Origin of the sequence: Haematobacter missouriensis (assembly GCF_000740775.1) — a bacterium.
GTDB classification, from domain to species: domain Bacteria; phylum Pseudomonadota; class Alphaproteobacteria; order Rhodobacterales; family Rhodobacteraceae; genus Haematobacter; species Haematobacter missouriensis.
Genome location: NZ_JFGS01000003.1, coordinates 281,335 through 336,384 on the forward strand (window position 1 = coordinate 281,335; position 55,050 = coordinate 336,384).

At 63.5% G+C, this 55,050-nt stretch carries 54 protein-coding genes, 1 tRNA gene and 1 pseudogene (1 of these 56 only partly in view); 30 read left to right on the forward strand and 26 right to left on the reverse strand.

Translation table 11 applies throughout. The features are described 5' to 3' along the window. The 3 genes from CG51_RS05395 to CG51_RS05405 form a co-directional block, all read right to left on the reverse strand. Nucleotides 1-1,425, reverse strand: partial view of an ATP-binding protein gene (locus CG51_RS05395; RefSeq protein WP_035742754.1) — the 5' portion only. Its footprint begins 81 nt before the window's first position; the window shows 1,425 of its 1,506 coding nt (coding positions 1-1,425); the start codon lies at nt 1,423-1,425; its stop codon lies beyond the left edge, outside the window. 91 nt (nt 1,426-1,516) lie between these two features. Continuing rightward, nucleotides 1,517-3,406 carry a propionyl-CoA synthetase gene (locus tag CG51_RS05400; protein WP_035742757.1) on the reverse strand — a complete coding sequence of 630 codons (1,890 nt, stop codon included), beginning with the start codon at nt 3,404-3,406 and terminating at the stop codon, nt 1,517-1,519. A gap of 73 nt (nt 3,407-3,479) precedes the next feature. Further along, the gene (locus CG51_RS05405) at nt 3,480-5,759 is read right to left on the reverse strand and encodes an NADP-dependent malic enzyme (protein WP_035742760.1); all 2,280 of its coding nucleotides are present in this window, start codon (nt 5,757-5,759) and stop codon (nt 3,480-3,482) included. Nucleotides 5,760-6,188: 429 nt separating this feature from the next. On the opposite strand from CG51_RS05405, the gene cdd reads away from it, so the two are divergent. The 6 genes from cdd to CG51_RS05435 are packed head-to-tail and all read left to right on the forward strand — an operon-like array spanning nt 6,189 to nt 11,248. Further along, nucleotides 6,189-6,575: a cytidine deaminase gene (gene cdd / locus CG51_RS05410; protein WP_269845348.1), complete on the forward strand. Its 387-nt coding sequence runs from the start codon at nt 6,189-6,191 to the stop codon at nt 6,573-6,575. Continuing rightward, nucleotides 6,575-7,882, forward strand: coding sequence for a thymidine phosphorylase (locus tag CG51_RS05415; protein ID WP_035742763.1), 1,308 nt, complete (start codon nt 6,575-6,577; stop codon nt 7,880-7,882). Before cdd ends, CG51_RS05415 begins: the two co-directional genes overlap by 1 nt. Then, entirely contained in the window at nt 7,879-9,078 is a 1,200-nt protein-coding gene (locus tag CG51_RS05420; RefSeq protein WP_035742766.1) for a phosphopentomutase, read from the forward strand. The genes CG51_RS05415 and CG51_RS05420 overlap by 4 nt, the downstream gene beginning before the upstream one ends. Further along, on the forward strand, nt 9,075-10,055 hold the full coding sequence (locus CG51_RS05425) for an adenosine deaminase (RefSeq protein ID WP_035742769.1): 981 nt from the start codon (nt 9,075-9,077) through the stop codon (nt 10,053-10,055). The genes CG51_RS05420 and CG51_RS05425 overlap by 4 nt, the downstream gene beginning before the upstream one ends. Beyond that, nucleotides 10,052-10,684 (forward strand): uracil phosphoribosyltransferase, encoded by a 633-nt coding sequence (gene upp / locus CG51_RS05430; protein ID WP_035707735.1) that lies wholly within the window; start codon nt 10,052-10,054, stop codon nt 10,682-10,684. The genes CG51_RS05425 and upp overlap by 4 nt, the downstream gene beginning before the upstream one ends. Nucleotides 10,685-10,696: 12 nt before the next feature. Further along, nucleotides 10,697-11,248 (forward strand): SPOR domain-containing protein, encoded by a 552-nt coding sequence (locus CG51_RS05435; RefSeq protein ID WP_035742772.1) that lies wholly within the window; start codon nt 10,697-10,699, stop codon nt 11,246-11,248. A gap of 34 nt (nt 11,249-11,282) precedes the next feature. Here the strand turns inward: CG51_RS05435 and CG51_RS05440 are convergent, their stop codons facing one another. From CG51_RS05440 to CG51_RS05470, 7 genes are all read right to left on the reverse strand, one after another. Then, entirely contained in the window at nt 11,283-12,302 is a 1,020-nt protein-coding gene (locus CG51_RS05440; RefSeq protein WP_035742775.1) for a hypothetical protein, read from the reverse strand. A gap of 182 nt (nt 12,303-12,484) precedes the next feature. Beyond that, the gene (locus CG51_RS05445; protein ID WP_035742778.1) at nt 12,485-14,683 is read right to left on the reverse strand and encodes a 3-hydroxyacyl-CoA dehydrogenase NAD-binding domain-containing protein; all 2,199 of its coding nucleotides are present in this window, start codon (nt 14,681-14,683) and stop codon (nt 12,485-12,487) included. A 23-nt stretch (nt 14,684-14,706) separates the two neighbouring features. Next, on the reverse strand, nt 14,707-15,918 hold the full coding sequence (locus CG51_RS05450) for an acetyl-CoA C-acetyltransferase (RefSeq protein WP_035742780.1): 1,212 nt from the start codon (nt 15,916-15,918) through the stop codon (nt 14,707-14,709). Between the two features lie 10 nt (nt 15,919-15,928). Further along, complete coding sequence (locus CG51_RS05455) at nt 15,929-16,567, reverse strand: glutathione S-transferase family protein (RefSeq protein ID WP_035742782.1); 639 nt, start codon at nt 16,565-16,567, stop codon at nt 15,929-15,931. 36 nt (nt 16,568-16,603) lie between these two features. Then, nucleotides 16,604-18,382 carry an acyl-CoA dehydrogenase C-terminal domain-containing protein gene (locus CG51_RS05460; RefSeq protein WP_035742973.1) on the reverse strand — a complete coding sequence of 593 codons (1,779 nt, stop codon included), beginning with the start codon at nt 18,380-18,382 and terminating at the stop codon, nt 16,604-16,606. A gap of 111 nt (nt 18,383-18,493) precedes the next feature. Then, nucleotides 18,494-18,943, reverse strand: coding sequence for a MerR family transcriptional regulator (locus CG51_RS05465; RefSeq protein WP_084695049.1), 450 nt, complete (start codon nt 18,941-18,943; stop codon nt 18,494-18,496). A gap of 94 nt (nt 18,944-19,037) precedes the next feature. Continuing rightward, complete coding sequence (locus CG51_RS05470; protein WP_035742784.1) at nt 19,038-19,433, reverse strand: MerR family transcriptional regulator; 396 nt, start codon at nt 19,431-19,433, stop codon at nt 19,038-19,040. Between the two features lie 115 nt (nt 19,434-19,548). Here CG51_RS05470 and CG51_RS05475 point away from each other — a divergent pair, with 115 nt between their 5' ends. From CG51_RS05475 to CG51_RS19050, 3 genes are read left to right on the forward strand one after another with little or no spacing between them, the layout of a single operon-like run. Next, nucleotides 19,549-19,974, forward strand: a complete 426-nt coding sequence (locus CG51_RS05475) for a PaaI family thioesterase (RefSeq protein WP_035742786.1) — start codon at nt 19,549-19,551, stop codon at nt 19,972-19,974. A 1-nt stretch (nt 19,975) separates the two neighbouring features. After that, the gene (locus CG51_RS05480) at nt 19,976-20,482 is read left to right on the forward strand and encodes a PaaI family thioesterase (protein ID WP_035742788.1); all 507 of its coding nucleotides are present in this window, start codon (nt 19,976-19,978) and stop codon (nt 20,480-20,482) included. A 10-nt stretch (nt 20,483-20,492) separates the two neighbouring features. Beyond that, on the forward strand, nt 20,493-21,098 hold the full coding sequence (locus tag CG51_RS19050) for a zinc metalloprotease (protein ID WP_051930071.1): 606 nt from the start codon (nt 20,493-20,495) through the stop codon (nt 21,096-21,098). Here the strand turns inward: CG51_RS19050 and CG51_RS05490 are convergent. The 9 genes from CG51_RS05490 to CG51_RS05535 form a co-directional block, all read right to left on the reverse strand. After that, the gene (locus CG51_RS05490) at nt 21,091-21,924 is read right to left on the reverse strand and encodes a substrate-binding periplasmic protein (RefSeq protein WP_035742790.1); all 834 of its coding nucleotides are present in this window, start codon (nt 21,922-21,924) and stop codon (nt 21,091-21,093) included. The genes CG51_RS19050 and CG51_RS05490 overlap by 8 nt on opposite strands. 141 nt (nt 21,925-22,065) lie before the next feature. Then, nucleotides 22,066-23,826, reverse strand: a complete 1,761-nt coding sequence (locus tag CG51_RS05495) for a pyrroloquinoline quinone-dependent dehydrogenase (protein ID WP_035742792.1) — start codon at nt 23,824-23,826, stop codon at nt 22,066-22,068. A 66-nt stretch (nt 23,827-23,892) separates the two neighbouring features. Next, nucleotides 23,893-24,489, reverse strand: a complete 597-nt coding sequence (locus tag CG51_RS19055; protein ID WP_051930073.1) for a c-type cytochrome — start codon at nt 24,487-24,489, stop codon at nt 23,893-23,895. Nucleotides 24,490-24,634: 145 nt separating this feature from the next. Then, a complete protein-coding gene (locus CG51_RS05505) occupies nt 24,635-25,471 on the reverse strand; it encodes a substrate-binding periplasmic protein (RefSeq protein WP_035742794.1) in 837 nt (278 codons plus the stop codon). Then, nucleotides 25,468-26,283, reverse strand: a complete 816-nt coding sequence (locus tag CG51_RS05510) for an ABC transporter permease (RefSeq protein ID WP_035742796.1) — start codon at nt 26,281-26,283, stop codon at nt 25,468-25,470. The genes CG51_RS05505 and CG51_RS05510 overlap by 4 nt, the downstream gene beginning before the upstream one ends. A 1,302-nt stretch (nt 26,284-27,585) precedes the next feature. Continuing rightward, the gene (locus CG51_RS05520; RefSeq protein WP_035742800.1) at nt 27,586-28,566 is read right to left on the reverse strand and encodes an ABC transporter ATP-binding protein; all 981 of its coding nucleotides are present in this window, start codon (nt 28,564-28,566) and stop codon (nt 27,586-27,588) included. A gap of 13 nt (nt 28,567-28,579) precedes the next feature. Next, nucleotides 28,580-28,936 (reverse strand): arsenate reductase (glutaredoxin), encoded by a 357-nt coding sequence (gene arsC / locus CG51_RS05525; RefSeq protein ID WP_035742803.1) that lies wholly within the window; start codon nt 28,934-28,936, stop codon nt 28,580-28,582. Then, nucleotides 28,927-29,985 carry a quinone-dependent dihydroorotate dehydrogenase gene (locus CG51_RS05530; protein WP_035742806.1) on the reverse strand — a complete coding sequence of 353 codons (1,059 nt, stop codon included), beginning with the start codon at nt 29,983-29,985 and terminating at the stop codon, nt 28,927-28,929. Before CG51_RS05530 ends, arsC begins: the two co-directional genes overlap by 10 nt. Then, nucleotides 29,982-30,320, reverse strand: a complete 339-nt coding sequence (locus CG51_RS05535; protein WP_035707778.1) for a DUF952 domain-containing protein — start codon at nt 30,318-30,320, stop codon at nt 29,982-29,984. The genes CG51_RS05530 and CG51_RS05535 overlap by 4 nt, the downstream gene beginning before the upstream one ends. Before the next feature lie 162 nt (nt 30,321-30,482). On the opposite strand from CG51_RS05535, the gene CG51_RS05540 reads away from it, so the two are divergent. Both CG51_RS05540 and CG51_RS05545 read left to right on the forward strand, forming a co-directional pair. Beyond that, nucleotides 30,483-32,057, forward strand: a complete 1,575-nt coding sequence (locus CG51_RS05540) for a bifunctional metallophosphatase/5'-nucleotidase (RefSeq protein ID WP_035742809.1) — start codon at nt 30,483-30,485, stop codon at nt 32,055-32,057. Nucleotides 32,058-32,318: 261 nt separating this feature from the next. Next, a tRNA-Gly gene (locus CG51_RS05545) sits at nt 32,319-32,392 on the forward strand. A gap of 246 nt (nt 32,393-32,638) precedes the next feature. On the opposite strand, the gene CG51_RS19945 is transcribed toward CG51_RS05545, so the two are convergent. Then, nucleotides 32,639-33,367, reverse strand: coding sequence for a hypothetical protein (locus CG51_RS19945; RefSeq protein WP_143413042.1), 729 nt, complete (start codon nt 33,365-33,367; stop codon nt 32,639-32,641). A gap of 727 nt (nt 33,368-34,094) precedes the next feature. Between CG51_RS19945 and CG51_RS05560 the strand changes: the two genes are divergently transcribed. The 8 genes from CG51_RS05560 to CG51_RS05595 are packed head-to-tail and all read left to right on the forward strand — an operon-like array spanning nt 34,095 to nt 40,368. Further along, nucleotides 34,095-35,297 (forward strand): CaiB/BaiF CoA transferase family protein, encoded by a 1,203-nt coding sequence (locus CG51_RS05560; protein ID WP_035742816.1) that lies wholly within the window; start codon nt 34,095-34,097, stop codon nt 35,295-35,297. A 3-nt stretch (nt 35,298-35,300) separates the two neighbouring features. Next, nucleotides 35,301-36,461 (forward strand): acyl-CoA dehydrogenase family protein, encoded by a 1,161-nt coding sequence (locus CG51_RS05565; protein WP_035742818.1) that lies wholly within the window; start codon nt 35,301-35,303, stop codon nt 36,459-36,461. A 40-nt stretch (nt 36,462-36,501) separates the two neighbouring features. Then, the gene (locus CG51_RS05570; protein ID WP_143412902.1) at nt 36,502-36,876 is read left to right on the forward strand and encodes an acyl dehydratase; all 375 of its coding nucleotides are present in this window, start codon (nt 36,502-36,504) and stop codon (nt 36,874-36,876) included. Continuing rightward, entirely contained in the window at nt 36,869-37,303 is a 435-nt protein-coding gene (locus CG51_RS05575; RefSeq protein ID WP_035742821.1) for a MaoC family dehydratase, read from the forward strand. Before CG51_RS05570 ends, CG51_RS05575 begins: the two co-directional genes overlap by 8 nt. Further along, nucleotides 37,300-38,229: a dihydrodipicolinate synthase family protein gene (locus CG51_RS05580; RefSeq protein WP_035742824.1), complete on the forward strand. Its 930-nt coding sequence runs from the start codon at nt 37,300-37,302 to the stop codon at nt 38,227-38,229. The genes CG51_RS05575 and CG51_RS05580 overlap by 4 nt, the downstream gene beginning before the upstream one ends. After that, a complete protein-coding gene (locus CG51_RS05585) occupies nt 38,229-39,134 on the forward strand; it encodes a dihydrodipicolinate synthase family protein (protein WP_035742826.1) in 906 nt (301 codons plus the stop codon). Before CG51_RS05580 ends, CG51_RS05585 begins: the two co-directional genes overlap by 1 nt. Next, on the forward strand, nt 39,131-39,418 hold the full coding sequence (locus CG51_RS19440) for a DUF4286 family protein (protein ID WP_084695052.1): 288 nt from the start codon (nt 39,131-39,133) through the stop codon (nt 39,416-39,418). The genes CG51_RS05585 and CG51_RS19440 overlap by 4 nt, the downstream gene beginning before the upstream one ends. A 32-nt stretch (nt 39,419-39,450) precedes the next feature. Then, nucleotides 39,451-40,368, forward strand: coding sequence for a LysR family transcriptional regulator (locus CG51_RS05595; RefSeq protein WP_233141349.1), 918 nt, complete (start codon nt 39,451-39,453; stop codon nt 40,366-40,368). 158 nt (nt 40,369-40,526) lie between these two features. On the opposite strand, the gene CG51_RS05600 is transcribed toward CG51_RS05595, so the two are convergent. Then, nucleotides 40,527-41,204, reverse strand: coding sequence for an HpcH/HpaI aldolase family protein (locus CG51_RS05600; RefSeq protein ID WP_269845386.1), 678 nt, complete (start codon nt 41,202-41,204; stop codon nt 40,527-40,529). 264 nt (nt 41,205-41,468) lie between these two features. Here CG51_RS05600 and CG51_RS05605 point away from each other — a divergent pair, with 264 nt between their 5' ends. The 4 genes from CG51_RS05605 to hydA are packed head-to-tail and all read left to right on the forward strand — an operon-like array spanning nt 41,469 to nt 45,750. After that, a complete protein-coding gene (locus CG51_RS05605; RefSeq protein WP_084695054.1) occupies nt 41,469-42,026 on the forward strand; it encodes a TRAP transporter small permease in 558 nt (185 codons plus the stop codon). 1 nt (nt 42,027) lies between these two features. Further along, a complete protein-coding gene (locus CG51_RS05610) occupies nt 42,028-43,308 on the forward strand; it encodes a TRAP transporter large permease (RefSeq protein ID WP_035742831.1) in 1,281 nt (426 codons plus the stop codon). A gap of 41 nt (nt 43,309-43,349) precedes the next feature. After that, entirely contained in the window at nt 43,350-44,285 is a 936-nt protein-coding gene (locus tag CG51_RS05615) for a TRAP transporter substrate-binding protein (RefSeq protein WP_233141351.1), read from the forward strand. Nucleotides 44,286-44,340: 55 nt separating this feature from the next. Then, nucleotides 44,341-45,750, forward strand: a complete 1,410-nt coding sequence (hydA, locus tag CG51_RS05620; RefSeq protein ID WP_035742834.1) for a dihydropyrimidinase — start codon at nt 44,341-44,343, stop codon at nt 45,748-45,750. Nucleotides 45,751-45,904: 154 nt separating this feature from the next. Here the strand turns inward: hydA and CG51_RS19060 are convergent, their stop codons facing one another. The 4 genes from CG51_RS19060 to CG51_RS05640 are packed head-to-tail and all read right to left on the reverse strand — an operon-like array spanning nt 45,905 to nt 48,547. Beyond that, nucleotides 45,905-46,567: a GntR family transcriptional regulator gene (locus CG51_RS19060; RefSeq protein WP_051930080.1), complete on the reverse strand. Its 663-nt coding sequence runs from the start codon at nt 46,565-46,567 to the stop codon at nt 45,905-45,907. Further along, a complete protein-coding gene (locus CG51_RS05630) occupies nt 46,567-47,001 on the reverse strand; it encodes a MaoC family dehydratase (protein ID WP_035742837.1) in 435 nt (144 codons plus the stop codon). Before CG51_RS05630 ends, CG51_RS19060 begins: the two co-directional genes overlap by 1 nt. Beyond that, nucleotides 46,998-48,140, reverse strand: coding sequence for an acyl-CoA dehydrogenase family protein (locus CG51_RS05635; RefSeq protein WP_051930082.1), 1,143 nt, complete (start codon nt 48,138-48,140; stop codon nt 46,998-47,000). The genes CG51_RS05630 and CG51_RS05635 overlap by 4 nt, the downstream gene beginning before the upstream one ends. Nucleotides 48,141-48,181: 41 nt before the next feature. Beyond that, entirely contained in the window at nt 48,182-48,547 is a 366-nt protein-coding gene (locus CG51_RS05640) for a tautomerase family protein (protein WP_035742842.1), read from the reverse strand. Between the two features lie 108 nt (nt 48,548-48,655). Between CG51_RS05640 and dapA the strand changes: the two genes are divergently transcribed. Genes dapA through CG51_RS05670 form a run of 6 tightly spaced genes read left to right on the forward strand, consistent with a single transcriptional unit; the run spans nt 48,656 to nt 54,280 of the window. Further along, nucleotides 48,656-49,531, forward strand: a complete 876-nt coding sequence (dapA, locus tag CG51_RS05645) for a 4-hydroxy-tetrahydrodipicolinate synthase (protein WP_035742844.1) — start codon at nt 48,656-48,658, stop codon at nt 49,529-49,531. Between the two features lie 34 nt (nt 49,532-49,565). After that, a complete protein-coding gene (locus CG51_RS05650; protein ID WP_035742847.1) occupies nt 49,566-50,540 on the forward strand; it encodes a TRAP transporter substrate-binding protein in 975 nt (324 codons plus the stop codon). Nucleotides 50,541-50,588: 48 nt separating this feature from the next. Beyond that, nucleotides 50,589-51,107: a TRAP transporter small permease gene (locus tag CG51_RS05655; protein ID WP_035742850.1), complete on the forward strand. Its 519-nt coding sequence runs from the start codon at nt 50,589-50,591 to the stop codon at nt 51,105-51,107. Continuing rightward, nucleotides 51,107-52,393, forward strand: a complete 1,287-nt coding sequence (locus CG51_RS05660; RefSeq protein ID WP_035742853.1) for a TRAP transporter large permease — start codon at nt 51,107-51,109, stop codon at nt 52,391-52,393. Before CG51_RS05655 ends, CG51_RS05660 begins: the two co-directional genes overlap by 1 nt. Nucleotides 52,394-52,404: 11 nt before the next feature. Beyond that, nucleotides 52,405-52,812: a DUF3830 family protein gene (locus tag CG51_RS05665; protein WP_035742856.1), complete on the forward strand. Its 408-nt coding sequence runs from the start codon at nt 52,405-52,407 to the stop codon at nt 52,810-52,812. A gap of 4 nt (nt 52,813-52,816) precedes the next feature. Continuing rightward, nucleotides 52,817-54,280 carry a class I adenylate-forming enzyme family protein gene (locus CG51_RS05670; RefSeq protein ID WP_035742858.1) on the forward strand — a complete coding sequence of 488 codons (1,464 nt, stop codon included), beginning with the start codon at nt 52,817-52,819 and terminating at the stop codon, nt 54,278-54,280. A gap of 78 nt (nt 54,281-54,358) precedes the next feature. Here CG51_RS05670 and CG51_RS05675 read toward each other — a convergent pair. Next, nucleotides 54,359-54,673: pseudogene (locus tag CG51_RS05675) on the reverse strand (transposase); the annotation flags it as partial. Nucleotides 54,674-54,751: 78 nt separating this feature from the next. Between CG51_RS05675 and CG51_RS05680 the strand changes: the two are divergent. Beyond that, a partial coding sequence (locus CG51_RS05680; protein ID WP_035742860.1) for a hypothetical protein occupies nt 54,752-55,050 on the forward strand: 299 nt, incomplete at its 3' end.

Consider the following 55,050-nt stretch of genomic DNA (forward strand, 5'->3'; position numbering starts at 1 on the left):
GAGCAGGGCGATAACCGCAGCATTGCCTAAATGTGCCGCACGATTGACCTTCTCCGCGCGGCGTTGGAGACTTTCGGCGCCGACAGCACCGGCAAGGGCGATGAGCACATGGCTGTGGGTGCGGATCTCTATCGGATTGTCGTCGGCGAGCCCGGTGACCAGCCCCCGCTCCACACCGCGTAGATCCGCATCGAGACGTGTCAGAAGCTCCCGTCGTCCCTCCGGCCCGGCGATCTCCAGCAGTTGCTCAAACCTTTCGCGGTCAAAAGGCTCATCGCGGGGCTCGGCGGGAGGAGGCATGCCACCGGGAAGAACCTCGCCGATGGCCTGAGCGAAGATGTCCAGCCCGCTGATCGGTTTCGCGAGGATCCGATCCGCACCCGCGGCGTAGATCGCCCGCCGATTGCCCCGGAGAACATAGGCCGTGACCGCGAGAACCGGCGTCCGTCCCCGCGCATCGGGCATGGCACGCAGGGCACGGATCACTTCTATGCCGGTGAGACGGGGCATTTCGATGTCTATGAGGGCGAGGTCGAAGGGGCGCTGATCGAGCAGGTGGAGCGCCTCAATTCCGTCAGAGGCGAGGGTGACCACCGCCCCCATCGTCTCCAACATCCGCGAGACGAGCATCTGGTTGGTGGCGCTGTCCTCCGCCAGCAGGACGTGACGCCCCGCGAGATCGGGCAATTGCGCCGTCTGAACGGGTTCCGGCGTGAGCGTGGCCCAGCTGCCGCGCGGCAACAGCAGGGTCACGACACCGCCGCCGTCCTCCCGGTTGCGGACCTCCACCTCCGCGCCCAGCCGGTCGGCCATCTCACGCGTGATGTGCAGGCCGAGGCCGGTGCCGGGCTTCCGCCGGTCCCCCCGGCCCTGATAGCGGAAGAGACGCGTCAGCGCCTCGCTGGAAAAGCCGGGGCCGGTATCCTCCACCTGGAAGCGGATCGTGTCGTCGGCAAGGAGGGAGACATCCATCGTCACGCCGCCCTGATCGGTATATTTGATCGCATTGCTGAGGATGTTGGAGAGGATCCGCTCCAGCGATATCCGCTCCAGCCCGATGGTTTCGGGCAGGTCGTCCCCGACCCGAAGCTCGAATGTCAGCCCATGTTCCTGCGCCCGCCCGGACCAACGCATGTCCAGATCATAGAGCAGGCGCGCGAAGCGGATGTTGGTAGGATGGACATCGGTCGAACCATCCTCCCCCGGCAGGAGGCTCAACCCCTCCTCCAGCAGCAGCGCCATGCCTTCACCGGCCGCGCGGATGCGCTCGAGCTGGAGACGTGTCGCGGGATCGAGCCCGGACTGGTCGATGAGGCGGAGCGCGCCGATGATGTCCGACATGGCCGCGCGAAGGTCATGCCCCAGCAGAGACAGGCGGGACGCCCGCTCCCCCCGTGCATCAGACCCCGGCGCCAGTTCCGTCATCCCCAATCCCCTCGTAAAACGCCATTCTGGCTGCCGGAACCGACGATACACCCCGGTGGTAAACAGGTGGTAAAGAGCTCCGGTGCCCGCTTCAGGCGTTTGCATGTCCCATACCCTGGAGCGCGGACGCGATTTCGTCCAGCACGACCGGGTCTTCGATCGTCGCGGGAGCTTTCACCTGCTCTCCGTCCGCGATCTTCACCATCGTGGAGCGCAGGATCTTTCCCGAGCGCGTCTTCGGCAGGCGGTTCACCACGACGGCGCGGCGAAAAGCGGCGACCGGGCCGATCCGTTCCCGCACGAGGGCGACGCAGTCCCGCACGATCTGCTCCTCGGGCGTTCGGGTGCCCTTCTTCAGAACGAGAAAGCCCAGCGGTATCTGCCCTTTCATCTCGTCCGACGCGCCGATCACCGCGCATTCCGCCACGTCAGGGTGGCTGGCCAGCACTTCCTCCATCGCGCCGGTGGAGAGGCGGTGGCCCGCGACGTTGATCACATCGTCGGTGCGGGCCATGATATAGAGATAGCCATCCTCATCCACCAATCCCGCATCGCCTGTCTCGTAATAGCCGGGGTAGCGGCTGAGATAGGCTTTCTGGAAACGCTCGGGCGCATTCCAGAGCGTCGGGAGCGCCCCGGGGGGCAGGGGCAGGCGGATGGCGACGGAGCCGAGCATTCCCTGTGGCACATGTTCACCATCCTCATCCAGAATGCACAGATCGTAGCCGGGCATGGTCACGGAGGGCGAGCCGGGCTTCACCGGCAACTCCTCCAGCCCCAGCGGATTAGCGGCGATGGCCCAGCCCGTCTCCGTCTGCCACCAATGGTCGATGACCGGCACATGCAGGTGATGCTGCGCCCAGCGGATCGTTTCCGGGTCGGCCCGCTCCCCGGCGAGGAACAGGGCGCGGAAACGGCGGAGATCGTACTCCCTGATGAGCTGGGCTTCGGGGTCTTCCCGCCGAATGGCGCGGATCGCGGTTGGTGCGGTGAACATGCATTTCACCCGGTTTTCCGCGATTGTCTTCCAGTATACCCCGGCATCGGGCGTGCCGACGGGCTTGCCCTCGAACACGATGGTCGTCGCGCCGGAAAGCAGCGGAGCATAGCAGATATAGCTGTGCCCCACGACCCAACCCACGTCCGAGGCGGCCCAGAACACATCCCCCGGTCCGATGTCGTAGATATTCCGCATGGACCACAGAAGCGCCACCATGTGCCCGCCGGAATGGCGCACCACACCCTTCGGCTGGCCGGTCGTCCCGGAGGTGTAGAGGATGTAGAGCGGGTGGTTGCCTTCCACCGGCAGGCAGGGCGCAGGCTCCGCCCCATACTGGAAACTGTGCCAGGCGATGTCGCGCCCTTCCACCAGCCGGGCGATTTCCTGCTCCCGCTGGAGGATGACGCAGAACTCCGGCTTGTGGCGTGCAAGGTTGATGGCACCGTCCAGAAGGGGTTTGTAGTGCACGATCCGCCCCGGCTCGATTCCGCAGGAGGCGGCGAGGATGGCCTTGGGCTGGCAGTCGTCGATCCGGGTGGCAAGCTCCGCGGCGGCGAAGCCCCCGAAGACGACGGAATGGATCGCGCCGATCCGGGCGGAGGCCAGCATCGCCTCCACCGCCTCTGGCACCATGGGCATGTAGATGATGACCCGGTCGCCCTTGCCGACACCGCGCGCCGCCAGCGCACCGGCAAGCCGCGCGATCCTGTCCTGAAGCTCGGCAAAGGTGATGCCCTTGCGCAGATGAGTCACGGGGCTTTCGTGGATCAGCGCGATGTCATCGCCGCGGCCCGCCGCGACATGCCGGTCCACCGCGTTCCAGCAGGTGTTGGACAACCCGTCGGCGAACCATTCATGGAAGGGTGCCTCGCCAGAGAGCGCGCGCGTCGGCGGGTGATCCCAGTCCACGGCGCGGGCAGCGTCGAGCCAGAATCCCTCCGGGTCGTCCCGCCACGCCGCATATACTTCCGCATATCCCATGTCCGTCTCCTCCCGCCCTCTCGGAGGGAGACTACCGCCGCGCCCGCATCTTTCGCAACGGGCGCGAGAGGGGTCAGCCGTATTGTGCGACGGGCGTTCCTGCAAGAGCGGAGATGTTGAGCAGCCCCCGCGTGGTAATGGAGGGCGTCACCACATGCGCCCGGTTGGCGAGACCCATCAGAATCGGCCCCACCTCCAGCCCGTTGGCCCGCATCTTCAGGATGTTGCGGATGCCGCTCGCCGCATCGGCATCGGCAAACACCAGCACGTTGGCCGGTCCCTGGAAGCGGGCGTTGGGGAAGATCCGGTCGCGCGTCGATTGATCCAGTGCGGCATCGACATGCATCTCCCCCTCGTAGGCGAAGTCGGGTTTGCGCGCGTCGAGGATCTCCATTGCCCTGCGCATCCGTATGCCGCTCGACGTATCGAGGTTGCCGAACTGCGAATGGGAGCAGAGCGCGATCTGCGGCACCATGCCGAAGCGGCGGACATGGCGCGCGGAGGCGATGACCGTCTCTGCGATCTGCTCGGGCGTGGGTTCCGGATTCACCTGCGTGTCGGCGATGAACAGCGGCCCTTCCTCAAGGATCATCAGCGAGAGGGCGCCGATCGGCACGCGCCCGTCGCGGCTGAGCACCTGACGGATGTATTTCAGGTGCCACAGATACTGCCCGAAGGTGCCGCAGATCATGCTGTCGGCCTCCTCCCGGTACACCATGATCGCGGCGATGGCGGTGGTGTTGGTCCGCATGATCGCGCGGGCAAGGTCCGGCGTGACGCCGTCGCGCTGCATCAGCTCATGATAGGTGCCCCAGTAATCGCGGTAGCGCGGGTCGTTCTCCGGGTTCACCACCTCGAAGTCGCGGCCCGGACGGATGGGTAGCCCGGCACGTTCAAGCCGCGTCTCCACCACCTCGGGCCGTCCGATGAGGATCGGCTTGTCGGTGGTTTCCTCCAGAAGCGCGTTGGCGGTGCGGAGCACGCGCTCATCCTCGCCTTCCGCGAACACGATGCGACGGGAGGCGCTGGAGGCGGCCTCGAACACCGGGCGCATGATGAGGGAGGAACGGAAGACGGAGCCGTCGAGCTTCTGCTTGTAGGTGCCGATATCGGCCACGGGGCGGGTGGCGACGCCGGTTTCCATCGCAGCGCGGGCGACGGCGGGGGCGATGACGCCCATCAGCCGCGGATCGAAGGGTTTCGGGATCAGGTAGTCCCGCCCGAAGCTCATCCGCTCGCCGGAATAGGCGGCGGCGGCCTCTGCGCTGGTGGTGGCGCGGGCGAGGGCGGCGATGCCCTCGATACAGGCGAGCTTCATCTCGTCGTTGATCTCGGTGGCGCCGACATCCAGCGCGCCCCGGAAGATGAACGGGAAGCAGAGCACATTGTTGACCTGGTTCGGAAAGTCCGACCGGCCGGTGGCGATGATCGCGTCGGGGGCCACCGATCGGGCCAGATCGGGCGCGATCTCCGGCGTGGGATTTGCGAGCGCGAACACGATGGGGGCTGGCGTCATCTTCGCCACCATCTCCGGGGTCAGCACGCCGGGGCCGGAAAGGCCGAGGAACATGTCCGCCCCTTCGATCACATCGGCAAGGCTGCGAGGGCCGCCGGACTGAGCGAATTCCGCCTTCTGCGGCGTCATCTCCTCCTGCCGGCCCTCATAGACGAGACCCGCGAGATCGCAGAGCCAGATGTTCTCGCGCTTGACGCCGAGCTTCACCAGCATGTTGAGGCAGGCGATGCCCGCCGCCCCGCCGCCGGTGGAAACGAGCTTGATGTCTTCGAACCTCTTGCCCGCGACAAGCAGCGCATTGGTCGCGGCGGCGCCCACCACGATGGCGGTACCGTGCTGATCGTCATGGAAGACGGGAATGTTCATCCGTTCCCGGCAGAGCTTCTCGACAATGAAGCAGTCCGGTGCCTTGATGTCCTCAAGGTTGATCGCGCCGAAGGTGGGTTCCAGCGCGCAGACGATCTCCGCCAGCTTCACCGGATCTTTCTCGTCCAGCTCGATGTCGAAACAGTCGATCCCGGCGAATTTCTTGAAGAGAACCGCCTTGCCCTCCATCACCGGTTTGGAGGCCAGCGCGCCGATATTGCCCAGCCCCAGCACCGCCGTCCCGTTGGAAACCACGGCCACGAGATTCCCGCGCGAGGTATAGCGCCGCGCGGTGGAGGCATCCGCCTTGATCTCCAGGCATGCTTCGGCCACACCCGGCGAATAGGCGCGCGACAGGTCGCGGCCGTTGGCGAGCGGCTTGGTGGCGCGAACCTCCAGCTTTCCCGGCTGCGGGAATTCGTGGTAGTCGAGCGCTGCCTGCCGGGCGTTCTCCTGCCGGGTTTCCTCCATCTGGATTCTCCTGCCCTCTGCCGCTTGCGGGGATCTAGTTTAATGCTGAACTATCTGCGGCGCAGGTCAAACTGCCCCCTTTGGCGGGCGGATTCAAGGGCGGGTTTCGTGGGCAGGTCGCTTGCATCGCGGGAATGATCGCCGCAAAGTCACTTCAGACCCGCAAGGCAGAGCCACATCATTCACAGGCGGGGCCATGGCAAGGAGGCCGGTGTGTCCAAATCCGACGGATCGAAGGCGGAAGGGGCGAAGGCGGAAAAGGCGGGAGCCGCAAGCACCGGTGCAGGGGAAGCGGAAGCCGCCGCCGTGAAAGGCGACACGGATGGCCAGGCGGGAGGAGCAGGCAAAAGTCGCGGAAAAAGGGCCGAGGACAGCGCTGAGCCCGAAGGAGGCGCCCGCCCGCCCCAAGGTCATGGCACTGATGATCCCCTGAAGGACGCCGCCCGAATGGTGCGGGAGAATGCCTATGTGCCCTATTCCGGCTTCAAGGTGGGCGCAGCGATCCGCAGTGCCTCTGGCGCGATCCATGTGGGCTGCAACGTGGAGAATGCCGCCTATCCCGAGGGCACCTGTGCGGAGGCCGGGGCCATAGCGGCGATGGTCGCGGCCGGCGATCTGCGCATTGCCGAGGTCGCGGTGATTGCCGACAGTCCACACCCTGTTCCGCCCTGCGGCGGGTGCCGGCAGAAGCTGGCGGAGTTCGGCGACCCGGACGTGCTGGTCGTGATGTACAACACTCAGGGAGAGATGCTGCGGACCACCATCCGTGACCTGCTGCCGGGCGGGTTCAGCGTCGATTACATGCTGCGTTCCTGATGCCCGGGCCACTTTCCCCGGCAGGGGTCATTGCCGCCGTCCGGGATGGCCGGGCCATGCCGGACGGGGCGCTGGCGGCCTTTGCCGCCGGGCTGGCCACGGGAGAGGTCGGCGATGCGCAGGCGGGGGCCTTTGCGATGGCCGTGCTGCTGCGGGGCCTTGGCCCGACAGGACGGGTGGAACTCACGGAGGGGATGCGGGATTCGGGCCAGACGTTGCGCTGGGATCTGCCGGGCCCGGTGATCGACAAGCATTCGACCGGCGGGATCGGCGATTGTGTGTCGCTGGTTCTGGCGCCGTTGCTGGCGGCGGCGGGGGCTTTCGTGCCGATGATCTCCGGGCGCGGTCTTGGCCATTCGGGTGGCACGCTCGACAAGCTGGAGGCGATCCCCGGCTGGCAAGTGCAGCTTGACCCCACGGCCTTCGCCCGCATCGTGCGGGCGGAAGGAGCGGCGATCGTCGCAGCCTCGCCGGACATCGCCCCTGCGGACCGGCGGCTTTACGCGATCCGGGACGTGACTGGCACGGTGGAAAGCATCGACCTCATCACCGCTTCCATCCTGTCCAAGAAACTTGCCGCCGGGCTGGATGGTCTGGTGCTGGATGTGAAGGTGGGTTCGGGCGCATTCATGAAGACCCGCGCGGAGGCGGAAACGCTCGCCCGAGCGCTGGTGGATACCGCGGTGGGGGCGGGGTGCCGCACGGTCGCGCTCCTCACCGGGATGGAGGAGCCGCTGGCCCCGGCGCTCGGCAATGCGCTGGAGGTGGCGGAGGCGATGGCCGTGCTGGAGGGTGCGGCGGGTCCGCTCCGCGACGTCACGCTCTCGCTCGGTGCGGAGGCGCTGGTGTTGGCCGGGCTGGTCGCCCCCGCCGAAGCGGAGGACCGGCTGGCGCGGCTTCTCTCCTCCGGCGCGGCGCTGGAGCGGTTTGGGCGGATGGTCGCGGCACAGGGCGGCCCGCGGGACTTTACGGCACGCTGGCGCGGGCTGCTCCCGTCGGCGCCGGTTGTCGCGCCCGTGTTTCCACAGGAGAGCGGCACGCTCTCCGCGTTGAACGGCGTCGAACTGGGCCGGATCGTGGTGGAGCTTGGGGGTGGACGGCGCTATCTGGGGGATCGGATCGACCCTGCGGTTGGCCTGTCCGACGTCGCGCGGATCGGCACGCGGGTCGGCCCGGAGGCGCCGGTCGCTTTGATCCACGCGGCGGACGAGGCGGCGTGGGAAAGGGCGGCGGAGAAACTGCGCGCCGCCGTCGTTCTGGGTGGGGACACAGCCCCGCCCGCAAGGTTTTTGGGGCGTATCGCATGACACGGGCCTTTCTGATCGTGATGGACAGCGTCGGCTGCGGCGGCGCGCCGGATGCGGCCGATTTTGGCGACGAGGGGGCGAATACGCTCGGACATATCGCGCTGGCCTGCGGCGGGGGCCGCGCGGAGGAAGGGCGCTCGGGGCCGCTCCACATGCCGGTGCTGGATCGGCTTGGGCTGGGCGCTGCCATCCGCCTGGCCTCCGGGCTGGAGGCACCGGGGTTGGGAGCTTCCCCGGAAGGGCTGTGGGGAGCGGCGACGGAGGTGTCGCGCGGCAAGGACACCCCTTCCGGCCACTGGGAACTGGCGGGAGTGCCCGTTCCCTGGGACTGGCACTATTTCCCCGATGAAATACCCGCCTTCCCGCCGGAAGTCACGGCTGAGGTCTGCCGCCTTGCGGGAACGGCGGGCATCCTTGGCAACTGCCACGCCTCCGGGGTGCCGATCATCGAAGAACATTGCGCCGCACATCTGCGGACCGGCTGGCCGATCTGCTACACCTCCGCCGACAGTGTTTTCCAGATTGCAGCGCATGAAGAAGCCTTTGGTCTGGACAGGCTGCTGAAACTCTGTGCCGATATTGCACCGATGCTCCACGCGATGCGGGTGGGCCGGGTGATCGCGCGGCCCTTCACGGGCACGGTGGAGACCGGCTTCACCCGCACGGCCACCCGGCGGGACTTCGCGGTGGCTCCGCCCGCGCCCACGCTGCTTGACTGGGCCTATGAGGCGGGGCGGGTCACCCATGCGGTTGGAAAGATCGGCGACATCTTCTCCCATCGCGGCATCACGAAGCTTCACAAGGGGCAGTCGGATGCGGCGCTCTTCGACCATCTGATCCGGCTGGCGGGGGAGGCGGAGGAAGGCTCGCTCACCTTTGCGAATTTCGTGGAGTTCGACAGCCTCTACGGGCATCGTCGCGACGTGTCGGGCTATGCGCGCGCCCTGGAAGGGTTCGACGCGCGTGCGGGCGCGTTCCTGGACCTGCTGCGCCCCGGCGATCTGGCGGTCTTCACCGCCGATCACGGCAACGATCCCACGTTCCGGGGCAGCGACCACACGCGGGAGCGGGTGCCGGTTCTGGCCTCCGGGCGCGGCGTGGGAGGCATCGGGCTGCGTGGTTACGTCGATGTGGGGGCGAGCGTCGCCGCGCATCTGGGCCTGCCGCATCGCGGGCCGGGGGAGAGCTTCCTGTGAGCCTTGTCGATCTGCCGAAAGTCGAACTTCACCTGCATCTCGAAGGCGCAGCCTCGCCCGCCTTCATCCGCGGCCTCGCCCGGCAGCGCCACGTGGATATCGAGGGGCTCTTCGATGAGCAGGGCCACTACCGCTTCAACGGTTTCACCGGATTTCTGAAAGCCTATGAGGTCGCGACGAGCGCGCTCACCTCTCCGGCGGACCACGCCCGGCTGCTCCGTGCGGTGCTGGAGGCCAGCGCGGAGCAGGGGGTGATCTACACGGAGCTTTCCATCTCCCCCGATCTCTGCGGGGGCGGCGATCTTTCCGCGTGGCGGGATTACGTGGCGGCGTTCACGGAAGTGGCGGCGGGTATGGCCGGTGACATCACCTGCCGCGGCATCGTCACCTGCATCCGCCATCTCGGGCCGGAGCGGGCGAAGCGGACTGCCCTCTGCGCGGCGGAGACGATGGGCGGGTTCGTCACCGGCCTTGGGCTTGCGGGCGACGAGCGCGTCGGCGCGGCAAAGGATTTCGCCTGGTCCTTCGACCTTGGCCGCGAGGCGGGGCTCGGCCTGACCGCCCATGCCGGGGAGTTCGGGGGCCCTGCCTCCGTGCGCGAGACGCTCCGCGACCTCGGCGTCAGCCGCATCGGGCACGGCGTCCGCGCCATCGAGGATCTGGCGCTGGTGGACGATCTGGCGGAAGGGCAGGTCGTTCTGGAATGCTGTCCGGGGGCCAATATCGCGCTGGGCCTCTATCCCGGCTGGCGGCAGCACCCGGTGGGAGAGCTCTATCGGCGGGGGGTGAGAGTCACGCTTTCCACCGACGATCCTGCATTTTTCCGAACCGGGATGGCGCACGAATACGAACGGCTGCATGATGCCTTCGACTGGGACGAGGGCGTATTTCGCGATATGGCACGCACGGCGCTGTCGGCCGCGTTCTGTGACGAGGCCACGCGCGCAAGACTGATGAAACGTCTGGAGGACGCATGACCGAACATCTCACCGTCGTCACCCATCCGCTGGTGCAGCACAAACTGACCATCATGCGGAAGAAGGATACGTCCACTGCTTCCTTCCGCCGCCTGCTGCGGGAGATCAGCCAGCTTCTGGCCTATGAGATCACCCGTGACCTGCCGCTGACCTCCACGCGCATCGAGACGCCGTTGCAGGAGATGGATGCACCCACCATCGAGGGCAAGAAGCTCGTCCTGATCTCCATCCTGCGGGCGGGCAACGGGCTGATGGACGGCATTCTGGAACTGATTCCGGCGGCGCGCGTAGGGTTCGTAGGCCTGTATCGCGACCCGGAGACGCTGCAACCGGTGCAATACTACTACAAGGTGCCGAGCGAGCTGGACGACCGGATGGTCATCGCCGTCGATCCGATGCTGGCCACCGGCAACTCCTCCGTCGCGGCCATCGACCTGCTGAAGAAATCCGGGGCGAAGAACCTGCGGTTCCTGTGCCTCCTCGCCTCTCCCGAAGGGGTGAAGCGCATGCAGGAGGCACATCCCGATGTGCCGATCGTCACCGCCGCTGTGGATGAGAGGCTGGATGACCATGGATATATTGTTCCAGGCCTAGGGGATGCGGGAGATCGCATGTTCGGCACAAAATAGGCGAGAAAACTGTTGTCCTACGACCGCTATGCGTGCAATATCCGTGAAAAGACTACCGCAGGGACAGCAGGCCTTCGGACGGCACTGGCAGCGGGCGTGATCGGAGCCTTCGGGTTCCTCCCCGCTGCCAGTGCCGACGATGCCCCGTCCGTCCCTCCGCCGGCGGGTTACGCGGCGGGTGAATTCACCGATACGCAGGGCTGTCTGTTTTCACGCGTGGAGCAGGGCGACCGTCTGCTCTGGGCGCCGCGTTACCGTGCCGATGGCAGCCAGCGCTGCGACGGGCCGGTGGAGGCGGGCGCTGCTGCATGCCCGTTGCCGACAGAGGTCGGGCGCTATGCGCAGGCGGGGGTCTATGTGGATCTCGAAAACGCCCGCAATGCCGCGGCAGAGGCGCGCGCGCTGGGGCTTCCCGTGAATATCGTGCGGTTGGGCCGGAACCCGGAGGGGCGGCATTCCGTGGTCGCCGGACCCTTCGCCGGGCGGGAGGCCGCGCAGCAGGGGCTGGCAGCGCTGCGCTGCAACGGCTTTCCGGATGCGTTCGGCCGGAACGGGTTGCGCTGAACGGGTTGGTTTGAACAGGCAGCGCTGGGCGGGCTCAGCGCGCGCAGATCCCCTGCAAGCCCACCCATTCCGTATCGCTAAGGATGGGCGGCGGCGCAGAGTCGCGAAACGGATCTCCGGTCCGCAGGACTTGCGTGTGCGCGCCCGTCGGGTCAATGGCCTGAGCATATGGGGTCGAGGGCACCCTTGCAGATGCGAATCGCGTCAGCAGGGCTTTCGGATCGACGTCCGGCACAGGGGTGGTCAGCAGGGTCTCGGCAAAGCCGCGAACGGCTGTCGGCGGCAGCTCGCCGGTGGTCAACAGCCGGAAGGTCGCCAGAAGACCGGCATGCTCCAGCAGCGGCAACAGCGGGTCGGCGGCATCCGCACGCACCTGTTCCGCCAGCACATATCCCGCGACGATCTCCTCGTTGTCCTCATCCTCCAGCAGGTCGCGTTGGAGCAGTATGCGCCCGCCGGGGAGGTGGACGGCATCGGCGAAACCCTTTGGAAGAACCGAGATCCCACCCGGTCGCCCATCCGACAGCCGCGCCCACATCTTGCGGAGTGCGCGGTCGCCGTTCGGCGTGGAGCAGACCGGACCGGTAAGGCGGACCATGTCGCGCAGAACGAGTTCCCCGATGGCTTCGCGCGTGGCCTGCGGCACGGCGGCAACGGTGTGGCGGGTCAGGGCGGTCGGCAGGAAAAGGACCGCCGCCATCAACAGGGCGCCGACGAGCAGCGCGATCAGCGGCCCGCGCAGCCGGCCCTCCTTGGGCCGCTGCGAGTCGATGACGCGACGGACCTGGTCGATCGCGTCGATCATCAGGTCATCGTCGATCTCCAGCGTCTCTCCTGCCGAGGGATCCGGGCTGTAGCGCGCGGGAAGATCGCCAGGATTCAGCCGCTCCAGCGCCGGCAGGGACCAGTGCGTAAGGGCAAGCGAGTTCTGGATATCTGACAGGATGAGAGAAGCGTCCCCGAAAGAGACGACAACCTCACGTGCTTCCGCGTCGGGCGATTCACGCCACAAACCGAAACATTCCAGTCGCTGGTACCGGGTAAGCGCCGTCATCTTCCCACGGAACCTTGCTGCAACGCCGAAGAAATCATGGGTGCAAGATAGCCGAGCATGCGGGCAGCCACAATCGGCCCAAGGTGGGATGCGCGACCTTCTTCCAACGACAGATAACTAATGGATTTCTTGTAATATTCTGGTGAGAAGAGCCGGGATCGCGGAGATCCCGGCCCTGCTGGTCAGGCAGCCTTGGCGGCTGGGGCAAATCGGCCATAGAAGGTTTCACCCTTGGCGGCCATGTCGCGGAGCAACTGCGGTGCAGCGAAGCGCTCGCCATACCGTGCGGTCAGATCGTCGGCGATCTCCACCGCCTTCGCCGCGCCCATCATGTCGAGCCAGGAGAACGGCCCACCGGACCACGGCGCAAAGCCCCAGCCGAGGATTGCCCCCACATCGCCTTCGCGGATGTCGGTCAGCACGCCTTCCTCCAGCGCGCGCACGGCCTCCAGCGTCTGCACGAACATCAGCCGATGTTCGACATCGGTGAGTGCCGGCTGATCCTCCGCATGGGGATAGCGGTCCGCGAGGCCGGCCCAGAAGCCCTGCCGCTTGCCCTTTTCGTCATAGTCGTAGAAGCCCGACTTCGACTTGCGGCCCATGCGGCCCTGATCTGCCATCCAGAACAGCACCTCGTCCACCGCGCCGTCGGGATAGGCATTGCCCATCGCCGCCTTGGTGGCCTTGGCGATCTTCACGCCGAGGTCGATGGAGGTCTCGTCCACCAGCTGCAGCGGGCCAAGCGGCATGCCCATCAGCTTGGCCGCATTCTCGATCAGCGCGGGCTCCGTGCCCTCCTTCACCAGCCGCACCCCTTCGTTGATGTAGGGGATGATGCAGCGGTTGGCGTAGAAGAAGCGCGCATCGTTCACCACGATCGGCGTCTTGCGGATCTGGCGCACGAAGTCGAGCGCCTTGGCGACCGCCACGTCGCCTGTCTCCTTGCCCCGGATGATTTCCACCAGCGCCATCTTGTCCACGGGAGAGAAGAAGTGGATGCCGATGAATTCCTTCGGATGGCGGGAGGCCTCGGAGAGCATGGTGATCGGCAGGGTGGAGGTATTGGTCGCGAAGATCGCCTCCGGGGCGGCCTCCTCCGCCTTCTTCGTCACCTCGGCCTTCACCTTCGGATCCTCGAACACCGCCTCCACGATCAGATCGACGCCCTTGAGCGCGGCATAGTCGGTCGTTGCGGTGATGCGGGAGAGAACCTCCTCTTTCTTCTCTGCCGTGACCTTCCGCTTTTCGATCCCCTTGTCCAGGATTCCTGCGGAATGCGCCTTGCCGCGATCCGCCGCTTCCTGCGTGCTGTCGATCAGCACGACCTCGATCCCGGCGTTGGCGGAGACATAGGCGATGCCCGCACCCATCATCCCCGCACCCAGAACGCCGAGTTTCTTCACGCTCTGATCCGGCACGTCGGGGCGGTTCGCACCCTTCTCCAGAGCCTCTTTGTTCAGAAAGAGCGAGCGGATCATCGCGGCGGAGGAAGGGTTCAGCATGACATGCGTGAACCACCGCGCCTCGATGCGGATCGCCTGATCGAAGGGCACGAGTGCCCCTTCATAGACGGCGGAGAGCAGCGCCTTCGCCGCTGGATAGACCCCTTGCGTCTTGCCGTTCACCATGGCGGAGGCGCCGACGAAGGTCATGAAACCCTGCGGGCTGTAGGGCGCACCGCCGGGCATCTTGTAGCCCTTCGCATCCCATGGCTTCACCAGATCGGCATCCTTGGCGGAGAGCACCCAGTCCTTCGCCTTGGCCAGCAGCTCCTCGGGCGCAACCACCTCGTCGATCACGCCCTGTGCTTTCAGTGCCTTCGGTGACTGGAGCTTGCCCTCCAGCAGCAGCGGCGCGGCCATCATCGCGCCGAGCTTCCGCGCCAGCCGCGTGGTGCCGCCCGCACCGGGGAAGATTCCGATGAGGACTTCCGGCAGGCCGAGCCGCGCTTTGGGATTGTCGGCCACGAAGATACGATGCGTGGCCAGCGGCAGTTCAAGGCCGATACCCGCTGCCGTGCCGGGAATGGCGGCGGCGATGGGTTTGCCGCCTTTCAGCGTCTTGGGATCCATCCCCGCGCGTTCGATCTTTCGGAACAGCGCATGGATTTTCATGATCCCTTCGAACAGGCCCTTCGCGGGTTCCGCGCCCGCCGCGCCCTTCATCCGGCCGAGAACGTTCAAGTCCATCCCGCCGGCGAAGTCCTTCTTGCCGGATGTGATGACGATGCCCTTCACCTCCGGGTCGGCGAGAGCCTTGTCCACCGCCGCGTCAAGCTCGTTCAGACCGTCGAGGGTCATGACGTTCATCGACTTGCCGGGCACGTCCCAGGTGATGGTGGCGACGCCGTCGGCATCCGTGGCGTAATGAAATTCGGTCATGGAAGTCTCCCTGCTTCGCCGGATCAGACGCGTTCGACGATGGTGGCCGCGCCCATACCGGAGGCGACGCACAGCGTGGCGAGGCCAGTGCTCTTGCCCGACCGCTCCAGTTCATCGACCAGTGTGCCGAGGATCATCGCCCCCGTCGCGCCGAGCGGGTGGCCAAGCGCGATGGCTCCGCCGTTTACGTTCACCCGGTCCGCATCGACGTTGAACGCCTGCATGAAACGCAGAACCACGGCGGAGAAAGCCTCGTTCACCTCGAACAGGTCGATGTCGGAGATCGACATGCCGCTGTCGCGCAGGATCTTCTCCGTCGCGGGCACGGGGCCGGTCAGCATGATGGTGGGGTCGGTGCCGATCTTCGCCGTTGCACGGATGCGGGCGCGGGGCTTCAGGCCGTATTTCTCGCCGAACGCCTTCGAGCCGATGAGGATGCCCGCCGCGCCGTCCACGATGCCGGAGGAGTTGCCCGCATGGTGGACGTGCTCGATGCGCTCCAGATGCGGGTATTTCATGATGGCGATCTTGTCGAAGCCGGGCATCTGTTCGCCCATGTCCTTGAAGGACGCCTTCAGCGCGCCGAGCGACTGCATGTCGGTGCCGGGCCGCATGTATTCGTCGCGGTCGAGGATCGGCAGGCCGTTGATGTCCCGGACCGTCATGACGGAGCGGTCGAAACGGCCTTCCTCCCAGGCCTTGGCGGCGCGGCGCTGGCTTTCGACCGCAAGCGCATCCACATCCGTGCGGGAGAAGCCGTATTCGGTGGCGATGATATCCGCGGCGATGCCCTGCGGCACGAAATAGGTGGACATGGCGATGGAGGGATCGACCGCGATGGCCGCCCCGTCGGAGCCCATCGCGACACGGCCCATCATCTCCACCCCGCCGGCGACATAGGCCTGCCCCGCACCGGCCTTGACCTGGTTGGCGGCGAGGTTCACCGCCTCCAGCCCGCTCGCACAGAAGCGGTTGATGGCGAGGCCGGGCACCGATTCCGCGAAGTCGGAGGCGAGCACGGCCGTCCGCGCAAGGCAGCCGCCCTGTTCGCCGACCTGCGTGACATTGCCCCAGATCACATCCTCAACCGCCTGAGTATCGAGGTCGGAGCGCGATTTCAGTTCGTTCAGCACCAGCGCCGAAAGGCGGGCGGAGGTCACCTCATGCAGGCTCCCGTCAGCGCGGCCCTTGCCGCGCGGCGTGCGGACGGCGTCGTAGATGTAAGCTTCGGACATTGGTTCTCCTTCAGAGGCCACGGTCGGAGGGCCGACCGGGCATCATGTCATAGGGGTGTTTCCAGCCGGGCAGGGCGGCGACATTATCGAGCCAGCGGTCGATGTTCGGCCAGGCCTTCCGGTCGAAGGTGAAGGGTTCCGGGTAGTAGAGATAACCGCAGCAGGCGGTATCGGCGAGGCTGGGCACGTCGTCCACGATGAAGTCGCGCCCTTCCAGATGCGCGTCGAGCACCTTGAACGCATCGCGCAGCCGCCCTGACAGCCAGCGGATCACTTCCTGCGGGCGCTTCTCCTCCGGGACGAAGTTCATCAGGAACCGTAGCGTGCCCGCCTGAGAGGACATCTTGTGATTGTCCCAGAGCACCCAGCGCATGACCTCCTGCCGCAGGTGGTGGTCCTGTGGCAGCAGCTTCCCGGTCTTTTCGGCGATGTGATACTGAATGAGGCCGGATTGGGTCAGCACCTCATCCCCGTCGCGCAGCACGGGAACCTCGCCCATCTCGTTCAGCGCCCGGAATTCCGGGGAGCGGGCGTCTCCGTGAAAGAAGTTCACGAAGACCGGCACCCACTCCACCCCTGCAAGGGTCATGGTGAGCGCCGCCTTGTAGGAATTTCCGCTTTCCCCGAAACAGTAAAGCTTCATCGCCATTCCGTCATCCTCCCTTTGACGGGCAGCAGCATGGCCTCAGAACCCCGCCACGTCGAGCGCCATGACCGGTTCCGCCCCGGAGGTGATCCGGGCGAGATGCATTCCCGTCGCGGGAAGCTGACGCGCCATGTAGTACCGCCCCGTGGCGATCTTGGCGTTGAGGAAATCGGCATTGCCCCGGCCCGCAGCCAGCGAATCCTTTGCAGCCTTCGCCATCCGCGCCCACATCAGGCCGAGACAGACATGCCCGAACAGGTGGACGAAATCGTTCGACCCGGCGAGCGCCGCATTCGGGTTCTTCATGCCGTTCTCCATGAAGAACATGCCCGCGGACTGCAGATCCTTGGACGCGGCCTTCAACGGATCGAGGAAGCCCGCCTTCAGTTCGGCATCGCCCTCGTTCTCCTTCACGAACGTTTTCAACATGTCGAAGAAGGCCATGACATGCTTGCCGCCGTCCTGCGCCAGCTTGCGTCCGACGAGATCCAGCGCCTGCACACCGTTCGCGCCCTCATAGATCATGGTGATCCGCGCATCGCGGACGAACTGGGAGACGCCCACTTCCTCGATATAGCCGTGGCCGCCGAAGATCTGCTGGGCCTGCACGGCCATCTCGAAGCCCTTATCGGTCTGAAACGCCTTCAGCACCGGGGTCATCAGGGAGATCAGCCCTTCGGCATCCTGATCGCCGAGCCGTTTGGAGCGGTCGATGAGATGGGCGCCCCAGAAGGTGAAGGCACGCGCGCCCTCGATGAAGCTCTTCTGGTCCATCAGGCTGCGGCGGATGTCGGGATGCACGATGATCGGGTCGGCGGGGCCATCCGGGTTCTTCACCCCCGTCACGTCGCGGCCCTGGAGCCGTTCCTTGGCATAGGTCAGCGCGTTCTCGTAGGCGGCCACGGCCTGTGCGTAGCCCTGCAAGCCCACGCCAAGGCGCGCCTCGTTCATCATGGTGAACATCGCGCGCATCCCCTTGTGGAGATCGCCGATCAACCAGCCCTTTGCGCCGTCGTAGTTCATCACGCAGGTGGCGTTGCCATGGATGCCCATCTTCTCCTCGAGCTTGCCGACGGAGAGGCTGTTGCGCGGCCCGAGCGAGCCGTCCTCATTCACGAGGAACTTCGGCACGATGAACAGGCTCACGCCCTTCGTGCCCGCGCCGCCGCCCGGTGCCTTCGCCAGAACGAGGTGGATGACGTTCTTCGACAGATCGTGATCGCCCGCGGAGATGAAGATCTTCGTCCCGGTGATGGCGTAACTGCCGTCTTCCGCCGGCTCGGCCCGGGTGCGCATGATGCCGAGATCGGTGCCAGCCTGCGGCTCCGTGAGGTTCATCGTGCCAGTCCATTCGCCGGAGACGAGCTTCGGCAGATAGGTCTGCTTCTGCTCCGCCGAGCCGTGGGTATGAATGGCAGAATAGGCGCCGTGGGTCAGGCCCTGATACATGTTGAAGGCCATGTTGGCGGCCACGAACATCTCGCCCGTGGCGCTGTTCATGACATAGGGCATCCCCTGACCCCCGTATTCCGGGTCACAGTCAAGCCCCATCCAGCCGCCAGCGGCCATCTGGTCATAGGCCGCCTTGAACCCCGTGGGCGTGATCACCACGCCGTTTTCCAGCCGGCATCCTTCCCGGTCGCCGACGGCGTTCAGCGGGGCCAGCACTTCGGAGGCCAGCTTCCCCGCCTCCTCAAGAATGGCGGTGGTCGAATCGCGATCGAGTTCGTCGTAGCCCGGCACATCGCTTTCGGTCACCTTCAGAACCTCGTGCAGCAGGAACTGCATGTCCTCGACGGGGGGCGTGTAGGTCGTCATCTCGGTCATTCTCCGCTTTTCCGGGCTGGGGAAGGATATGCCCCTCGCCGCAGGTGTCTTGGGCGCGCAGGCGTTTTCCACCGCGCAGCCAGTTTTCCGGGGGAAGGATTATTAGGCCGCGGTCAGGTCGCGCGGGCCGCCGGCCAGCACGTCATCGGCCCAGGCGATCTCTTCCTTCAGTTCTGCAATCGCCTCGTCCAGCTCCGCCCGACGGCGCTCCAGGTCATCTAGACGCTTGGCCGCCACATCACGCGTACGGCTGAGCTGGGTAATCTGGCTGCCGTCTCTGTCATAGAGATCGAGAAGCTGGCGCATCTCCTCAAGGCTGAAGCCAAAGCGCTTGCCCCGCAGGATCAGCTTCAACCGCCCGCGGTCGCGCCGTGTGAACCAGCGCGTCTGTCCTTCCCGCAGGGGGGAGAGCAGCTCCTTGGATTCGTAGAAGCGCAGGGTGCGTGGCGTGACGTCGAAAGCCGCGCACATTTCACCGATGGTCATGAGCCTGCCGGTTTCGTCTCTGGCCGAAGCCAGGCTCACCGGCGGGGAATGTATCGCCCGCTGCATCCTCTTCCTCCTTCGCGTTTTCTAAGAAATCGCGTCCCGAAGAAAGGTTACAACAGAGGATGACGTTTACGTAAACGGAACGTAGCGTAATGTCCTATCCTGACGTGACGTGAGGGGCCGGTTCCGCCTTTTCAAGCTCTTCCGCTACTTGGTTCCGCAGCTCGCGGAGGTCTTCCAGGGTCGTGTGAAGATCGGTGATCTGGTTTTCCAGCTTGTCGATCTGCCGGTCCGCCATCACGATCCAATCTTCCATCTGGGTGCGCGTTCCAGACTTGTCATAGACCTCCAGCCACTGCCGGATTTCCTCAAGGCTGAACCCGAAGCGGCGACCGCGCAGGATCAGTGTCATCCGCGCCACCTCCCGCGGTCCGTACAGGCGCGAGCGCCCCTCCCGCACCGGACTGAGCAGTTCGATATATTCGTAATAGCGCAGCGTGCGGGGTGTCACATCGAACTTCGCGCACATTTCCTTGAAGGTCAGCATGGTCATGGAGTGTCTCCTTGCGTCACAAGGTAATCACCGGACCCGTCTAACGCAACGTCACGAGCGGCTTGCCCCCGCCCGCAGATGGGCCAATAACGGGGTGGATACCCAGGGGTGACGCATGACATCTGAGCGACGCAAGAAGTTCTACGACGAGATCGGCCGCAGCCCGCATGCGGCAGCCCTGGGGCTCAAGGTGGAGGAGATCGGCGTGGGCGAGGCGCGGATTTCCATGCCTTACGACCGCAAGCTCATCGGCGAGCCCGCAAGTGGGGTGATCCACGGGGGCGCGGTTTCCGCCCTTATGGACACCACGGGGGGGGCCTCCGTCGTGAGCGCGGATGAGGGGGTCGTCGCTACAGCGACGCTGGATCTGCGGATCGACTACATGCGCCCCGCCACGCCGGGACAGGCGATCACCGCACACGGCGTCTGCTACCACATCACCCGGCTGCTTGCCTTTGTGCGGATCACCGCGACGGATGAGGACACGGCCCATCCGGTTGCCAGCGCCACCGGCACATTTACCGTGGAAAGGGAGGACTGAGATGGCCCGACCCGCGCCCGAACCCGTCGCCGCCATCAAGGAGCGCCGCGACGGCGTGCTCCGCCGGCTGATCGAGGCGGTTCCCTATATCGGCTTTCTCGGCATCGATTTCGACCGGCGGGGCGATGAGCTGACCGCCGTGCTGAACTACAACGAAAAGCTCATCGGCAACCCGTTCCTGCCCGCGCTGCACGGCGGCGGAACCTCCGCCTTTCTGGAGACGACGGCGATCATCACGCTCGCCTGGTCCACCCTGTGGGAGGATATGGAGAACGGCAGGCTGGACCCCGCCGATTTCTCCGCCGGGACGATGCCGCGCCTGCCGCGCACCATAGACTTCACGGTGGACTACCTCCGCTCCGGCCTGCCGCGGGATGCCTATGCGCGCGCCCGCGTGAACCGGTCGGGGCGTCGCTTCGCCTCAGTCCATGTGGAAGGGTGGCAGGACAATCGCGACCGACCGTTCATTCAGGCGACGGGACATTTCCTGATGCCCCGGCGGGATTGAGGCGCGGCGCATGTCGCTTCTTCAGGACCTGACCGTCCAGCAGATCGTCACCCGCATCTTCGCCATGCTGATCTATGCGGCGGTGCAGGGCGCCCTGCTGGCGGGGCTGGCCCGCGGTCTGGGCGATGTCCGCCCCGTGCGGGAGGGGCGGCTCACGCTGAACCCCTTCCTTCAGGCCTCCGCCTGGGGCGTTGCCATGGGGGTGCTGTTCCGTACGGGCTGGATTGCGCCGCTGCGTCTTTCGCCTGCACAGGGGGTTGGCGAACGGGTCAGGATCCTCGTGATCGTGGCGGCGGGGCTGGGGGCGATGCTCGTTCTCGTGCCACTTCTCGATCTGCTGCGCGCACCATTGCAACAGGTGCTGCCGCGCACAGCCGGCTACTACGTGCTCTACGCGCTCCAGATGGTGCAGGAGGTCACCTTCGGCTCCGTCGCGCTGAACCTGCTGCCCGTGCCGGGGCTGATCGCGGGCAATCTATGGCGCGCGGTCTGGCCTGGCGGGGAGCGGCTCCTTCAGCGGGCCGAGCCGCTGGGCCTGGTGCTGGTCGGTGCGGCGCTGATCCTCGGCTGGGTTCCGCTGCCCTTTGGCTGGCTGGACCAGCTCCACCTCATCTGACAGAACCTTCGCCCGCGACGCCCTCATAGCCGAAGCGCGTCATGATCTCCGTGATCGTGCCATCCGCGACCAGCGCGTCGATGGCCGCGTCGATCTGGCTGCGCAGATAGCTGTCGCGAACCCCGACCAGCGCCCCCACCCGCGTGGCCGCAGCCGGAACCGGAGCGGGGTCGATCACCCGGAGGGCCCGCGCCTCCGGGTGATGAGCCTTCAGTGCTGCCAGAACCGGCTGCCACAGGAGCATTCCCGCAAGTCGCCCGTCTTCCACCCGCCGGAGCATCAGCTCCGGGTCGGCATAGGGCAGACGCGTCCAGCGCTGCTCCTTGGGCTGCTGCTGGTTCCAGGTGATATAGACCATCTCGCCCATGCTCTGGATCGCGGTCCCGATGAGCCGGTCATGCGGTATATCGCCCAGCCGCGCCCAGCCGCCCTCCTTCACGGCCAGAACGAAGGGGATCGTGGCGTAGGGGCGCGTCACCATGGCCCAGTCGGGGAAGGGCGAATCTTCCTGCACGGAAATACCCATGAACAGGTCGCAGGTATTGGTCATGGCGATCTGCAATTCGTCCATGAAGCCATCACCGCTCAGGGGGAAGCCCTGGAACCCTTGAGCGAATTTTACGTCGAGCAGAAGGGCGGACCCAATGGCCCGCGCCACCTCCCGGTCGAACTCGAGTATCTTGCTGCTGGCATCGTTGCAGACGGTCAGGCTGTCCCCCTGCTGTCTGCGAGTGGAGTTGAGCAGTTCCCCCGGCACGCCTGCCGTCTGGGCATCTGCCGTTCCGGTCATCGCCAGAAGCGCCCCGGCAAGGATGAGATGCCGCATGTGAACCCCTTTCTGTGGGAGGGGGCGGACGTGCCGCCCCGTTCGATAGCCGTGGCCCATTCTCCCCTCTTGGGGGAGAAGGCATCGCCCGCAGTCAATGGGAAAGGGGAGGGAGGCCCTCCCCGCCCCGTCAGGTGCCGGTCAGTTGCTGGCCTTCGGCAGCTTGTAGACAAAGATCGAGTTGCCCGAACCCGTCGGTAGCGGCGTCTCCGGGAAGGCGGAGGAGATGGAGCTGGCCGCGTTGGAGTAGCCGGTTGGGACGACCAGATACTGCTCTCCGTCGATCTCATAGGTCACGGGGGAGCCACCGATCGGCGCGTTCAGCCGCTGGCGCCAGAGCACCTTGCCCGTCTCCTGATCCCAGGCGGAGATGTAGCGCGCAGCGTCGCCGCCGAACACCAGCCCGCCCGCCGTGGCAAGAACGGAACTGGTCATGGAAGGCCGCTCCCGCGCCTGCCATTTCGACTCGCCCTGCTTGGGATTGATGTCGAGTGCTTGCAGCAGCCCCGCCTCCGTGATGCCTTCGGGCAGAACGCGGGGGCCGAACTTCACCGAGCCGACGGCGTTGCCGGCGGTGAATTCCGATTGGGTCGGCGTCACAGTGTTGCAGGCTTCCGTCAGCGGTACGAAGAAAGCCTTGGTGTCGGGGCTGTAGGCCCCGGCCATCCACAGCTTGCCGCCCGAGACGGAGGTGCAGACGAGCTTGCTTTCCCCGATCGCGCTGGAGACGAGGTCCGTATTGATGTGCACCGTGCCATCCGCGTCAATCTTGGAGACGGCGTTCTGCTTCACCGTCTCCTTCGACCACAGATATTTGCCGGTGTCGCGGTCGAGCGCGAAGGCGATACCGTTCTTGCCCGGAACGGAGATCAGCATGTGGCTGGTCTTGCCGTCGGCTTCCTGATCCACGAGGATCCGCTCGAACGGGCTGTCGAGGTCCCAGTTGTCCCGGGGGAGGTGCTGGAAGTACCACTTCAGCTTCCCGGTGTCGGCATCCAGCGCGAGCGTGGAGTTGGTATAGAGCACACTGCCATCACCCGAGCCGCGCACCAGTTCCGAATACGGACCCGGCATCCCGATGCCCCAGAAGGTCGTGTTTGTCCGCTCGTCATAGGAGCCGGTCGCCCATGGTGTGCCGCCCCAGCGGTTTTCTGCGGGCACCGGCCCCCAGCTTTCCTGCTGCTTGGGATTGTCCGGGTCGTCGATCGTGTTGAAGCGCCACAGCTCCTCACCGGTATTGAGGTTGTGCGCCATGATGAAGCAACCGCCCGCCGTGCCTGCAATGGAGCAGCCGGAGATCGCCGAGATGATCTTGTCCTTCACGATGATCGGGCCGACGGTGTAGCTGTAGCCCTTCTGGTAATCCAGAACCTGCTTTTCCCAGACGACCTTGCCGTCTGCGGCGTTCAGCACCACGATCTTCGCATCGGCCGTCGTCAGCACGACCTTGTCGCCGGCAAGGGCGATGGAGTTCTTCTGCCGCCGGGCCTGGTTGGCCTGATAGGACCAGGAGGCCGGGATCTCCGCCAGAACGTGACGGTAGGTCCAGATCAGGTCACCGGTCTTGGCATCCAGCGCCTCGACGATGTTGTTGTTGGTCTGCAGGAACATCACGCCGTCGTGGATGAGCGGCACCGTCTCCTGGATGCCTGCTTCCGCCATCGGCCAAGCCCAGGCGAGTTGCAGCTTGGCGACAGTTTCCTTGTTGATTTGCTTGAGCTTGCTGTAGCCGGAGTTGAAGCGGTCGCCCCGCCACATCAGCCATTCCCCCTCCGGCGGATTGGCAAGCATCTCCTCCGTCACGGGTTTGTAGTTTTCACGGACGTTCTGGGCGAAGGCCGCGCCGCTCAGCGCCACGAGGGCGGTGGTGGCGGCAAGAAGCGGTTTCGAAAAGAATGACATCATGTCCTCCTCGGTGCGCATGGCGCGCGATATGTGCTGTGCGCGGGCCGGTCGTGGCCCCGCGCGTCACTCGGCGGTCGGGAGCTTCTTGCCCCAGGTGAAGGCCTGCGGAACGCTGCTGGCGGCGGTGGTAGATTTCATCGTGTCCACGGCCGGACCGCCAGGAAGGGGCTTGCCCCAGGTGAACGCCTGCGGGACGTTCGTGTCCGCCGCCATGCTGTCCGCGGCCGCAGTGCTCCCGCCAGCCGGACCGGCCGCGGTTTCCGCCGTCAGGCTGATGGCGGCGAGCTTCTCCTCATCCTCGACCAGAGGATCGGGGCCGGGCTGGGCGCCGTTGAAAGCCATGATGTAGGCGATGATGTCGAGATAGGTCGCCGCGCCGAGCTGACCGGGCGCGGAGGGCGGCATGGCGACGGAAATGAAATCATAAAGCCCTCCGGGTGTGTCCCAGTTGGCCATCACGTCCGGCCCGACGAGGCCGGGAGCCTCCGGGCCTTCGAGCTGCATTCCGTGACACTGGGCGCAGTTCGCATTGTAGGCGGTCTTGCCCGCCTCCGCCTGCTCCGCGGTGAACCCGGCGGCAAGGCCGGGCAGGCCGGAGGACAGAAGTGCGACTGCTGCCAGCATCCCGGGGATTGCGGATCGTTTGGTGAAGAAGATCACGGCTACCCTCCCTCCTGAAGATGCGCGAGCGCCGGCGACTGGGGTGTCGTGACGGCAGGTGGCGCGACAATCTGTCCCATACCTTGGTAAGAGGTGCAACATCATGCAGCAGATAAGTGGAAAAAAAGCTAATTATAATGGCATATTACATATGCGAAACCGATCCTGCTTCGGCAGTGAGGCCGTAGCGGTTGCGAAGGTTCGCAATTTCTCCCCGTCCCACCGCCTCCGAAAGCGCCGCGGTCAGAGCGCGCTTCAACGTCACATCCCCCTTCCAAGTTCCAAAGGCCAGAGGCACTGGCGCGAGGGCCGGGTCGTCAGGCCAGACAGCGGTGAAGCCCGGCAGGGCATCCTCTTCGGGGGAAAGTGCGAAATTCTCTCCGATCGCAGCCGCGGCGCGCCCTTCCAACAGTGCGGAGCGGAGCGCCGCCCCGTCTGCCACCAGCAGGGGTCGGTAGCCGTCGGCCCGCATCCATGCGGAAAGCGCCAGCCGGTCGAGGCCGCTTGCCCCCGGCAGGACCGCGAAAGTGCTGCCTGATGGGGGAAGCGCACCTGCGGGCAGCAGCAGGAGCCAGCCGATCCGCTCGCCGGTCGGAAGAAGTTGCAGGAAACCGCGCGCGGTGGACGTATCCGCGATCCCGCCGCCGATCATGTCGCATTGCGCGCGCGTGAGGTTCCAGTTTCGCGGGTTGAAGTCACGCCCGATGGTCGGCACGACGTTCACCGCAAGGCGCAGGCCCAGGCGATCGGCGAGAATACGGGCAAGCTCGACATCGTAGCCGGGCCGATCAGGCTCTCCCGTCACCAGCGGCGGATAGGTGGGAGGAACGCAGAGTTTCAACACGCCTGCCGCCCGGCGCTCGGCAAGCGAATTGTCCTGCGGCAGAAGGCCGGCTAGGGCGAGAATGGCTACCACGACACCGAGATTCCGGATCGCCGGCCACCAGCGGCCCCGGAGCGGTGAGGCGGGCGGCGCGCTCATGCCCTGCGGAAGTCGATAACGGCGAGGAGGAAGAACACCGCCGCCATGCCGAAGATTACCAGTGGCCCGGTTGTGGGCGCGAACTGGTAGAAGCCGATCAGCACGCCCCGAAGCGCATCGACCGCGTAGGTGATCGGGTTCGCGCGGACCAGGGTCACCAGCCATTCAGGATAGGTCGCCACGGTCTGGGTACGGGTGAGCGAAGGATCAAGCGGAAAGACCGAGGAGGAGGTGAAATAGAGCGGAAGGATGATGGTGTTGGAGAACACACCAAACCCCTCGAAGCTGCGCACCCGCTGGGCCAGAAGCACGCCGAAGGAAGTCAGCCCGAAGGCCAGCACGAACATCAGCCCGATTGCCGTGAGCGACTGCCCGATGGTCAGCGTCACATCGGCAAACCGTGCCAGGATCAGCACCAGGGTGCCATGCACCGTCGCCACCGTCGCCCCGCCCAGCACCTTGCCCAGCAGTATCAGCCATCGCGGCATGGGTGAAACGAGCACTTCCCGCAGGAAGCCGAACTCCCTGTCCCATATCACCGAAACGGCGAACTGGATGGATGTGTACATGATGTTAAGCACGATGACGGCAGGGAACAGGAACTGCAGATAGGTGAAGGGGATGACCGTGCGCACCTCTCCATAGACCTCTCCCCTGAAGTAGGGGTTCAGCCCGATACCGAGGATGAGCAGCCAGATCAGCGGTCGGCTCACGCCGCCCACCATCTGTCCACGGTCACGGGTGGCGCGCAGCACCTCCCGCAGCCAGACGCCATAGAGGCCTCGAAGAAGGGCGGGGAGAGCGCTGGTCATGAGGCGCTCCTTTGCGAACTGAACGGGGATGGAGCATTCCACAAGCCGTGATCCGTCGGGTGGCGGGGGAGGCCCATGGATGTGGCCGGCATAACGAAGGGGATGTGCGCAGTGCGCGCTTTCGCGGTGGTCGGGGCAGGGCCTGCGGTGCGGGCCACAGGAGTGGCCCCTGCCAGCTGGCTCCGGCTGCCGCGATTGGCGGAGGGGCGACCCCCGAGCTGATGGCCCCGCGCGCCATGCGGACCAGTTCGAGGCGCTGTGAAAGGTGGCGGAGGGCGGGGCCGGGTATCGGGTTGGGGCGCTGCTCCTTCCTGTCGGACGTGACGAGGGGTCGCTTTGCCGGCGATGTCGGGCCATGGGCGAGGAACAGCGGCAAGTCTGACAGGGCTATGGATGGCCGGACGATGTCTCGCGCTGCAACGGGCGCGCTGATCCGTGAGGGACAGGAGCACGCATCGCGCGGATCTGCTGGAGTGAGTTCCGCAATGGGCCGCTGGACGAGGGTGCATCGGCCGGAGAACGGTTGGGCAGGCGGGCCAAAAATGAGCCGAAGAGCGTTGGACCGGAAGGCGTTGGACCAGAAGGAGGTGGGCCCGAGAGTTATGGGCCTGAGAGTTATGAGCCTGGGGGTGACGGATCTGAGGGTGACGGGCCGCAGGAGGACGGGCTGGAGAGGGACGGGCCGGACACCCTCCACGCCGATGGAGTGGACGACTGCTGTGGGGGGGGTGGCAGTGCGGACCGTTTTCAGCCTGCATGTGTTTCGCCAGCTCTGCCGGCAGGTCGGTTGACCGCATGACAGCCGGTGCTCCCGGTCTCTGCCCAAGGGTTTTCCGCAGGAGAGCGGGTGTAGCGCTGGGCGCGCCGATCGTGGACCCATGTCGGGCCAGAATGAGTGACCCAGCCACCTGAAGACCAGCGATGCGGTCTCGAAGGTCAGCAATGCGGTCCCATCCCGCTGCGGAACCTCGCGGCAGACGGCGGGTCCGTCCAGCAATGCCCGGATCGGGAGCAGGGGCCGAAGGCGCTGCCCCTCACCCCTTGCCGACGGCATGGGGAACCGGGCGTTCGCGTTGTGCGGTCGATGCCGTGCTGTCGGCCCCTGCAGCAGCGGGGAAGGGCTGCGGTCCGGCGGTGTTGGAGCTGCCCCCGGAGATCTGGCCCTCAGAGACCCGGCCAGCAGATGCTGTGAACCGGGGTTAAGGCACAATCCGTTCGCACAGGGCCTGCGCAAACTTCGAGCAGGTAAACCGTGCCCGGCCCCCTCCCGACGATCCGGTCCTGTCATGACGGCCGCAGACCTCATCGCCGCCCGCCCTTGCGTCCGGCTTCACGCTCTGCCGCGCGAGCGCCTTCACCGCGATCACGAAGCTCGCGGCCCGTGAGGGAGAGGAAGACACTTTCCAATGTCGGCTCCTCGAAGCGCACCTCCGTCAGTCGGTTGCCGAAGGCGGCGAGAAAGGTCTCGACCACCGCTGCATCCGGGGCAGGAATCGCGAGGTGCAGGGGCGCTACTTCCATCGCCGCGGGATAGGCGCGCCGGATGGCCGAGGCAGTTTCCACCTCTCGTGCGATGACGCGGAGCCACCGCTGGCCATACCCCACCTTCAGGCTTTCGGGGCTGCCTTCGGCGAGGATGCGGCCATTGTCGATGATGCAGACAAGATCCGCACTCTCCACTTCCTCGATGTAATGAGTGGTGGTCAGCACCGTCAGACCACGCTCGCGTCTGAGCCCGTCCAGATAGCGCCAGATGCGCGCGCGGGTCTGGGCGTCAAGGCCCACGGTCGGCTCGTCGAGGAACAGGATGCGCGGATGATGCATGAGGGCGCGGGCAATTTCCAGCCGCCGCCGCATCCCGCCGGAGAAGTTGCGCACGACCGTTTCCTGCCAGTCGGTGAGTTCGACAAGCGCCAGAACTTCCGCCATTGCGGCATGTCGCACCCGGCGGGCCATGCCATGCGCGAGTCCGTGGAAATCGAGATTCTCCGCTGCCGTCAGCCTGTCGTCGAGGCTCGAATCCTGAAACACCACCCCGATGCCGCGTCGCGCGCGCAAGGGCTCCCGCGCCACGTCGGCACCCGCCACCATTGCGGTTCCGCTGTCGGGCCGGAGCAATGTGCAGAGGATGTTGAGGAGCGTGGTCTTGCCCGCGCCGTTCGGGCCAAGCAGCGCAAAACTCGCGCCTGCAGGCACGGAGAGGCTCACATCCTCCAGCGCCCTGGTGCCCCCGAACACGTGCGAGAGATGTTCGACCTGGATGGCAGGCGGTGTTTCCGGCATGACGGCCCTCCCCTCAGGGAGTGAGGACATCCAGCACGGCTTCCGCCGGGCGGCCAAGGACGGCGCGGGTCTCGGAAAAGACGATGGGGCGTTCGATGAGAATGGGATGCGCCACCATCGCGGCGATCAGGGCATCGTCGTCACTCGCCTCCGTCAGCCCGGCATCGCTCCGCGCGCCTTCCTTCCAGCGGATGATGTCGCGGGGGGCGCGGTCGAGAAGCGAGAGCGCGGCGCGGAGTTCGGCCTCGCTCGGCGGTTCGTCCAGATAATTCCGCACCACGGGCACCACGCCGTGTTCCTCCAGCAGCGCGAGCGCGCGCCGCGATGTGCCGCAACGCGGATTGTGCCAGATCGAGATGGTCACAGCCACCGCTCCCTTCCGGTTCCGACGGCCTCCGCCACAGTGGCGAAGCCATCGCGGAGAAGCCGCTCCTCGATACCGCGGACGAGTTCTCCCACGAGCGACAGTCCTCCGAAGACCAGGCCGGTGTAAAGCTGAACCGCGCTTGCCCCGGCCAGAATCTTCTCATAGGCCTGATCGGGAGTGGAAATGCCGCCGACGCCGATCAGCGGCAGCCGCCCCTCCGTCGCCCGTGACAGGCGGGCCAGAACCCGGGTGGACCGCTCGAACAGCGGCGCGCCGGACAAACCGCCCGCCTCTCCCCGTGCTGCGCCACCAAGCCCGTCGCGGGAGAGGGTCGTGTTGGTGGCGATCACCCCGTCGATACCTGAGGCGAGCGCGACGGCGCCGATTTCGCCGATTTCATCATCGGTGAGATCTGGGGCGATCTTCAGGAATACCGGCACCCGCCGCGACAGCCCGTCCCGAACCTCCAGCACACCCGCGAGCAGCGATTCGAGCGCGGCGCGCCCTTGAAGATCACGAAGCTTCTCGGTGTTGGGGGAGGAGACGTTGACCGTGGCAAAGTCGATCCATCTGCCCGTGGCGGCCAGCACTTCCGCGAAATCCTGCGCCCGGTTGGCGCTGTCCTTGTTGGCGCCGAGGTTCAGCCCGATCACTCCCCGCTCCGGCCGGGCGGCCAGCCGGGCCGCGATGGCAGCAGCACCTTCGTTGTTGAAGCCGAAGCGGTTGATGACGGCGCGGTCCTGCGGCAACCGGAACAGCCGGGGGCGGGGGTTGCCGGGCTGCGGGCGGGGCGTCGCCGCGCCGACCTCAATGAAGCCGAACCCCGCGCGGGTCAGCGGTTCGAGCGCGGTCGCGTTCTTGTCGAACCCGGCGGCAAGGCCCACTGGGTTGGGCAGGTCGATCCCGGCAAGGCTGGTGCGGAGCCGGGGAGACGTGATCTCCCCCGGCAGGGCGACCAGCCCCGTACGGAGGGCCATCAGCGACAGGCCATGCGCCCGCTCCGGGTCCAGCCGCGTGAGCAGGCCAAGGCCGAAGGACTCGTACCGGTTCACAGAACTCCCTCCGGGAAGATATGCCCGGTGGCCCCGAGCGGCAGGGACTTGTCCCAGACCACATCCGACAGCCGGAGCGGCCGATAGAGATGCGGAAAAAGCGCGCCGCCCCGCGACGGCTCCCATTTCAGGTCCGCTCCCAGAGGCTCGACGGAGACGGCGACCAGCACCAGATCGCTTTCCTCTGCGAAATGGCGGGCGGCCGTCTCTCCCACCTGCGTGGGCGTGGAAAAATGGATGAAGCCGTCCGCCACATCCACGGGCGCGCCGTGGGTGACACCTGCGGCGCGGAACGCATCCCATTCGGGGCGTCGGAAAATCTTCAGGATCAGCATGGCCGGGTGATGCCCTCACTCCGTCACCCGGTCAAGGAGAACGTGTGCCGGTCGGACGTGGCTTGGCACCGGAGCCGCACCGGGATGGCCCGCGGGCGCGAGAAACTTTGACAGAGTCGCCGCCTCTCCGCAGACTGTGGGCATCCGCAAAGGGAGAACCGCATGTTGGTCCGTCTTCTCGCCACGGCAGGGGTGCTTGCGCTCAGCGCCGGGGCTGCTTCTGCCGAATACACGCTCACGATTCTGCATATCAACGACTTCCATGCCCGGTTCGAGCCGATCAACGGGTCCGATTCGACCTGCGGGGAAAAGGATGCGGCGGAGAACAAGTGTTTCGGCGGTATCGCCCGTCTGGTCACGGCGGTAACGGATGCACGGTCCCGGACCGCCAACTCGCTGCTGCTTGATGCGGGAGACCAGTTTCAGGGGAGCCTGTTCTACAACCATTACAAGGGCAAGGTCTCGGCCGAGTTCATGAATGCGCTCGGCTTCGAAGCGATGGCGGTAGGTAACCACGAATTCGACGACGGCCCGCCGGAACTTGTGCATTTCCTGGACGAGATCCGCTTTCCGATGGTCATGGCCAATGCCGACCTGAGCCGGGAGCCGCTGCTGAAGGGCCGTATCGCCAAATCGGTGGTGGTGGAGAAGGAGGGCGAGAAGATCGGGATCATCGGGCTCACCCCGCGCGACAACCCGGAACTGGCCAGCCCCGGGCCCAACATCATTTTCACGCCGCCCGCCGAGGCAGTGCAGGCGGAAGTGGACACGCTCACCGCGGCAGGCGTGAACAAGATCATCGTGCTCAGCCATTCCGGCTATGAGGTGGACAAGCAGATCGCGGCAGAGACAGCCGGCGTGGACGTGATCGTGGGCGGCCACAGCCATACGCTGCTCTCCAGCACCGACCCTGCCGCCGCCGGGCCCTATCCAACGATGGTGAACGGCGTGCCGATCGTCACGGCCTATGCCTATGGCAAGTATCTCGGGGAGCTGACGGTCACCTTCGACGATGCGGGCAAGGTGATTTCTGCTTCGGGTGCGCCGCTTCTGCTGGACGCCGCGGTGGCGGAGGATGCGCCCGCGCAACAGCGGCTGGCCGAGCTTGCCGTTCCGTTGGAGGAGCTGAAGGCCCGTGTCGTGGCGGTGAGCGAGGCGCCGATCGACGGCTCCCGAGATCACTGCCGTCAGCGGGAATGCGAGATGGGCACGCTCATCGCGGATGCGCAACTCGATCGGGTGAAGGATCAGGGGATCACCATCAGTCTCGTCAATGGTGGCGGTGTGCGCGCCTCCATCGATGGGGGCGATGTGACGATGGGGGAGGTGCTGACGGTGCTGCCTTTCCAGAACACGCTCGCCACCTTCCAGACCAAGGGCGCGACTGTCGTCGCCGCGCTGGAGAACGGCGTGAGCCAGCTCGATCAGGGGGCCGGGCGCTTCCTGCAGGTCGCCGGGCTGAAATATGCGTTCGATCCTGCGCAACCGGCGGGCAGCCGCGTAAGTGACGTGCAGGTGCGGAACGGCGAGGGCTGGACCGCGATCGACCCAGCGGCCAGCTATGGTGTCGTGGTCAACAACTACGTCCGCAGCGGTGGCGACGGTTTCGCCATGTTCACGCACGATGTCGCCAATGCTTACGATTTCGGACCGGATCTGGCGGATGTGCTGGCGGAGTATCTGGCGAAGGCGGGGCCGTACAAGCCTTATACCGATGGGCGCATCACGCGGAAATAGCCGCACAGCTGCATGGGAACGGTGGATGTCTCCGGTCCGGCTTCGCGCTGCTTTCCCGCTGGCGAGGTTCCTTCTGCCCCAGAGCGAGCGGACGGAATACCGCTTGTCCGCGGCGGCGGGTTCTCTGTCAGGCTACGAACCTGCCGGGTGCCCGCGATATCCAGTCGGGCCCTGGCGCCGGTTTGGATAGGCTTTCTCGGGGAATGCCAGACTTCACCCTTGAGCACCCCGCCGCTGGATGCTATCTCTCGCCCCGCGCTCGCGGGTATGGTGTAGTGGTAGCGCCTCAGCCTTCCAAGCTGATGGGGCGGGTTCGATTCCCGCTACCCGCTCCAACGTGCCTGTTGATGGGCATATTTTTCAATGACTTCCGTGACTTACTTGTCCCCCCGGTGCACATTCCGGCACACACGGGGCATACATGTGACTCGTTTTGAAGAACGTTGAGCGGACCAGATCAGGCAGTTGGCAATATCGGCGCAGTTCCTGTTGAGGTTGGGGGCTCGTATTTTTGCGTAGTTTTTAGATGGTCTTTAGCGCTTCAGCCGAAAGTACCTCGCGGATTGAGAGGGGCTCCCCCCTTACCTTTTGAGATAGACCTCCCTAGTCCGCTGGAGGGCAATGGACAGGCGGCTGGAGAGGCTTCGACCGTTTGCGACTTCGTCACGGCAATAACGGAGCAAGCATTCGCCCAGCAATATCGAAGCAATGGCCGCTTCCTCTAGACACGCCTTCAAGAGCTCGATTTGCTTAATCGGCCCTGAATGGATCAGCCCTTGACCGTCCCTCTTTAGGTCGAGTGCGAACGGAGTGGGATGAGTGAGCTGCGAAAGGCGATCATAGTGGGCCTTCCGCTTCATCTCAAAGAACCCGTCGCGATCATCCAAAGCCTTCCGGATCGACAAGGGAGCATAGGTCCGCTTGACCGTTCGCGCATCGGCCTTAAGCCATGCTTCTGGGCGACCCGGTTCTGACATGAGAAAGCTAATGAGAAAGGAAGTCTCCAGAAGATCGCGGGCGAACATTACACTTCCCGTGAAGATTCCGGACATTGCAGAGCGAACGCATTGAGACAGCCCATCAAACGACCGCAAGAAGAGACCGCAAAGCGCATGATGACGCTCACCCTCTGGTGCATTTCGTCTGACCATCTCGACGCAGTCCATATATGCCTCAACGAGCTCAAGATGATCTTGCAGATACGCATACTCGGGTCGAGAAATTACCTCCTCTGCCCACTCTTGCACAGGATCATCGCCACGCCAAAGGCGTTTCAAATTATCAGGAATGACGGGCTTCAATTTCGGCATCGGCTCCACTTCGAGCAATCCCCCGCCAAGCTACACAGTTATCGCACCGGCGCTACTCCCAACACTCCTGTGTGTTGCTCGCCATTGCCGTTGTGGGGCTAAAGTAGCCTCGTCTTGCTCGCTTCCGCGCGCGGTTGGCCCGGGCACACCTAAAGGTATCTCTAAGCACACACGGCAGATCGGTACCGGGCGTCAGCATGGATGTAAGTAATTGATAATAGGTGTTAATGTCTAAATCGGCTCAGTTCGATTTCCTATGGGTCATGTCGGAGTTCCCCTCCTGTACATGTCTGACCCGCATCAAGGTACATTGAGCAGGCCATACGGGCGAGCGGCGATATCCGTTCAGGTTTCCAAAGCTGTCTCGATCCTGTTCATCTGACGCGCGCGGATTTCGTGATGCCGCCCGGTTGGACGTGTCGAGCCTCGGGGAAAGGCAAGACTGCTTGAACTGGCAGGGACGGTGGGCGCCATCGGTGTCAACGCCCGGCGTGACCAATAGTCATCCCGCCTTGTGGTCCTCGGGCCTCAAACGATTGTGGCGACGCGTTTTCGCCCAATCTTATCGCCTTTATCGCGGAACCGTTCCGCTCTCCCTCGCTCTGACTTGCCGTGAGAACTAATTGTCAAACAAATTTTCTACCCGGATATTATCATAGATAGCTATATTCCAGACCGTCTGCCCCGCGTCTAATCTACGGCCAAAACGGATCAGCAGGGGATCGACATGGGCGCGTTGGACGGAATCACTGTTCTCAGCTTCAACCACTTTTTATCTGGACCTGCGGCGGCGCAGTTTCTTGGTGATATCGGTGCGGATGTCATTGCGGTGGAACCGCTGAATGGCGCCTTTCAGCGCAACTGGGCGGTCGGCAACCGCTTTGTCGACGATACTAGCGTCAATCATATGACCACGGGTCGCAACAAGCGCTCGATCGCCGTTGATCTGAAGTCGCCCGAGGGGTTGGCAGCTGTGCGCCGCCTGATCGCCAAGGCCGATGTGGTGATGGAAAATTTCCGGCCCGGTACACTGGAAAAGCTGGGTCTATCCGAAGCGGCGATGCGTGAGATCAATCCTCGCCTGATATACGCCGCGACAACCGGTTATGGGGGTGATGGACCCTATCGGGATCGCCCCGGTCAGGATGTGCTGTTGCAGGCGATGTCGGGCCTCGCCGCCCATACTGGCAGCATGGAATCAGGCCCGGTCGCGATCGGATCGGTCCCTATAGACCATCATGCTGCCGCGCTGACCGTCGCAGGGATTCTCGCGGCACTTTTTGAACGTGAGCGGACCGGCAAGGGCAAGCGGATCGAGGTCAACATGCTGCAGGCGGCACTGGATCTACAGGGAGAATCGATCACCGCGTGGATGAACGGCGCTGACCGCGCCGGACCGCGCGGGCAGGCTGGCATGGCCAACTGGTTCAGCCCCGCCCCTTACGGAATCTACGCGGTCAAGGATGGACATGTGATGATCTCCATGTCCACGCCCGCCGATCTGGCTCGGGCGCTGGGATTACCGGCTCTGGCCGGGTTCACCGAAAAGGACGGTTTCGACCGACGCGGCGAAATCTCGGTCATCGTGGCGGAAGGTATGGCCGGATTGACGGCCGGAGAAGCGCTGGACCGGCTGGCTGCCGCAGGCGTCTGGCACGAACTGGTGCGCGATTACGACAGCCTACGTGACAACCCGCAGGCCCGGCACCTAGGCGTATTCATGGACATGCAAACGCAGGCCGGCTCCGCCATGACGCTGCTGTCGCACCCGATACGCTATGATGGGGTGCTGCCCGCTGTGCGCATTGTTCCTCAACCGCTGGGTGGGCAGACCCGCGAGGTGCTGGCCGAAGCAGGCTTTGAGGATGATGAAATCGAGTCGTTGCTGGCCGCGGGTGCCGTGGCGCAGACGAGCAGGATGCGGGGCTGAACGATGGATTTCTCGATCTCTGACGATATGAAGATGGTGACCGAGGCTGTGGGCCGCTTCGTCCGCGAAAAGGTCCAGCCCTTGGAGCAGGAAACCGAGGACAACGCTCGTATCCCGCCTGACCGGCTGGCCACCGTCCGGGCCGAGGCGCAGGCGCTCGGCTTTTATGCGATGAACATGTCTGAAGCCGTAGGGGGCGCGGGGCTTGGCGTGCTGGACATGTGTCTGGTCGAGGAGCAACTGGGCCAGACCTCTGACGCGCTGATCCGGCGAGTCTTCGGTCAGGTCTATCCAATGCTGGAACGGTTCGAGGGTCCGCTTCGCGACAAGTATCTTTATCCGACGGTCAAGGGCGACAAGATCTGTGCCATGGCGATCACGGAACCTGGCGCGGGGTCGGATGCGGCAGCGATCAAGACGCACGCGCGGCTGGAGGGTGACGAGTGGATCCTGAACGGCACCAAGCATTTCATCTCCGATGGCGATATCGCTGACTACATCATCGTCATGGCGGTAACCGATGCCGGAAAGGGTGCACGGGGTGGGATCAGCCTGCTGATCGTGGACAAGGACACAGCCGGTTTCAGGGTCACGCGCAATCAGCCGATGATGGGTCATCGCGGGTATGGCCATGCGGAACTGACCTTCGATGACGTGCGCATCCCCCGCGACAACGTGCTTGGACCCGTGGGCGAGGGCTTCCGGGTAATGATGGCCAATGTCGGAGGCATTCGTCTGGGCCATATCGGCGCGCGCGCAGTCGGTATGGCCAGCCGTGTGGTGGAGATGATGCGCCAGCATGCGGCCACCCGTCAGCAGTTCGGACAGCCGATCGGGGATTTTCAGATGGTCCAGCAGATGATCGCCGATAGTGCGATGGAGATTTTCGCCACGCGCATGATGGTGCTGAACACGGCCTGGGAACAGGATCACGGAATGGACCCACGTGACAAGGTGTCGATGGTCAAGGTTCAGGCGTCCGAAATGCTGGGCCGTGTGGCCGATCGCGGGATCCAGGTGTTCGGCGGCTATGGTTTCACCAAGGAACTGCCGTTGGAGCGCATCTATCGTGATGCCCGCGTGACCCGGATTTACGACGGTACGTCGGAGGTGCATCGGATGCTCGTTGCCCGATCCGTCATCAAGCGTGGCCTAAGCCTTTAGGAGCCCGAACATGGAACAGTTTCCCCCCGCCGGCCGGTCGATGACCTTTCGCAAGACGATGACAGTTGCCGAACAGGGCTTTTTTACCGGGATTTCCGGCAATATGAGCCGGGCGCACGTCGACCGGGTCTATGCCCGGGATCAGGGAATGTCCGACATGCTGGTGTTTGAGTTGGCCGCCGCCAGCCTATTCACCACTGCCTTCGGCAGGTTGGCCGGACCGGGGTTCCGGCTTGGCACCATCCAGCTGGACTTTTCGCGGGCGCTGCCGGTCGGCAGTTCCCTGGCCGCCACCGCCACCGTCGCCCACGGAGGGACGGATGGTGTGACGTTCGATCTGTCGGCCACGGTTGATGACATCGAAGTCATCACCGGCAAGGCGTTTCTGGTGCCGCTGGAATCCGCCGATGTATGATATCCGCAATATCGACGAATTTGCCGTCGGTGACCGGGTGTCGGTGAGCAAAACTGTGACCGAGGCCGACGGCGCCATGTATATAGCCGCGACAGGGGATTTCGGTCCTGTCCATGTCGACGAAGGCTATGCCTCCACCACGCGGTTTGGCGAAAGACTGGCGCCGGGAATTCTCGTCGCCGGTATCTGCACCTCGATCCTGACAGCAGAACTGGTGGGCACGGTGGGTGTGTCGATCCGGGACTGCTTCTGGTTTACCGGAGCTGTCCGGTATGGGGACACGCTGACCTACGAAATCTGGCTTTCTGCCATCGACACCGACAACCGCACCGTCGACTGGCAGGCATCGGCCACAAACGAAGACGGCGTCGAGGTGCTCCGCGCCGACGCCACCCTGAAATTCCCCAGAAGGAAAGTCGTATCATGATCACGGGCAAGGATCTGGGCGGTATCACCGTCGCGACCGTTCTCCCCTTTCACGAGGATGGTGCTATCGACTGGGCCGGTTACGAGAATGTACTGGCTCATTGTGCCTGCCCCGACACGACCGATTGTGTCTTCGTGAACGGTCATGCCGGCGAGGCAACGGCACTGACGGAGGCGGAGCGGGCTGAGGTGATCCGCCGCACACGCGATCACATAGGCAAGGACCGCCCGCTCCTCGCGGGGGTGGTTCCGACGGGCTATCCCGAAGCACGCGCCCAGGCAGAAGCCGCACGTGAGGCGGGGGCCGACGTGGCGGTTATCTTCCCGGCCGAGGCTTTGGGCGGTGGCAATGCCAGCACGGCGGCGGGCATCCGTTTCATGGAAAAACTGGCGGATGATCTGGATGACATGCCGCTCTCAGTGTTCCAGTTTCCAATTGCCTCGGGCTTCGGCTTCTCCACCGATGTGTTGGCCAGGATGGCGGAGATTCCGCAGGTCGTGGCGATCAAGGAAGGCTCGGCCACCATTCTCGCCTATGATGAGAACCGTCGCGCGATCAAGGCAGTCGCCCCGGATGTTGCGGTCTTGCCGTCGAATTTCCATTTTTTCTTCGCGCAGCTCGCGGTCGGCGGAGACGGCATCCTGTCGGGGCTGGCCAGTCTGGTACCGGGACTGCTTGCCGACCTGTGGAAGGCGTCGCAAGCGCAGGATCTGGCCGCCATGCGCGAAGCCAATGAACGGCTCTATCCAGTCGTGCGCGCGATCTATGGCCCGGCGCCAGTCGTAGACATGCACACCCGGATGAAGGACGGGCTACGGCTGATGGGGGTCATCGGTAATTCGGCGCCCCGTCTGCCCCTGCTGCCGCAATCGATCGAAGTGGTCGAGGGTGTGCGCGACGCCCTCGTCTCTGCACGGGTCCTGTGATGAACGGTGGCCTTTACGCAGCGACGATCTGTCCAATGAGACCGGATGGGGCGATCGACATCGCCGCGCTTGAGGCGCATTTCGCCGCTGTGCTCAGCACGCCGGGACAGGATGGCTTGCTGCTGAATGGCCATGCCGGCGAAGGCATCTTCCTGTCGCAAGCCGAGCAAGTGCAGAACATCCGTACCGCGCGCACCGTTGGGCCAACGTCCCGCATTCTGGCTGCGGTCAGTGCCGAATCGACTGCACAGGCCACATCGGATGCGCAGGCGGCGCTTGGCGCTGGGGCCGATGCGATCATGGTCTTTGCGCCTTTCTCATGGGCGCTTGGCGTTGATCCTCGCGCAGTGGTGGCTCATCATCGCGCCATCGCCGACACGACGGGCGCCCCCATCTATCTGTTTCAGGGCGCTGTCGGACGGCTACATTATGCGCCCGACATACTCAGGACGCTGCTGGAGATCGAAACGGTCACGGGTATCAAGGAGGGCAGCTGGGAGGTTAAGGCCTATGAAACCACGCGGCGCGTCACTAAGGGCATGCGCCCGGATGTCGCGGTCATGGCTTCGGGCGACGAACATCTGTTCGCCTGTTTCCAGATTGGCAGTGATGGCAGCGCTGTCAGCCTTTCTGCCGTAGTGCCGGATCTGATCGTTACACTGGATCAGGCTGTTCGCAGCGGCGATTCCGCCCGCGCGCTGCGGATCCACAGCGTGCTGTTCGATTTTGCAGCGCTTGTATATGCGGCACCCGGCCATCTGGCCGCTGCGCGGCTCAAGGCCTGTCTGGCAGCGCTCGGTCGTATTCCGCACGACGCCTGTCGGGCGCCGACCCCGCCAATTCCATCCGCCGAACGTGCCGCCCTGATGGCTGCGCTGCGCCCCTGCCTGGAGCTTGTCCTGTGACCTCACTGCAATCCCATATCGTCTTTGTCGATATCGACCCTGAACACGAAGACGCCTTTAACGACTGGTATGATAACGTTCATCTGCCACAGATCCTGAACTGTCCGGGCTGGCTGGCTGGACATCGCGAAAAATGCCTTGAGGGTGGTGCCCGCCACGTCGCAATCTACACAATCACTGGCCCCGAGGTCTATGAAACCCCCGAGTTCAACGCTATCAAAGGTTTTGGGCCATTCGCCGATAAGGTCCGCAATTTTCACCGGGTCCGTCTGACACGCAGTTGATGGCGGTGCAGATCAGGGAACGCGTCCGGAACATGCTGAACCTGCGACAGCTTGAAATCCTGCGTGCGGTCGTGCAGTTCCGTACCACGGTCGCTGCCGCCGAGGCGCTCGGCATGTCCCAGCCGTCGATCTCGAACACGATCCGCCATATAGAGACCATTCTCGGATTTCCGCTGTTCGAGCGCCAGTCGAACCGGCTGATGCCGACCGAGGAGGCGCTCATCCTGCTTGAAGAATCCGAACCTTTGTTCCTTCTTCGGGATGCGGTGAACCAGCGCGCCAACGATTTGCGGATGGGGCGCATCGGCCGGATCCGCATTGCTTCGACCGCCGAGATTTCCGAGGCGGTTCTACCTCGTGTTATTGCGGATTATGCGAATCAATATCCGCAAATCCAGATTTCGCTGGAAACCCGGCCGCTGGACAGCGTTTTGCAGGTTGTTGAAAACGGGCTGTCGGATGTGGCTTTCGTTATTTCCGCCTATGATCGGCAGGCTCTCGACTTTGAACTGATCGCCGAGCTGCGCGCCGTCTGCATCTGTCCTTCGGATAATCCGCTCGCTGCGCTAGAGGTCGTAACGCCGCGTGATCTGGAGGGGCACCCGTTGATCGGGCCGCGAACCGCGAACCGCGTGGGCATGATGATCGCCGACAGTTTTCACGAATGCGGTATGGATTACCGTCCTGCCATCGAGACACGCTTCATGAATGCAGCCGCGCGCATCGTGGCGGAGGGGTGGGGTGTCGCGGTGGTTGATGAACTATCCGCCCATACCGCCTTGCGGCCGCATCTCACGGTGCGTCCCTTCCAGTCCAAGTTGCGCTTCAATCTTGTCGCGGCGACGCTGAAGACCAAGGCGCTGTCGCGCCAGACGCGTCGGCTTATCAAGGCTTTCCATGATCGGGTTGAGACGCAGCTCGACGAGATGCACACAGCGTCTGCACCCTAGCCGGATGCTGAACAGTTCTGAAGCGTCATGCCTATGTGCCGGAAATCGGAAAATCGGCGCGGAAACGCCCGGGGGTGTATAGAACTCCGGCTGGATTTCGTCCGATGGCAAACGATTTCCGCTTCAACACATGTCAGAAAGCCTTTTTCAGTATCCTGTTAGTTACAGAATCTGCCAATCGCGGTCGCTCCACCCTCAATCATGAGGTTGGTGTCGTTGGTGGCCACGATCCACGTCGCATCGGGCGCATGACTTTTGACCAGATGCGGAGGCAATCCCATAACGCCGAAATCCTTGCCATGATGCGCCGCCGCCTGTGCGACCCGGTGAAACGCGGCGCGCATGTCGGTATGATCGGGTTGTCCTCGCAGGCCCAACCCATCCGCAAGATCGTTGGTCCCGATCACCAGCAGGTCGATCCCCTCCACCGCCGCGATCTCGGGTGCCGCCTCAAGCCCGGCTGCGCTTTCGATCATGGCCGCGATGATGACATTGCGACCAGCATCTTCGCAGAACTTCACGGCCGGCAGGAGCGCATAGTCGAGCGCGGGTAGGGGGGCAGGCAGGCTACGTTTACCAAGAGGCGCAAAGCGACAGGCTCGGACGATCCGGCGCGCGTCTTCGGCGCTGTCGACATGCGGCACGATGAGGCCGCTTGCACCGCAATCCAATACGCGCGCGAGATCGGCGGAAGCTGGTCCGCTTACCCGACCCCAGACGGGATAACCCGCCGCGATACCGGAGGCTGCGATTTGGCCTAGTGCATCCATCCCCAGCGGCCCGTGTTCCATATCCACGAGACAAAAATCGAATCCAGCACCGCGTGCGAGCAGCACAGCCTCAGCGCGTCCAAGCAGACAAAAAGCGATACCAAGATGCTTATTTTTAGTGCAATCGGTCATTATCTGGTCACCTCGATCTGGCTTTGCTATCTGTGCATAGCCGCTGATTGCCGGGATTATTGGTTGAATCGAGGCAGTAAATAGTCGCTATCAGCCTATTTATAGTCCTGTGTCTTCTGGAAAGCCCGTTTCCCAATAAACCTAGCCCGGCAAGAGCGCGAATGCGCCAGAAACCCCGACAGGTCGAAGGAAGCACGGATGGCACATCCATCTCTAACGGACATACCTATTACGACGCCTGCTGGGCTGCTGGTCAGGCTGGGCTGCGGCACGCTGTGGTTGCTGCGCCGCGTCGTCGACATCGCCGTACTGGCACTGTTGGCCTATATGGCCTCGGCGATCTTGGCGCAGGTCATAGGCCGCTATTTCTTCAACTATTCCATCGCGTGGACCGAAGAGACCGCTACTTTCGCGCAGGTCTGGCTGACGCTTTTGGAGGCCGGGGTCGCAATGCGATACAACCAGCATGTCGGCGTTGACTTCCTGATCCTCAAGGCGCCCCTGCCAGTGCAGCGGCTGGTAAACGGCCTGGCTTTCCTGCTGGGGCTTTGGTTTCTTGCGGTGGTCGTCGTCGGATCGATGGGGATGCTGTCCATCGGCATGATGGTCAAGTCGCCCGCCCTTCGCCTGTCGATGGCCATTCCCTATGCGGCGCTGCCGGTAGGGTTCAGCTATTTCCTGATCGAATTCGCCATTGCCATGCTTCCGCGCGTGCTGCGCCCGGGTCAGACAGCAACCGTGCGGCAGGAGGATTGATATGGCCATCGCATTCTCCGGTTTTTTCCTCCTCCTGGTCTCTGGTATCCCGATTGTCCTCGCCCTCGGGATTGCCGGTCTGCTGGCGATCGAGCTGACAACCAGCGCGCCGGTGTCGATCATTGCGCAGCGTATCTATGGAGGCATCAGTTCTTTCACACTGATGGCGATACCGTTCTTCGTGGTTTCGGGCCTGCTGATGGAGGCCGGTGGTATTGCCCGCCGTTTTGTCGGACTGGCCGAGGCGCTGGTCGGTTGGATCACCGGCAGCCTATATATGGTCGCCATTGTGACCGGCACCGGCCTTGCGGCGATTTCGGGATCGGGCTCGGCCGACACCGCCGCCATAAGCGCCGTCATGGTCCCCGAGATGAAGAAGCGCCGCTACGACATAGATATGGCGGCTGCCGTCATCGCGGCGTCGGGTGCGCTCGCCTCGATCATCCCGCCGTCCATCGTGATGATCGTGATTGCAATCACTTCTAATCAGTCCATCGGAGCGATCTTTCTGGCGGGGGTGGTGCCGGGCGTCATGATAACGACTTTTCTGATGGCCGGCTGCTGGGTCTATTGCCGCAGCCAAGGCGAGATTTACCGGGATTCGCAGGCTTTCACGCTGGCCCGGCTCTGGCGCAGCTTCAAGGAGGCCGCGCCGGGATTGCTGGTCCCGGTCATCGTGGTAGGCGGCATCGTCGGGGGCGTATTCACCGCGACCGAGGCGGCCTGTGTCGCCCTGTTCGCCACGCTCGCCATCACCACTCTGATATATCGCGAGATTACGTTGCGCGATCTGCCGCGCATCGCGCTGCGCGCCATCAGCCTGTCGGCTACGGTTCTGATCATCGTAGCGACCGCCAGCATCTTCACTTGGGTCATCGCGACCGCCGGCGTCCCGGCTCTTCTGCGGGACTGGCTGACTGGCATTACGCAGAGCCCGTGGGTGTTTCTACTGATCGTCAATCTGCTGCTGCTCGTCGTCGGCATGTTCATGGAAAGTATCTCTGCGGTGCTTATCCTGCTGCCGATCCTTACTCCTATTGCGCACAGCTTCGGCATCGATCCCGTGCATTTTGGCATCATCGTTTCGCTGAACCTGTCTATCGGGCTGATCACCCCCCCTTACGGTATCTGCCTGTACGTCGCCGCCAGCGTCGCGGGGCGCCGGATTGAAGAGGTCACCCGGCGCGTATGGCTACCACTCGGTGCCATGCTGGTTGTACTGGCGCTTGTCACATATGTTCCGGCCGTCTCCTTGTGGCTGCCGAACGCTCTGATCCGATAACAAAACCAACAGGGAACAAGATGAAAAAGATACTTGCTTCGGTGGCAGCGTTGGCGCTGCTGGCCGGTCCGCTGGCTGCTCAGGACTATACCTTCAAGATCGGCCATACCAATGCCGCAGCTGAGGTGCAGAACATGGGCCTCGAAAAGATGAAGGAGTTGCTTGAGTCCAAGACGGACGGCGCTGCGACACTGGAGATCTATCCTGGTGGTCAGCTTGGGGACGAGTCGCAGTTGATCGAGGGAGTGATGCTGGGCAGCGTCGACATGTCGATGACCTCAAATTCTCTGCTTTCGAACTACGTGGAGGATTACAAGGTTTTCGACATGCCCTTTCTGTTCCCGACGATCGCCGGGCTGGGTGAGAAGATCGACACCCACTGGGATATGATGGAGGCATCCGCCAATGCCGCGGGCCTGCAGCTGCTGGGAGTATACTCTTCGGGTGTTCGTCATCTGATGTCCAAGAAACCCATCGAGACGATCGGTGATCTGGCCGGGCTGAAAATCCGTACCATGCAGAATCCCGTGCATGTTGAGGCGTGGCGCTCCTACGGAGCAAATCCTACCCCGATGTCCTATAGCGAGCTCTATGGCGCCTTGCAGTCTGGCGTGGTGGATGGGGCAGAGGCTGCATCAACCGGTTACGATGGGATGAAGTTCTATGAGGTGGCACCCGATTTTGCTTTGATCGGCTGGCTGAACATGGCGGCCCCGGTGGTGATGCAGAAGGCGGCCTATGATGCGCTGCCTGAAAACATCCGGACTGCGCTGATGGAATCTGGTCGCGAAGCTGCCGCTTGGGAGCGCACCTATGTGGAGGAGCAGGAGCAGCCGCTGATCGAAAGGTTCAGGGAAGCCGGTGTAAACATTACCCGACCCGACCCAGCCCCCTTCCGCGAAGCGTCCCGTCCGCTTTATGAAAGCCAGCTGACCACCGACGGTCAGAAGGCGCTGCTGAAGGCAATGACTGAGTAATGCGGCGCGGCGCCCCTCTCTGCGCCGGGGGCGCTGCACGACAAAGGAATTGGATATGCTCGATACCGCGATCCGCAACGCGACGATCATCACAGCAGGTGACCGCTATACCGCTCAGATCGGGATAAAAAACGGTCGCATCACCGCGATCGCCGAAGACGTCGGCCCCGCGGCGGAGGAGATCGATGCCGCCGGCATGTGGGTCATGCCCGGGGGCATCGACGCCCATGTCCATTTGGAGCAGCCGCAAGGCGAGGACGTGGTCATGGCGGATGGTTTCGAAAGCGGCACCCGCTCGGCGGCAGCGGGCGGCACGACCATGGTGATGCCTTTTGCACTCCAGCAGAAGGGCCAGTCCTTGCGTGAGGTCGTCGAGGCCTATCACGCAGCGGCGCGGGGCAAGTGTTACGTCGATTGTTCGTTTCACATCATCATCACTGACCCGACGCCCAGTGTTCTGGGCCAGGAACTGCCGGCGCTGGTCAAGGCAGGCTACACATCGTTCAAAGTCTTCATGACCTATGACGACATGGTTCTTAATGACGCGCAGCTTCTGGACGTGTTTGACGCTGCACGTCGTGAAAGGGCGATGGTGATGGTTCACGCCGAGGGGTATGACGCCATCCGCTACATGACCCGCAAGCTGGAGGAGGCGGGCCGCACCGCGCCGTATTACCATGCCGCCTCTCGCCCCGAGAGCGTCGAGCGAGAGGCGACGCACAGGGCCATCAGTCACGCTGAATTGACTGATGTTCCGATTATGATCGTCCATGTCTCTGGCCGGGAACCGATGGAGCAGATCCAATGGGCCAAGCGGCGCGGGCGGAATGTCTATGCCGAAACCTGTCCGCAGTACATTGCGCTGACCGCAGATGACCTTAAAGGTCTGAACATGGATTTCGAAGGGGCGAAGTATGTTTGCTCCCCACCCCCGCGCGATGCCGACAGTCAGACGGCGATCTGGGAAGGACTTCGAGACGGGACTTTCGACATCTTCTCCTCAGACCATTGCCCGTTTCGTTTTGAAGACCCGATGGGAAAGAGCCTTGAACGCGGGCGCACCTCGTTCCGCTGGGTGCCAAACGGTATTCCTGGAGTCGAAACGCGCCTGCCACTCCTATTTTCCGAGGGTATATCCAAGGGCCGCATCAGCGCGGAGCGATTTGTGGCCCTGACAGCGACGAACCCCGCAAGGTTGTTCGGAATGTATCCGCAGAAGGGAACCATCGCTATTGGCGCAGATGCCGATCTGACGCTGTGGGATCCAGCGCGGAAGATAACAATCAGTCAGTCGCTGATGCACCATGCCTGTGATTACACGCCCTATGAGGGGATGGTTGTGACGGGCTGGCCGGTACGAACGATCCTGCGGGGCCGTACGATCATGCTGGATGGCGAGGTTACTGGTACACCGGCGGGGGCATATGTTGACCGCGGCATCAGCGGTGCGTTTGGCGGCGCCTGAAAGGCTATTGCAGTATTCGTCACGCGGTCTTGCTTGGAGCGGAAGGCCGATATTCGGCCCGAAACGTGTCGGAACACTTTGTTTTCGGGTCGCTGGTGGCAATATGAGCCGGGTGGTGATTGCAGCGCAGGTTTGAAATATCGGCGGCAACCCGCTAGCCCTCCGGGGCGATCCTCGAAACCAGGTCCTCCATCATCGCGGCATTTTGCATCCGCAAGATCGCCTCCGCTGCGACGGAATCGTGGCGTCGCAGCGCGTCTATTAGCATCTGCATCTCGTCCGCCATTACCCGCCTGCGGCCTGCCCCGTAGCCATAGCTGCGCCGGAAGGCGAATATGATGTCCCATCCGTGGAGAAACACCCTGAGCGCCTCTCGGTTTCCGCCATATTCGACCAGCCGCGCATTGAAATCCCTGTTTACACGGATCGCCTCTAAATCCTCATGGCCCTCAATGTGCCCACGGTAGTCTTGCGCCAGCTTCTCCAGAGCGCGGATGCGTTCGAGGGTAAGCGAGGCCATACCGCGCCTGACTGCACAGATACGCAGATCCGTGTTCAACTCGAACAGGTCAGTGATATAGGCCCGGTTGAGCCGGCGTACGGTCGCCCCCCTGTTCGGCTCGATTTCCACAAGTCCTTCACCTTCGAGCTTCCGTAAGGCCTCGCGCAGCGGCATCGTCGAAAAGCCAAGACGGTGCGCCAGTTCGGCCGTCTTTAGGCGTTCGCCCGGGCCAATCTGGCCCGACAGAATCGCCTCCCGGATCAGGCGAGTGGCTTGGTCTGTCGAGTTCTCCACAGTGTCCAGCGGCTCGCCCATCACCCGCGTATCCGGATCAGCGAAACATGTTCGGCGTCCATAACGACGTCCGCGCCGCGCATCAGTCGTACTGCCTCGGTCACAACGCCACGGCCCCGGCTTTCCCGCTTGGCGACGAAGTCCATTTCGACATGCACGATGTCGTTGGCCAGCAGTGGCGTGCGGAAGCGGACCTTGTCCCACCCCAGCGATGCGATGGAGCTTTCATCATAAAGGTGCAGTTCCGTCTTCAGCCCTTCCATCAGTGCAAGCCCGTAAAGACCATGCGCGATAATGCCGGGAAATCCGGCGCCACGGGCATAGGCGGCATCAGTATGCAGCGGATGATGATCACGCGTCAGGCGGCAGAAATCGGCGATGTCCGTTTCGGTGATCCGGTGGACCGGGGTAGTATAGGATGCCCCCGTCTGAACATCTTCGTAAAACAAGCTCATGCGTACTTCTTTCCGACCTGTCGGGCGATAATCATCCGCTGGATCTGGTTTGTGCCTTCATAGATCTGCGACAGGCGCACGTCACGGAAAAGCCGTTCAACCCGGTATTCTTGCGAATAGCCGTTACCACCGTGGATTTGGAGCGCGTTGGAAATATGCACCTGCGCCATGTCGGTGGTGAATAGTTTGGCCTGTGCCGCTTCGAGCGCGATGGGCTGACCGGCGTCGTAAAGCCGGGCGGCATGTTGAATGAGCAGGCGCGCTGCAGCGATGTCCTTGGCCATGTCCGCGATCATGAACTGGATCGCCTGGTGTTCAAAGATCGGTTTGCCGAATTGTTTGCGGTCATGGGCATAGGCGATGGCGTCCTCCATGCCCGCCTGCGCCATTCCAAGCGCCATCGATGACATCATCAGCCGCGAGAAGTTGAAATTCTCCATTGCCATTTTGAAGGCACCGCCCTCGGGGCCGATAAGATTGCCGGCGGGAACACGGACGCTGTCAAAGGTGATCACGCATTCGGCAAGCCCGTGCATGCCAAGCAGTTCTTCGGATTTGCCGCGATAGACTCCGTCGCGGTCCGTCTCGACGAGAATGCAGGAAATGCCTTTGGCACCCGCTGCCGGGTCTGTCTTTGCAAAGACGATCACAACGTCGGCGATCTGCCCGAAGGTGACCCATGCCTTTGATCCGCTGATCACATAGTCATCGCCATCACGCCGCGCCGTGGTCGTCATGGCCGCGACGTCTGAGCCGCAGTCTGGCTCCGTGACGGCGGTCGCTGAGATCACGCTCCCGTCGAGCAGGCCAGGGATCAGCGCCTTATGCTGCTCACTGCCGTGGTGGTTTAGAAACAGCACCGCCTCGACCGGAATCGCGAAGGCATTACCCACCGCTCCTGATCCACGCGCGATTTCCTCCATCACCAGACAGGCGGTCTGAGCGTTCAGCCCGGCTCCGCCCGCCTCCTCTGGCAAAGCCACGCCGAACAGGCCCAGTTCCGCCAGCGCCATATAGATATCGCGGGGAAAGGCATCCTGCCTGTCTATCCGGGCGGCCGCGGGGGCGATGACATCCTCTGAAAGTCTGCGCGCGGTATCCCGGACCATGCGCTGCTCATCGGTCATAAACTGATCCAAAATACTCTCCTGATGGTGATAATCGATATTTATGGCTGAGGTCAGGCAGAGGGCATTCCGGCGTGAAATGCATCCTGAGGTGCGCGGTCGATGAAGTAGATGACGATGCTCGTCGGGTCTGTTTCATAAGCGGCGGCGACTGCGTCGGTCATCAAGCGTGCCGCCGTTGCCTTGGCTTCCGAATCGCGGGGGAAGGCGTGGACTTTTATAAAAATGCGGAATTTTTCCGCAAGTTTGCCGTGCTTTCCAGCATGGCCATAAGAATAATCAGGGCTCGAATTATAATAGCAGGTCACGATTTCCGGCTTGATCGCGAAGGCTTGGCACAGACTATCAGTCATGCCACGCGTCGCCGCGGCGCGTATTCCCTGCTCAGGGGCTGAGTCGGTGATTTCGATGAACGGCATGGGTGTCCTATGATTCCTGAGACCTTGAAATATGATCTGATATATAATTGTTGACTTAATATAAGATCATATCAAGGCTGATTTCGAGCAAGTTGATTGAGGTGCTATATGACGTTCCGCGGCAGCTATACGGTTTGCGTGACTCCCTTCGATGATCAGGGGCGCGTGGACCTGGCCGCGCTGCGCTCCTACGTCGATTGGCAGATCGACGAGGGCGTGCACGGCCTGATCCCGCTGGGCAGTACGGGTGAATTCCTGTCCCTGACACGCGATGAACGCGGGGCAGTGGCGGAGACTGTCATTCAGCAAGCCTCCGGCCGGGTGCCGGTTTTGATTGGCACCGCGGCCGAATGGACCGATGAGGCCGTGGAGCTTAGCCGTGAGGCGGAGAGCATTGGTGCAGATGGCGTCATGCTTGTGCCGCCTTATTATTCCTCGCCGACCGATGCGGAACTGATCGTTCACTTCACCGCCGTGGCCGAGGCAATCGGTATTCCGGTGATGCTCTACAACAACCCCTTTACTGCCAATGTCGACCTCTCGGCAGCGCTGGTCGCGCGGTTGTCCGAGGTGGAGAACATCAGCTACATCAAGGATACGTCCAAGAACGTCCACCGCGTTACCGAACTGCTCCAGGCATGCGACGGACGCATGACGGTCTTCGCAGGCTACTACCCTTGGGAAAGCTACCTCGCCGGAGCTGAAGGCTATTCCTCGGTCATGTCGAACATTTCGCCAGCATTATCGGCGCAGACCTTCACTGAAACGGTGGATGGGGATGCGCGCCGTGGCCGCGACCTCTATATTCGCTCGCTGCCGCTGATCAATGCCCTTGCAGGCGATCTCTATGTTTCAGCCACCAAAGCGGCAATGCGGATGATCGGGCGGCCAATGGGCGATCCGCGGGCGCCGCGCTTGCCGCTGCCCACCGAAGCGGAAGCCCGCCTGCGCAGCATATTGCGCGAGTTGGAATTGATCGGCTGAACCAACAAATCAAAAATCAACAGGGAAAACGACGATGAAACTAAGCAGCCTCGCCTTGTGCCTTGCCATGGGTGTCACGCCCGTCACGCCGGTCTTCGCCCAAGACATAACGCTGAAGGCCAGCCACAATGCCAGCGCAAACGAACCTTATGGCGTGGGGCTGCGGAAGATGGCCGAGTTGCTGAAGGATGCAAGCGGTGGCAAGGCGACGATACAGGTTTTCGACAATGCTGTGCTCGGGGATGAAATGGAGAGCATCCAGGGCACTCAGATTGGAACCGTAGACATTGCCGTGACCGCCAATGAGACGCTGGCAAACTTCGTGCCGGACATGTCGGTCTTCAGTTTGCCATTCCTGTTCAGCGATGCTCGGCAAATGGATCGCGCATTACAGGAACCGACCGTGATCGGCGAGACGCGGGAGTTGTTGAGGGAGCAGGGCTTCCACCTGATCACCTTCTTTTCGGCGGGCACCCGCCACATCATGACCAAGAAGCCGATCGAGAAGATGTCGGATCTGCAGGGTCTCAAGATCCGAACCATGCAGAACCCGGCCCATGTCGATACCTTCAAGGCCTTCGGCGCTAATCCTACTCCGCTGGCCTATACCGAGCTTTATGGCGCGCTGGAAACCGGCGTCGTGGACGGGGCTGAAGCTGCCAACACGAATTTCTACGCGCAGAAATTCTACGAGGTCGCGCCTGACTGGGCGATGGTCGGCTGGCTGGAAGTGGTGGCCCCAGTCATCATGGGCGAGGCGCAGTATCAGGCATTGCCTGATGACGTGAAAGCCGCACTCGATGAAGTCGGCAAGGAGGCAGGTGCGTTCCAGCGGCAGACCTATCGCGACAGCGATGCTGCGCGTGTCGCCGATATCGAGGCCGCTGGCGTGACCATCAGTCATCCTGACAGTCAGCCCTTTCGCGACGCAGCCCAGACCGTCAAGCAGAACTACCTCAGGACGGATGTTCAGAGAAAGCTGTTCGAGCGGATTGAGCAGGTTGAGTGAGTGGTCATCCTTGCCGAGGGTGCGGGCCGTCAGGCTTGAGGAGAGTGTATGATCAGGAATGCTCTCGAACGCGTCTGCCTCGCGCTGCGCGGCCTCGCTTCGGTGATCGTCGTGCTGTTGTTTGCGGTAATGCTGGTCGCGGTGCTGGTGCAGGTCGCCGGGCGCTATCTGTTTAACTTCCCGATTGCGCCTGCAGCCGAGATCGCGACGTTCAGTCAGATCTGGCTGGTGCTTCTGGGCGCAGGCGTGGCCGTGGCGCGCGGTCAACACGTGGCGATCGACGTGCTGCCCTCCCAGTTGCCGCTACCGGCGGCGCGGGTTGCCCTGATCGGGATCACACTGGTTTCGGCCACGTTTCTGGCGGTGCTGGGCTATGGTGCGTGGCCATTGATGCGGTTGGGGCAGTTCCAGACATCGCCGTCCCTGCGCATCCCGATGATCTACATGTACGCATGCCTCCCGGTCGGCGCCGCCTACATGATCGTGGAGCTGCTGCTGTCGGTCATTCAGCGCTGGAACGATCCGTTTCCGCCGCCTAGCGTCGAAACCGAAGAGGAAGCCGTCTGATGGTCGTTATTGCTTTCGCCTTCGCCCTCTTTCTTGCGATTGGTGTGCCCGTCGTCTTCGTGCTGGGAGCCTCGGCAGTTCTGGCGCTGGTGACGACCACAAGCGTGCCGCTGACGATCGTTAGTCAGCGGGTCTTCGCGGGGCTGAACACGTTTACCCTCATGGCGATTCCGTTCTTCGTCTTTGCCGGGGTCATTATGGATGCGGGTGGCATCTCCCGTCGGATCGTGGCTTTTGCCTCGGCGTTGATCGGCTGGATCGTTGGCAGCCTTTACCAGGTTTCCTGTGTCGCCGCAGCGGGACTTGCAGCCATCTCGGGGTCTGGATCGGCTGACACGGCAGCGATTTCCGCGATTATGCAGCCCCAGCTGCGGCGGCGCGGCTATAACGTGGATTTCGGCGCGGCACTGATCGCCTGCGCAGGATCTCTGGCGCAGGTCATCCCCCCCAGCCTGACGATGGTCATCATGGCGGTGGTGTCGAACGTTTCAATCGGCGCGCTGTTCGTTGCGGGCATCGTTCCAGGGTTTCTGTGCATCCTGCTGCTGATGGTTTGCGCATATTTCTTTGCCCGGAAGGGAGGGGACGCCTACTATGAGACTGAGCCCTTCACCATAAGGCGCCTTATAAGGGCAGGCTGGGCCGCGCTTCCCGCCGCCGGGATGCCGGTTTTGATTCTGGGGGGTATTCTTGGCGGAGCTTTCACCCCGACGGAGGCTGCTGCGGTCTCGGCCTTCTACGGCTTGCTGGTAGGGTTGTTCGTCTACCGCGAGCTGAAGCTCACACAACTCCCGGGCCTGATCCTCCGCACGGCTTCTCTGTCGGCGGCGGTAATGCTCATCATCGGCACGGCCAGCGTGTTCTCATGGCTGATCGCCAATGCGAACGTTCCGCAGATTCTCGGCGAATGGCTGCTTTCGGTGTCTTCCAGCCCATGGGTCTTCCTGCTGATCGTGAACCTGCTGTTGCTGGTCGTAGGCATGTTCATGGAAACCATCGCCGCGATCCTGATCCTTGTCCCGGTGCTGGCGCCCATTGCCCATCAGCTCGGCATAGACCCCGTCCATTTTGCGCTTGTTGTGGTGATGAACTTCGCCATCGGCACCGTGACACCGCCCTATGGGGTGTCGCTTTTCGTGGCGTCCAGCGTAGCCGGACGAAGCGTGCTGCAGGTGACACGCAGGCTGGGGCTCCCCTTGCTGGCGATGTTCGTCGTGCTGATTGCCGTTACCTATGTCTCGGACATGTCGCTGTTTCTGCCGCGGCTGTTTGGGCTGATCGAATGAAGGAAATCGGAATGCCCTTGAAAGTCACTATCGCTGGTATCGAGTTCGACGCGCGTTTTGAGGATGCCGCGCCGAAGACCGTTGCTGCGTTCCGCAAGCAACTGCCCTATGTCAGCAAAGTCGTTCATGTCCGCTGGAGCGGCGAAGGCGTCTGGATCCCGCTGGGAGAAGAGGATTTCGGCCTGGGTTATGAAAACCATACCAGCTATCCTGCGCCGGGACAGATGATCCTGTATCCAGGCGGCATCAGCGAGACGGAAATTCTGCTGGCCTATGGCGGGGTTCATTTCGCCTCGAAACTCGGCCAACTGGCGGGCAATCACTTTCTGACGCTGACTTCCAACCTCGACAAGCTTGCCCAGATCGGCCCGAAGGTGCTTTGGGAAGGCGCGCAGGATATTCGGGTCGAGGAAGTCTAACGCCATGGTCCCGTCCAAACGTCAAGCCCTGAGCTATCCCGCCAGACTTTGTGCCCTCGCCGCTGAGCGGGGGGAGGCAGAGGCCGTGCGCTTTCTTGCCCGCGACGGTTCGGAAACGGTGACGTCCTGGCAGGAGCTGAGCACCATGGTGGACCGGCTGGCGCGGAGCCTGAGCGATCGCGGGATCGGGCAGGGCGATGTCGTGGGTATTGCGCTGGGCAACGTGGTCGAGCATTTAGCGCTGGTAATCGCCGTCTGGCGCGTCGGCGCCACCACGCTGGTGATGGATCCTTCCATTACCGCGTCCGCGGCGGCCGCTCTGGTCGCGCGTAGCGGGGCGCGGCTTGTCGTCGGCCTGGATCTGCCGGTGCAGGAACTGATGGCTGCCGATCCCGGTGCGCCCCTCCCGGACCGCGTGTCTTGCCCCGCTAAGATCGTACTGTCGGGAGGCTCGACCGGGGTTCCGAAAATGATGTGCGATCACCGCCCGCATGTCCGGGTGCCCGGGCAAAGCTGGGGCCGCATAGCTCCTGCATTGGGCTTTCGGGCCGATCAGGTGCAACTTGTTTGCGGAGCCATGTCACATAATGCACCCCTGACATGGGCGCAGAATGGGTTGTTCGAGGGCAACCGCATCGTTCTGATGGAGAAGTTCCAAGCGGAACGGGCACTGGAGGCAATCGACCGTCTGGCGGTCGGCTTCGTAATGCTCGTCCCGACGATGATGGTTCGCATGCTGGATGCCGACCGCCGCAATTCAGCGCGGTTAGACAGTCTGCACACACTCTATCATACGGGAGCACCTTGCGCTCCGTGGCTCAAGCAAGCGTGGATCGACCGCCTCGGCGCGGCGCGTGTCTCCGAAATGTATGGCTCGGGTGAAAACACCGGCCAGACGATTGTGACTGGCCCCGAGTGGCTGGCCCATCCCGGTACGGTGGGGCGCGGCTTTGAAACGGATATACGGATCCGTGACGCGGCAGGGCAAGAAATGGCCGCCGGTTTCCCGGGTGAGATTTTCATGCGCCCGTGGGATCCGGGCAGCCGCAGCGAGTATATCGGCCCGGATGCTCCCCGTCCGCGCCGTGACGCCGAAGGTTTCCAGAGCATCGGCGATTCGGGTTGGCTAGACACCGAAGGTTATCTTTACCTGTCGGGTCGCTGTGACGATGTCATCAACAGTGGTGGCGCCAAACTGCATCCCGAAGGGATAGAGGCCGTGCTGTTGCGCCATCCGGATGTTCTGGATGTGGCGGTGTTCGGAGTGGCCGACAGAGAATGGGGTGAGCGTGTCGCAGCCTCGGTGGTTGCGCGGCCCGGCGCGGTACTCAGTCCCGCGGATCTGGATGTCTTTGCGCTTCAGCACCTGACGCGGGAGGAAGCCCCGAAGGAATGGCACCTTGCTGACGCATTACCGCGAGACGGTTTTGGCAAACTCCGCCGCCGCAGCCTGAGACCGTCAGCCTGAGACTAAGGATCGGATCGAAGCAGGCACGCGGCGAGGATCGGTACGGGGAAGCGCAGGGAGGCCGATCATGGCGGGTCGGGTGAGAACCCAGACCGGATCGATCCAAAGACCTACAAACCACCGGAGCAACAGATTATATTGCATCTGTTCCATCAGCTGAAGCTCAGACCGGATGGAAAACAGGATCTGGATCAGGCTGGCCCGGATCAGCCGCTCCGGCGCAATCGAGGGGCGGACGAAGTCAACGTAAACGGCGTCGAAATCCGCGTTCAGGCTCGTCAGGGCGTCATTCGCAACCTGTCGGCTCTTGCGCAGCGAGTGATGCGCAGGGATCTGCTCCTCCAGATCGACATAGCTGAACAGCGAACCGGTCGCCTCGTCCGTGCCCCGCATCCCACACCCCGTCGTCGCACGGCAGAACGTGAATCATGTTCCAGAGGCGGCGTCGAGACGCGACTAAATCAGCAGCCTGTGAACACGCTGCGGGAGACGCGTGCGGCAAAGGTCGCGGAGATGCGCGGCCTTTCGGACGCGGCGCTCGCAGCCAATCGCGACCTGGACGAAGGTGAACGCCGGCGCTTCGATGCGCGGGAGGGTGAGGTGCGCGGCCTCGCCGGCCGGATCACCGATGCCGAGAAGATCGCCGAGTTCGAGCGGTTCGAAGCCTTGGACGAGCGCGTGTCCGGGGCTGACATGTCGCGTGAGCTGCGCAGCTATAGCGTGGCGAAAGCGCTCTCCGAATGCAGATTCCGAGGTTATCCGGCCAGGCA

Coding starts and splice junctions, on each gene's coding strand:
- CG51_RS05400 (WP_035742757.1), bottom strand. CDS start 3,406: ATGGGATATGCGGAAGTATATGCGGCGTGGCGGGACGACCCGGAGGGA.
- CG51_RS05405 (WP_035742760.1), bottom strand. CDS start 5,759: ATGGAGGAAACCCGGCAGGAGAACGCCCGGCAGGCAGCGCTCGACTAC.
- CG51_RS05415 (WP_035742763.1), top strand. CDS start 6,575: ATGCCCGGGCCACTTTCCCCGGCAGGGGTCATTGCCGCCGTCCGGGAT.
- CG51_RS05420 (WP_035742766.1), top strand. CDS start 7,879: ATGACACGGGCCTTTCTGATCGTGATGGACAGCGTCGGCTGCGGCGGC.
- upp (WP_035707735.1), top strand. CDS start 10,052: ATGACCGAACATCTCACCGTCGTCACCCATCCGCTGGTGCAGCACAAA.
- CG51_RS05440 (WP_035742775.1), bottom strand. CDS start 12,302: ATGACGGCGCTTACCCGGTACCAGCGACTGGAATGTTTCGGTTTGTGG.
- CG51_RS05445 (WP_035742778.1), bottom strand. CDS start 14,683: ATGACCGAATTTCATTACGCCACGGATGCCGACGGCGTCGCCACCATC.
- CG51_RS05450 (WP_035742780.1), bottom strand. CDS start 15,918: ATGTCCGAAGCTTACATCTACGACGCCGTCCGCACGCCGCGCGGCAAG.
- CG51_RS05455 (WP_035742782.1), bottom strand. CDS start 16,567: ATGGCGATGAAGCTTTACTGTTTCGGGGAAAGCGGAAATTCCTACAAG.
- CG51_RS05460 (WP_035742973.1), bottom strand. CDS start 18,382: ATGACGACCTACACGCCCCCCGTCGAGGACATGCAGTTCCTGCTGCAC.
- CG51_RS05465 (WP_084695049.1), bottom strand. CDS start 18,943: ATGCAGCGGGCGATACATTCCCCGCCGGTGAGCCTGGCTTCGGCCAGA.
- CG51_RS05470 (WP_035742784.1), bottom strand. CDS start 19,433: ATGACCATGCTGACCTTCAAGGAAATGTGCGCGAAGTTCGATGTGACA.
- CG51_RS05475 (WP_035742786.1), top strand. CDS start 19,549: ATGACATCTGAGCGACGCAAGAAGTTCTACGACGAGATCGGCCGCAGC.
- CG51_RS05480 (WP_035742788.1), top strand. CDS start 19,976: ATGGCCCGACCCGCGCCCGAACCCGTCGCCGCCATCAAGGAGCGCCGC.
- CG51_RS19050 (WP_051930071.1), top strand. CDS start 20,493: ATGTCGCTTCTTCAGGACCTGACCGTCCAGCAGATCGTCACCCGCATC.
- CG51_RS05490 (WP_035742790.1), bottom strand. CDS start 21,924: ATGCGGCATCTCATCCTTGCCGGGGCGCTTCTGGCGATGACCGGAACG.
- CG51_RS05495 (WP_035742792.1), bottom strand. CDS start 23,826: ATGTCATTCTTTTCGAAACCGCTTCTTGCCGCCACCACCGCCCTCGTG.
- CG51_RS05505 (WP_035742794.1), bottom strand. CDS start 25,471: ATGAGCGCGCCGCCCGCCTCACCGCTCCGGGGCCGCTGGTGGCCGGCG.
- CG51_RS05510 (WP_035742796.1), bottom strand. CDS start 26,283: ATGACCAGCGCTCTCCCCGCCCTTCTTCGAGGCCTCTATGGCGTCTGG.
- CG51_RS05520 (WP_035742800.1), bottom strand. CDS start 28,566: ATGCCGGAAACACCGCCTGCCATCCAGGTCGAACATCTCTCGCACGTG.
- CG51_RS05535 (WP_035707778.1), bottom strand. CDS start 30,320: ATGCTGATCCTGAAGATTTTCCGACGCCCCGAATGGGATGCGTTCCGC.
- CG51_RS05540 (WP_035742809.1), top strand. CDS start 30,483: ATGTTGGTCCGTCTTCTCGCCACGGCAGGGGTGCTTGCGCTCAGCGCC.
- CG51_RS19945 (WP_143413042.1), bottom strand. CDS start 33,367: ATGCCGAAATTGAAGCCCGTCATTCCTGATAATTTGAAACGCCTTTGG.
- CG51_RS05560 (WP_035742816.1), top strand. CDS start 34,095: ATGGGCGCGTTGGACGGAATCACTGTTCTCAGCTTCAACCACTTTTTA.
- CG51_RS05565 (WP_035742818.1), top strand. CDS start 35,301: ATGGATTTCTCGATCTCTGACGATATGAAGATGGTGACCGAGGCTGTG.
- CG51_RS05570 (WP_143412902.1), top strand. CDS start 36,502: ATGACCTTTCGCAAGACGATGACAGTTGCCGAACAGGGCTTTTTTACC.
- CG51_RS05575 (WP_035742821.1), top strand. CDS start 36,869: ATGTATGATATCCGCAATATCGACGAATTTGCCGTCGGTGACCGGGTG.
- CG51_RS05580 (WP_035742824.1), top strand. CDS start 37,300: ATGATCACGGGCAAGGATCTGGGCGGTATCACCGTCGCGACCGTTCTC.
- CG51_RS05585 (WP_035742826.1), top strand. CDS start 38,229: ATGAACGGTGGCCTTTACGCAGCGACGATCTGTCCAATGAGACCGGAT.
- CG51_RS05595 (WP_233141349.1), top strand. CDS start 39,451: ATGCTGAACCTGCGACAGCTTGAAATCCTGCGTGCGGTCGTGCAGTTC.
- CG51_RS05605 (WP_084695054.1), top strand. CDS start 41,469: ATGGCACATCCATCTCTAACGGACATACCTATTACGACGCCTGCTGGG.
- CG51_RS05610 (WP_035742831.1), top strand. CDS start 42,028: ATGGCCATCGCATTCTCCGGTTTTTTCCTCCTCCTGGTCTCTGGTATC.
- hydA (WP_035742834.1), top strand. CDS start 44,341: ATGCTCGATACCGCGATCCGCAACGCGACGATCATCACAGCAGGTGAC.
- CG51_RS19060 (WP_051930080.1), bottom strand. CDS start 46,567: ATGGGCGAGCCGCTGGACACTGTGGAGAACTCGACAGACCAAGCCACT.
- CG51_RS05630 (WP_035742837.1), bottom strand. CDS start 47,001: ATGAGCTTGTTTTACGAAGATGTTCAGACGGGGGCATCCTATACTACC.
- CG51_RS05640 (WP_035742842.1), bottom strand. CDS start 48,547: ATGCCGTTCATCGAAATCACCGACTCAGCCCCTGAGCAGGGAATACGC.
- dapA (WP_035742844.1), top strand. CDS start 48,656: ATGACGTTCCGCGGCAGCTATACGGTTTGCGTGACTCCCTTCGATGAT.
- CG51_RS05650 (WP_035742847.1), top strand. CDS start 49,566: ATGAAACTAAGCAGCCTCGCCTTGTGCCTTGCCATGGGTGTCACGCCC.
- CG51_RS05655 (WP_035742850.1), top strand. CDS start 50,589: ATGATCAGGAATGCTCTCGAACGCGTCTGCCTCGCGCTGCGCGGCCTC.
- CG51_RS05660 (WP_035742853.1), top strand. CDS start 51,107: ATGGTCGTTATTGCTTTCGCCTTCGCCCTCTTTCTTGCGATTGGTGTG.
- CG51_RS05665 (WP_035742856.1), top strand. CDS start 52,405: ATGCCCTTGAAAGTCACTATCGCTGGTATCGAGTTCGACGCGCGTTTT.
- CG51_RS05670 (WP_035742858.1), top strand. CDS start 52,817: ATGGTCCCGTCCAAACGTCAAGCCCTGAGCTATCCCGCCAGACTTTGT.